The sequence below is a fragment of the Bacillus cereus group sp. MG1 genome, from assembly GCF_040460035.1.
In the GTDB taxonomy this organism is placed as follows: Bacteria; Bacillota; Bacilli; order Bacillales; family Bacillaceae_G; genus Bacillus_A; species Bacillus_A cereus.
This window is the reverse complement of the sequence record NZ_JARVGY010000001.1, coordinates 3,200,714-3,258,384: the sequence shown is the minus strand read 5'-3', so window position 1 is coordinate 3,258,384 and position 57,671 is coordinate 3,200,714. Positions and strand designations below refer to the sequence as shown.

Below are 57,671 nucleotides of genomic sequence, written 5' to 3'. Positions count from 1 at the left end.
CATTGCAAACTCAGGTGATTTATGACGAGAATCATAGGCTACAACAACACCGCGTTTTTTCGCTTCCTCACCTAACTTTTCGATAAAGCTTGCTAATCCTTTTGTTGCTTTACGAACTGTATATATATTTAAACGGTTCGTACCAGCACCAAGTTCACCACGCATACCACCTGTGCCAAACTCTAGATTTTTATAAAAGCTATCCTCGATTTTCTTCTCATCTTGCTTCATATTTTCTAGCTGTTCTTTTAATTCTGCATCTAATTGTGCGTAAGAAAGCCAGCGACTAAATTCTTGTTTCCAATTCATTCTTCTCTCTCCTCTCGCTCGTCATACCTTTATTATATGAAAAAAACATGCTGTATCTCAATATTTTATAAAATCTAACAGGATTTTACTAGGAATATTTGTATACACTATTGTTAAATACTCCACTAAAGGGAATGAGGATTATGCACGAATGGGGCTTGTCAGAAGAGCTCAAAATACAAACAAAGCAAATGATTGAAATTGCTGAAAAAGAACTATCGATTATGAGGAACGCAATCGATAAAGAAGACGAATGTATTTTATGCAAAATGGAAGATATTCATCATATGTTAGCAAATGTACAAACATTGGCAGCTACATACTATATTCAGGCATATTTATCACCTTATACGGAAAGTTCATCTTTTATTACGACAGCTATCCAACATTTAAGCGCCAGAAAACATGGTGCTCTTATCGTCGTGGAACGAAACGAGACGCTTGAAGCTCTCATTCAAACTGGAACGACATTAAACGCTCATTTAACTGCGCCATTACTCGAATCAATATTTTATCCAGGTAACCCTCTTCATGACGGTGCCGTTCTCGTAAAAAATAATCATATTGTCTCAGCTGCTAATATTCTTCCTTTAACGAAAAGTACAGAAGTTGATCCTGAGCTAGGAACACGTCACAGAGCTGCAATTGGCTTATCTGAAAAGAGTGATGCACTTATATTAGTTGTCTCTGAAGAAACGGGCCGTACTTCTTTTGCTTTAAATGGGGTTTTGTATACGATTTCTTTATAAAGTGAAACTTTAATCAGCCCTCACCAATCGAGCGTTTACCGGCAATCCGACCTAACTGCTTTCCTTTCGCTGAATTTTGAGTTATGGGTCTTACTACCCGGCAAATAGTGGGATAAACAAACCTATAAAAAAGAAGACTGTTCCAAAATATCGGAACAGTCTTCACTTATACTCTTATTCTTCTCCAAAACGCTCCACAAGTGTTGCAAGTGTACGTACCATTGCGCCAGTTGCTCCAGCTGGACCTAAGTCGTGCGCACCTTTTGTTTCTGATGTTCCAGCGATATCTAAGTGTACCCATGGTGTATCTTCAGCGAATTCGCCTAAGAATGTACCTGCCATAACCGCATGTCCTTCACGGCCTGGTGAGTTATTTAAATCAGCAAACTTACTGTTTCTCACACGTTCTTTATCACGATCAAAAATCGGTAGTTGCCAAATTGGCTCATCTGTTTCCATAGAAGCCTCTAGCACTTGCTCAAATAACTCTTCATTATTTGTCATTGCGCCTGTCGTATAGTTTCCAAGTGCAACAATTACACCGCCTGTTAATGTTGCAACATCAACAAGGTAGTTTGCACCAAGTTTTTTCGCATACGTAATACCGTCAGCTAAAGCTAGACGACCTTCTGCATCCGTATTTAATACTTCAATTGTTTTTCCGCTCATAGATGTGATTACATCGTCTGGCTTAAATGCCGTACCACTTACAACGTTATCAGTTGAAGGAATAACAGCGATCACATTTTGTTCTGGGCGAAGTTCACCGATAATTTCCATCGCACCTAATACAGCAGCTGCACCGCCCATATCACCTTTCATACCAACCATGCCTTCACGTGGTTTTAAAGAATAACCACCAGTATCGTATGTAATACCTTTTCCAACGAACCCAATGACATCTGTCCACTCTTCTTTTCCTTTATAAATAAGAGCAATCATTTTTGGTGGCTCTACACTACCTTGGTTTACTGCAAGTAACGCACCCATACCAAGGTCTTCCATCTCTTCTTTCTCAAGAACTTTATAGTCCATATCATATTTCTCCGCTAATTCAACAGCATACTCAGCAAGCTTTGTCGCTGTTAATACGTTTGGCGGCATATTTACAAGTGTACGAGCTGAATTTGTTGCACGTCCATGTACGTAGCCAACTGTTAATGCTGCTTCAATTTCTTGTGCATCTTCCGCTGTAATAGCCGTGAACTTCTCTAACTCTACACGATCCTTTTTATCTGATTTATACGTTTGTAACTCATATGTACCAAGGCCTTGTACCTCTGCCGCAATATGAGCGACATCAATCGCGTCTAATTTCTCTGTTACGAAAGAATCAAGTAAGATTGCTGCATCTCGTACTTTTGCTGCTTGCAGTGTTTTAAACGCCTTACCAAGAGCCGCACGTAACGTTTCTGTCGTGTAAGATTCTTTCTTTCCTAAACCAACAAAGTAATAACGTTTCACATTTATTTTCCCTAAGCTATGTACTTTCGAAATGGCCTTTTTCTTCGTAGATAATTCTTTCTCTTCTAGTAAAACTTGTAATTGCCCTTCAAACGCTTTGTCCAGTTCTTGTACAAAACTACTCATTTTCTCTTCTTCAAATAAAGCAACAATTACCGCTTCATGACCTGCTAATTCTTTTTGTACTTGAAACATGTTCAGACCCCCTAAATTTCTCTACCACCATTATAACTTTATTTTCGATAAAATGCGATAATTCTAACTACAGTTATATGGCGTGTAAAATCGCAGATCCAAAATCTCCTCTATCATGAAATAAGCCAAGAAAAAAAGTCTAGCGTAATTACGACTAGACTATCTTTGTTTTAAATATTGACCACGAAACACTTGCATCGTTTCGTCTTGATTTAACATCGTTAACTCTTCTTCTGTAAATTTACCATTTCCTACTTTTACTACGTACACATTTACTTTTTTCTTACCCCATTGGCTATAAACATCTTTCACCGTATCATAATATAGATCAAGACGGTTTCCTTTTATTGCACCGCCCTTATCAGCTACTACACCATACCCGTAACCTGGCACGAAGAGAATCGTTCCAATCGGGAATACGCGTAAGTCCGCAGCAATTGTGGAATATAAATCCCTTTTCACTTTGACACCTGAATATGTAATACCATACTCTGGATGCCCTGGCCTCTTACCAGTTGACTCAATCCCCGATGTATAACCTGTTGCAGTCATTTCAATTGAACGATATTTAGACCAGTCGTTTGCCTGCTCTAAAGCATTTATCACTTCTTTACTCGGAGCAACATTTCTCTTAACTTCTGCTGCATGTACTTCTTTTGCACTCATTCCTTCATATATCTTTACAATCTCTAATAAAGAAACTCCTGTGAAAGCATTCCATGTTACGCATAATGCAATTGCAAGTAAACAAGTCATCATAATGCGAATACAATATCGTTTTAACATTTTTATATTCCACACTCCTTCATCGTTAATCATTCCCTATACGATGAAGGAATATGCAAAAAAATAATCTCCAACTTAATTGGAGATTAAAACATTTGATATCCGCTTTTCCGAAGTTTCTTGATTACGACTCCTGCTAAAGCAGCCCCTACTAATCCAGTAGATAGAATAAATACGTCTGCTTGTCCTAAGTGCGATACACTTGTCCCAAATGAAGAAAATGTTTCTTTCGGTTTTGAAAAATAATCCCACATACTCGCTTTATTAATAATAAGCATACAAACAATCGGATACACAATAACCATTACCCAAGTAGCTCGCAAAATCATGTTGAGTAAAAATCCAATTCCAAAGAACAAAATAAAGAATAACATCATTGAAATAAGTAGTACCGGTATACTCACTCTTTTCCCCTCTCCTTCGCACGTGCCGTAAATACGTGATAAGCTGTATAACCAAATGGTTCACCTGGATTTAATGTTTTGTCCACTTCAAGATGTAGTTCTGATCTTCCTTCTAACAAATATTTAATAAGCACAGACGTATTCGGATCGTCTACAATCTTATCCGGATGTAAGAACGCCACTTCAGACAATTCTTTCTCCTGTACAATAATATTTTCTCCTTCAGGTTCCAAAAGGAAAATAATCATATTATCACTAATCTCATTACGAATAACACCCGATCGAACACCAATAATCCCCTTCACATGAGCGACAATGCCTGTCTCTTCTAACACTTCGCGTTTCACAGCTTCATCAACCGTCTCACCTTCATTTACAAAACCAGCCGGTAAAGACCATTTCCCTTTTAATCCACTGTATTTCTTCTTAACAAATAGCCACCTACCATCTTTTGTAGCTACTAAACCACTAACAGCTAGCCATACCTTCCCTCGTTTCTCCATGATGTAATAACCTCCTCCATCAGAACGGACAGAATATTCTTTCTTTTTTATATATTATACTATATTTTTAATATAAAAAAAGCAGAAACAGCTCTTAGCCGTTTCTGCTTTTTCTACTATATATTAAAAGAACTTTAATTTACCTTTTTTAAGAACTAATAAAGGTCCACCTAATAAGAATAGGTAACGGTTATCGATTACTTTCTTCATGAAGGAAGCTTTCCAACCTGTTAACTTTTTACCCATAACAACGCCCATTGCATCGTCATGACCTAAAGAACATACAGATCCTTTATTATCGAATGCGAATTTCTTCATCTCGCCCTTGCCACGAACTAATACAGTTAAGTTGTGTGCAATATTGTAACCTTGTTGAATTGCAATTTGTGCTGTTGGTGGGTAAGGACGGTTAATTTCTTCATTAATAATTAACGCTGCGTCACCAACCATGAATACATCTTCGTATCCTGGAGCGTGCATGTACTCATCAACTTTTACACGTCCGCGCATTGCTTCAAAGCCAGACTCTTCCACAATACCATTACCACGAACACCTGCAGCCCAAACTACTGTTTCAGACTTAATTAATTCAGTGTCATCGCCATTCGCAACGATAATACCTTCTTCAGTTGCTTCTTTAATTGCTGTACCGATGCGGAATTCTACACCTTTTTTCTCAAGCTGTTTTACAGCGTATTCTACTAACGCTGGATCAAAACCTGGAAGTGCTGTTGGAGCAGCTTCTACACAGATGATACGTGCTTTTTCACGTGGTACATTATACTCTTTGCAAAGTTCAGGAACACGGTTTGCAAGCTCACCTACGTACTCGATACCAGTAAATCCAGCACCACCAACAACGATTGTTACTAACTCATCGCGTTGTTCAGTTGCATATTTAGAGAAACTAGCTTCCATATGCTCACGAATTTCACGAGTTGCATTAATGTTAGCGATTGAGAATGCATGCTCTTTTAATCCTGTAATTCCGAATGTTTCTGATTCGAAACCAAGACCAATTACTAAGTAATCATACTCTAACTCGCCATCTTTTAAGATAATGCGTTTTTCAGCAGCTTTAATTTCTACTACTGTGTCTTGTACAAAGTTCACTTTATTTGTATCAATAACGTCTTGAATATCTAGACAGATTTTTTCATCTTGTAATGTACCAGCTGCGCTCTCATGTAACCAAGTCGCTTGGTAGTGATAGCTGTTGTTGTTTACTAGCGTAATTTCAGCTTCATTTACAGATAATGCTTTTTGCAGACGAACAGTCGTAATCATCCCGCCATAACCTGCACCTAAAACTACGATTTTTGGAGTCTTCACCAAATCACAACCCTTTTCTTTATATAATAGTAATAAAAAATAATACCAAGTACTAAAAACTCTATTTGTCAAGAATGTGGAATTTATCACATTCTATATCATAACAAAACGCAGTCAAAAAATCGTACGAATTTTGTCATAGAAATTTAACATAATACTTCCCTATATTAGTCGGTTTTATTCCAGAATTCAAGCGTCTGGAGAATTATCAATATTTTAAAATAACATAGCGTTTTCAAGGGTTTTTTAGCCTTTTTTTCATGTATTTTCCTTTCTGTATATTTTATACAATAAAAAAGAACCTATGCGAAAACTTACACACAATTCAGTCGTTTTCAGAAGTATTATGAACTCAAATATGCTATCATTTATTTGAAAGTGTCATCATTTGCAGGATTTTCGTGTACATATGAACAATATATGAAATCAATATCAAAATTCCATCTATAGGGGGAATGAAAGTGGCAGAAAATCAAAAAGTTTACGACATAACAATTATTGGTGGTGGTCCAACGGGACTGTTCACAGCATTTTATGGCGGTATGAGACAAGCAAGTGTAAAAATCATTGAAAGCTTACCTCAACTTGGCGGACAATTATCCGCACTCTACCCTGAAAAATACATTTATGATGTGGCTGGATTTCCAAAAGTGCGCGCACAAGAATTAGTTGATAACTTAAAAGAGCAAATGAAGAAATTTGACCCAACTGTTTGTTTAGAAGAAGCTGTCGATACGCTTGAGAAACAAGCTGACGGTATATTTAAACTTGTTACGAATAAGCAAACTCACTATTCTAAATCAGTTATTATTACTGCTGGCAATGGTGCTTTCCAACCACGCCGCTTAGAATTAGAAGGTACAGCGAAATACGAAAAGAAAAACTTACATTATTTCGTTGATGATATGAATAAATTTGCTGGTAAGCGCGTCGTAGTATTTGGCGGTGGCGACTCAGCAGTAGACTGGACAATGATGTTAGAACCGATTGCTGAAAAAGTTACAATCGTTCATCGTCGTGATAAATTCCGTGCGCATGAACATAGCGTAGAAAGCTTAATGAATTCTCGTGCAGAAGTAAGTACACCATACGTTCCAGTAGAACTCATTGGTGATGACAAGATTGAACAAGTCGTTCTTCAACATGTAAAAACGGAGGAAAAAATTATCATCGATGTTGATGACGTAATCGTAAACTACGGCTTCGTTTCTTCTCTTGGCCCAATTAAAAACTGGGGCTTAGATATACAAAAAAACAGCATCCTTGTAAATTCAAAAATGGAAACAAATATTCCTGGCATTTACGCTGCTGGTGACATTTGTACATATGAAGGAAAAGTAAAACTTATCGCTTGTGGATTTGGCGAAGCACCGACAGCAGTAAACAATGCAAAAGCTTACTTCGATCCAAATGCAAAACTTCAACCGATGCATAGCTCAAGTATGTTTTAATATGCAAAAATAAAGCTCCTTCCATACGTGGAAGGAGCTTTCCTTTTATATAACATAAAAGCACACTGAGTCCAATAAACTATCGAACTCAGTGTGCTTTTCGTCTAAAAAATTATTGTTTTCTTCTTCTACCTAATACGAATAATACTCCGCCAACTAAGAATGAAATTCCCGCACCAACTGACATCATCCATGAATGTGCTCCCCCTGTTTTCGGTAATTCTTTTTCTACTTTTACTTGCGGTTCTTTAATTAACTTTTCCAGTCTTACTTCCGGTTTCTCCGGTTTCACTTCTGGTTTCTTCAGATCTTTCGGTTCCTCCGGTTTCACTTCTGGTTCCTTCGGCTCTTTCGGATCTTCTGGCTTCACTTCTGGTTCTTTTGGTTCTTTCGGTTCCTCCGGTTTCACTTCTGGTTCCTTCGGCTCTTTCGGATCCTCCGGTTTCACTTCTGGTTCCTTCGGTTCTTTCGGCCCTTCTGGCTTCACTTCTGGTTCTTTCGGTTCTTTCGGTTCTTTCGGTTCTTTCGGTTCTTTCGGTTCTTTCGGTTCTTTCGGTTCTTTCGGCTCTTCCGGCTTCACTTCTGGTTCCTTCGGTTCTTTCGGCTCTTCCGGCTTCACTTCTGGTTCCTTCGGCTCTTCTGGTATCTTAAGATCTTCTTTTGTTTTCGGTAAAATTGTAACTGTAGGCTCAAGTGGTGGATTTATTTTATCGTCCACTACCGCTCTATTTGTTATCCCTTTACTTGGTGCTGCTTTTACCTTCACTTTAAAAATAATACTACGTTCTTTCGTATCTGTAATTTCTAGATACTTTGCTATTACTTTTCCAAACTCCATTTTTAACTCTATTGGATTTGGTTCAGCCCCTTCAAATCTAATGCTATCTTGCACGTACTCTAAACCGGCTGGAATTTCATCTTCTACCTTTACCTCTGCTAGTTTGCCGTTTTCTACCGTATTTTTGAAACTAATTCGGTATTCTACTTCTTCTCCTAGCTTCGGTTCTTTATTATTTACTGTCTTCGTCGCTTTTAACTTACCATCTTTATATTCTGGCTTTATTGTCGCTGTCGGTTCCATAACTGGATGATCTGGATCATCTACATGAATGATCGCTTTATTTGTTATTTCCTCTCCAACTTTTACCGATTCTTTTACCTTTACTTTAAAGATGATACTTCTTTCTTTCGTATCCGTAATTTCTGGATACTTCACTGTTACTTTTCCATTCTCGACTTTAAGTTCTGTTGGCACAGGCTTATCACCTACGGCCTCCAGACTTTCTTTCACATACTCTAAACCAGACGGAATTTCATCTTCAATCTTTACATCAACTAACTTCCCGCCATCTACTGTGCCGTTAAAAGTAATTCGATATTCGATTTCTTCCCCTAGCTTTGGTTCATGGTTACTTACTTCTTTCCTTGCCTCTAGTTTCCCATCTTTATATTGAGGTGTAATTGGTATAAGTGACTCAACTGGTGGATTTGTCGGATTATTATCATCCACAACCGCCTTGTTTATAATTTCTTTTCCTACTTGTACCGTTTCTTGTACTTTCACTTTAAAGATGATACTTCTTTTTTTCGTATCCGTAATTTCTGGATACTTTGCTGTTACTTTTCCATTCTCAACTTTAAGTTCTACTGGATTTGGTTCCGGCCCATCAGACTTTATACTATCCTGTACGTATTCTAAACCAGCTGGAATTTCGTCCTCTACTTTTACCTCAGTTAGTTTGCCGTTTTCTACTGTATTTTCAAAACTAATTCGATATTCTACTTCTTCTCCTAACTTCGGTTCATGGTTACTCACTGTCTTTTCAGCTTGTAATACACCCTCTTTATGTTGAGGTTGTATCGCGACATTCGGTTTCTCTGGTGGATTTATAGTATCTTCCACAACCGCCGTATTCACAATCGCTTCGCCAATTTTAGCTTTTTCTTTCACTTTTGCTTTAAAGACGATACTTCTTTCTTTCGTATCCGTAATTTCTGGATATTCTGCGAGTACTATGCCGTTTTTCACTTTTACATGCAACGGTTTTGGATTATCCCCCTCAGCTCTTCCGCTACCTTCTACAAACTCTAAACTGTTTGGTAATTCATCCTTAATTTTCACCTTCGCTAATTTTCCGTGCTCAACTACGTTACGGAACGTAATTCGATACTCTACTTCTTCTCCTAATTTTGGAGCTGGGTTATTTACTGTTTTCTCAGCTTTTATTTTTCCATTCTTATACTCCGGTGTAATAATCGCTTCTGGTTTTTGCGGAGGATTCTTCGGATTATCATCATCCACAATTGCCGTATTCACGATTTTCTTCCCGACTTTTACTGCTTCTGTTACTTTTACCTTAAAGATAATGCTACGCTCAGCTGTATCAGTAATATTTTCATACTTCGCTGTAATTTTTCCAGCTTCTTCTTTTAACTCTACCGGATTTGATTCATTACCTTCTGCTTTTAAACTATCCTTCACATACTCTAATCCATTTGGTAGTTGATCCTCAATTTTCACTTCTGCTAGTTTTCCGTTTTCTACCGTATTTTTAAAACTAATTCGGTACTCTACTTCTTCTCCTAGCTTTGGATCTTTTTTACTTACCTTTTTATTAGCTTTAAATTTACCAGCTTTATGCTGCGGTGTAATATCTACTTCTGGTCGCTCTGGTGGATTTTTTGTATCATCAACAATTGCTTTATTTACAATTGCCTTGTCCACTTCAACGGAATCTTTCACCTTCACTTTAAAGATAATGCTTCTTTCTTTCATGTCAGTGATATTTTCATACTTCGCACTAACCTTACCAGCTTCTTCTTTCAACTCTACTGGGGCCGGCTTATCACCTTCTGCTTTTAGACTATCTTTCACATACTCTAAACCAAACGGAATTTCATCCTCAATTTTAACCTCTGCCAGTTTTCCATCTTTCACCGTATTATTAAATGAAATTCGATATTCGATTTCTTCACCTAGCTTCGGTTTATGATTATTCACCTTTTTATGAGCAGCAATTTTACCATCTTTATATTGTGGTGTAATTTTTGCTGTCGGATCAATTACTGGATGGTTCGGATCATCAACATGGATAATCGCTTTATTTGTAATGTCCTTCCCTATTGTAACCGAATCTTTTACCTTCACTTTAAAGACAATACTTCTTTCTTGCGTATCCATAATCTCTGAATACTTTGCCATTACCTTACCATTTTCTACTTTCAACTCCACTGGTTTTGGCTCTTCACCTTCAGCTTTTTCGCTTCCTTCTACAAACTCTAATCCAGCTGGAATTTTATCTTCTATTTTTACCTCTGCTAGTTTTCCATCTTTCACCGTATTATTAAAAATAATTCGATATTCGATTTCCTCACCTAACTTCGGTTCATGGTTACTTACTTCTTTTCTTGCCTCAATTTTCCCATCTTTATATTGTGGTGTAATCGGTACATAAGGCTCTTCTGGCAGATTCTTTGTATCATCTACAATTGCCTCATTTACGATTTCTTCTCCCACTTTTACGCTTTCTTTTACCTTCGCTTTAAAGACAATGCTTCTTTCCTCTGTATCTGTAATTTCTGGATACTTTGCCATTACCTTATTATTTTTCACATGTAGCTCTACTGGTTTCGGTTTAGAACCTTCTGCCGTGATACTGCCCTCCACATACTCTAAACCATTTGGTAATGCATCCTTTATATTTACCTCTGCTAGTTTTCCGTTTTCTACCGTGTTTTTAAAACTAATTCGGTATTCTACTTCTTCTCCTAGTTTCGGTTTATGATTATTCGCCACTTTCTGCGCAGCAATTTTACCATCTTTATATTGCGGAGTAATTTCCACATGAGGCTCTTCGGGCTCATTTTTTGTATCTACTACGATTGCTTTATTAACAATCTCCTTGCCTACTTCTGCCTCTTCTTTTACTCTCACTTTAAAGATAATACTTCTTTCTTTTGTATCCGTAATTTCTAGATACTTTGCCATTACCTTGCCGTTTTCAAATTTCAATTCTACCGGACTTGGTTTAGAACCTTCTGCTTGTAAACTGTTCTCCACGTACTCTAATCCAGCTGGAATTTCATCTTCTACTGTAACCTCTACTAGTTTTCCGTTTTCTACCGTGTTTTTAAAACTAATTCGGTATTCTACTTCTTCTCCTAATTTCGGTTTTTTATTGTTTACAAATTTCTCTGCTTTAAGCTTACCGTCTTTATATTCTGGCGTAATTGTTACTTCTGAAGTTGTTGGATCTTTTGTATCATCAACAACTACTTTATTGACAAGGCCTTCACCAACTTTAAATTCTTCTTTTACTTTCGCTTTAAAGACGATACTTCTTTCTTCTGTATCCGTAATCTCTGGATATTTGGCGATTACTTTTCCATCTTTCACTTTCAGTTCTACTGGATCCGGCTTAGTACCTTCCGCTCGTAAACTATCTTTCACATACTCTAATCCATTTGGTAAATTGTCTTCTATTTTTACCTCTGCTAGCTTTCCGTTTTCTACCGTGTTTTTAAAACTAATTCGGTATTCTACTTCTTCTCCTAACTTCGGCGTTTCATTATTTACCGTCTTCTTCGCTTCCACTTTTCCGTCTTTATGCTGCGGAGTAATTTCTGCCGTCGGTGTTTCTGGTTCATTTTTCGTATCATCAACAATTGCTTTGTTAACGATTTTTTTACCGACTTTCACTTCTTCCTTTACTTTCACTTTAAAAGTGATACTTCTTTCTTCTGTGTCCGTAATCTCTGGATACTTCGCCATTACCTTACCATTTTCCATTTTCAATTCTACTGGATCCGGCTTAGTATCTTCTGCTTTCACACTGTTTTCTACATACTCTAAACCTTCTGGTAAAGTATCTTCTATTTTTACCTCTGCTAGTTTTCCGTCTTCTACCGTGTTTTTAAAACTAATTCGGTATTCTACTTCTTCTCCTAACTTCGGCGTTTCATTATTTACCGTCTTCTTCGCTTTCACTTTTCCGTCTTTATGTTGCGGAATAATTTCTGCTGTCGGTGTTTCTGGCGGATGTTTCGTATCGCTCACAATCGCTTCATTAACAATTGAATCGCTCACTTTACCTTTTACTTTCACTTTAAAGGTAATACTTCTCTCTTTTGTATCTGTAATCTCAGGATACTTTGCCATTACCTTACCGTTTTCAAATTTTAATTCCACTGGATCTGGCTTAGAACCTTCTACTTTTAAACTATCTTTCACATACTCTAATCCATTTGGTAAATCATCTTCTATTTTCACCTCTGTTAGCTTTCCATGTTCTACCGTATTTTTAAAGCTAATTCGGTATTCCACTTCTTCTCTTAACTTCGGCGTTTCATTATTTACTATCTTTTTTGCTTCAAGTTTTCCATCTTTATACTGAGGAGTAATTTCCGCTGTCGGATTAACTGGCTTATTTTGCGAATCATCAATAGTTGCTTTATTAATGATTTTTTTACCGACTTTTACTTCTTCTTTTACTTTCACTTTAAAAACGATACTTCTTTCTTCTGTATCCGTAATTTCTGGATATTTTGCCATTACTTTACCGTTTTCAAATTTCAGCTCTACTGAATCTATTCCGGCACCTTTTGCTTTCAAACTATTTTCTACATACTCTAAACCTTCTGGTAAAGTATCCTCTACTGTCACGTCTGTTAGCTTTCCGTTCTTTACCGTATTTTTCATACTAATTCGGTATTCTACTTCTTCTCCTAACTTCGGTGTTTCATTATTTACGATTTTCTTCGCTTTAATTTTTCCATCTTTGTGTAATGGTGTAATTTTCGCTTCTGGTTCTTTCGGATCTTTCATATCATCAACAATTGCCTTATTGATGATTTCCTTCCCCACTTCCGCTTCTTCCTTCACCTTTACCTTAAAGACAATACTTCTTTCTTTCATATCCGTAATATTGTCGTATTCAGCAATAACTTTTCCATCTTTTACACTTAACTTTAATGGAGCTGGTTTATCACCTTCAGCCTTTTCACTGCCTTTTACATACTCTAAACCGTTAGGAATTGTATCCTCTATTATTACCTTTTCTAGTTTTCCGTTTTCTACCGTGTTCTTAAAGCTAATTCGGTATTCTACTTCTTCTCCTAGTTTTGGTGATGGATTATCTACTGTCTTCTTCGAATCAATTATTCCATCCTTATGTTGCGGAGTAATTCTTTCCTCCGGTTCAATCGGTGGATTTTTCGTATCATCAACAATTGCTTTATTGACAATCTCTTTATCTACTTTTACTTCTTCCTTCACCTTTACTTTAAAGACGATACTTCTTTCTTTCATATCCATAATATCGATATACTTAGCTTTGACTATCCCATTTTCAACAGCTAATTCTACTGGTTCAGGTGCTTCTCCTTCGGCCTTGATGCTATTTTCTACATATTCAAGACCTTTTGGAATTGTATCTTCCACTCGCACCTTTTCTAGTTTTCCGTTCTCAACCGTATTATGAAAACTAATGCGGTACTCGATTTCTTCGCCTAACTTTGGCTTCTTATTATTAACTACCTTTGTAGCAGCAATTTCACCTTTTTTACTTTGCGGTGTAATAACAACCTTTGATTCAACAGGCTCATTTTTCGGATCTTTTGCAATTGCTTTATTTACGATTGCCTCCCCTACTTTTGCCGAATCTTTTACTTTCACTTTAAAAACAATACTTCTTTTTTCTGTATCCGTAATTTCTGGATACTTGGCCATTACTTTGCCATCTTCCACTTTTAGTTCTACTGGCTCTGGTTTTATACCTTCAGCTTTCAAACTATCTTTCACGTATTCAACACCTTTAGGTAGTGTATCTTCTACTAGCACCTTTTCTAGTTTTCCGTTTTCTACCGTATTATAAAATGTAATTCGGTATTCCACTTCTTCTCCTAGTTTTGGTGTTTGATTCGTTACGCTTTTTTCTACATCCACTTTACCGTATTTATAATCCGGCGTAATCTTTTCCTCTGGATGCTCAGTTTGTCCATTTGGCTCACTCACAACCGCTTTATTAACAATCGTTTCTCCCGCTTTTGCCTCTTCTTTTACTTTCACTTTAAAGGCAATGCTTCGCTCTTTTGTATCCGTAATCTCTGGATATTTTGCGATTATCTTACCATTTTCTACTTTTAACTCTACTGGATTTGGTGCAGCACCTTCAGCTCTCACACTGCCTTGAACAAATTCTAAGTTAGCTGGAATTTCATCTTCTATTGTAACTGCATCTAGTTTTCCGTTTTCCACCGTATTTTTGAAGCTAATTTGATATTCAACTTCTTCTCCTAGCCTCGGCTTCTTATTTGTTGCTTTTTTCTTTGCAGCAATTTTACCGGCCTTATGCTGTGGTGTAATCTTCTCTTCTAGATTCTTTGGTGGATTTGTTTTATCTCTAACGGTTGCTTTATTAACAATTTCTTCACCAATTTTTGCAGTTTCTTTTACTTTTGTTTTAAAGACGATACTTCTTTCTTCCATATCCATAATTTCTGGATACTTTGCAATTACTTTTCCATTTTCAAACTTCAGCTCTACTGGCTCTGGTTTTGCACCTTCGGCTTTCAAACTATCTTTCACGTATTCAAGACTACTTGGTAATTCATCTTCAATGGTCAATACATCTAGACGTCCATCTTTTGTCTTATTTTTAAATGTAATACGATACTCTACCTCTTCACCTAACTTCGGTGTTTTATTAGAAGCTATTTTTCTCGCCTCTATTTCCCCTGGAACTTCTTTTGGGGTAGTAACCGTAACATTTGCATCGTCCTCAGTTTCATACTTTATCTCGGCACTATCTTGTCCCTTTACAACAACGACATTTTTTACTGTTGTATCTGATTGTACAGAATCTTTCACTTTTACTTTGAATGTAATAACGGTACTTTCACCCGGCTTTAAAACACCGCCGTCTTTAGCATTAGCACCTTCACCAACACGGAAATCAATTTGATTATTTACAAACTCCGCTTCATCATCGCTTGCATCATCTGTTTTATTTCCTTTATTACTTCCAGAAACATATTGAATAGACCCTGGAACATACTCTAAACGGTCATCTAATTTATCAAAACCTTTTACATTCGATACCGGCGCTTGATTATTTTTCGTATCATTTTTCACTTCAATTTGATACGTAAACTCTTCACCAGCTTTAATTTCCTTAACTTCTTTACCGGTACTATCTAATGCCTTTTTATCAACTTGTAAGTTTGGAGCATTATGTTCTGTAACGAATGTGGCGTTATTTAATACGTAAATATCACCGCCACCACCATATGCTCTAAAACGTATTTTTCCTTCTTTCAAATCATTCTTTACTTGAGTGGGTCCTTCAAGGTGATACGTATGAATATCTGTACTGAAAGAATTTGTCCAATCTGGATTATATCCTGGGTATTTTTTCGTAACAAATTCGTTAGTGCCATCTACTTGTACTTCTGTCATAGATGAGTCATTAACATCATTATCTTTACTTTTAATATTTTTAAACTTTTGATACCCTAACCCAAAATCATACTCTCCATAATCATAGGCATATCCATCATTATCAGCTGGATCACCTTGCGATGAAAAATAACTAAATTTCGCCTTGAAAGCGCCTTCTTTTGGTGTGTTTATTTTATTAACACTAATATCTGTCCAGGCTGTACTTTTTTGAGAGACTAGCCCTTCCCAAATCTTCATGTCTTTTACTGTTTCTTTATAGTTTTCATAAACTAATATAAGATTCCAGTTACCCCAGTAATAGCCGCCACCTGTTACATCTTTAATTTGTGGCACATTTGCAACTGTCAACGTTTGAGAAATACCTTGCTGTGCAATTATATTTGTTACATCTGCATACGCTACATATCCTGCGCCACTACCTGAGTAATTAGAAATATAAGGTAGATAATCAGCTTTTCTTATGCTATCAGCAGTTACCTCTGCATATTCTTTATTTCCCATTCTCATTTTGACTGGTTGCCTTACTTGATCCTCGGTAACCTTTCTATCAGCGATATTTCCTGGTAACCCCATTGCTGCTGTCCAGAATAAGTAAGCCTTTTTCACTTTACTTCCAGCAGGAATGTTAGGAAATGCACCTGTTGACGAATTAAAAGTACTATCATCGTTATCAACATCAACCGTCATTTTATTCGTTTTATAACCCATACTTTGTCTGCCATAATGATCAGATGTCAAACCAAGCGTCACATTACCAGTCTGTACTAAATTACCAGGAGCAATTGTAGAATACAACGGGTCTCCAAATCCTTGTTTATCTCCTGTTTGGATTTGAACCTTCGAAGCATTTTCTGATGCAGCTTGTACTTCTGCATCACTCTGCTTTACTGCTAAAGGTGATTGCTTTTTCTCTTTTTCTAGTTGCTTCTCAGCCTCAGGTTGTTTTATCTTCTCTATTTCTGTTTTTTGTGCAGATGTATTTTTATCTTCTACAGATACTTTTAATTTTCCATCCACTTCTTTAGTTTTTGAATCAGTTGTTGATCCGATAGCTTTCTTACTACTGTCAGCCTCATCATCGGTATTAGCTTCTAACTTCTCTTCAGAAGGAAGCCCTTCAACATCTACAGACATGTTTCCTATTTGTAGTTGATCCTTTTGCACACTAATTTTTTGCTTATACTCTTTATTAAAATGTTGCGCACGACGAGCTTTTATTAATACAGTCATTTTTTCATGTGATTTTAAATCTTGAATTTTAAGATTAGAAGAAAGAACCTTTCCTCCATTATCTTTTTCCTCTACATAGAAATCCGCTACCTTATTTTCAAGTAACTTCTCTCCGTTTACTTTCACAGATTGCGAAAGAAACTCAATTCCATTGTCATTATTTTGTTTAATTACTAATTCTCGGATTGGTGTATCTCCCGTATTTTCAATCTTATATTGAAATACGTGCTCCCTCTCCGCTACTTCTCCCTTATACATTTCAGCATTCACTTGATCTGCCTTAATTTTCACATCATTTCCTTGTAACTCATCCCAGCTTTTTTTATTTATCTCTGTAGCAAAAGCACTGGGCGAAGGCAATATGATGGATAGAAGAAGTGTGATCATTGTTACGACATTAAAACACTTCAATACTTGCTTCATATTTTCTACCTTTCTCCTTTCTATATACTTGCTATCCGCCTACTTCATTTCAGTAACCCTTTCATTTAGTAGCCGAATACATAGCAATATATATCCACTCGCAACAATCCGACCTACGAAAATGTATCGTTGAAATCCCAATGTCAACAATATAAATCTCATAGAATATTACTATTTTAATTTATCAAAAATAGCATATATACCGGACACTTATACAAACCTTTACCATACTTTTAATATAGTAAAAACATCGTGCTGTATAGGTTTATATAACAGTTAAAGGATACTTAAAAATTTTAACATACTCCTCATCCTATTTATACATACAATAGAAAATTTACCATTTTTTAGTTATTTTCAGTTTGTTTTTTATGATTAAAATTTTCTAAAAATAACAACCGTTACATGTAAAAATATGTTATATTAAACAAGAACAAACGTTCTTTTTTTTAAAAAAGGAGGAATTTTTTATGCTACACGAACCTATTATCGTAAAAAAAGAAGCTTTCCACGCAATCGGCGTTTCGGTTACGACGACTAATGAAAAAGAGGCATCTACTGAAGGAAACATTCCACAACTTTGGAACCGATACTTTCAAGAACAAATGATGCATCACATCCCAAATCAACAAACGAAAGAAACATTCGCTTTCTACTCAAACTACGAATCAGATGAAACCGGTACATATCAATTTACAATCGGTATGCCTGTTTCTTCATTAGAAGACGTTCCTGAAAATATGACAACTTTAACAATACCTGCCGCTACATATGCGGTATTTACAACAAGAAAGGGACCAGTAGCTGTAGTCGTTTGTGAAGCTTGGGAATATATTTGGAAATGGTCGAAAGAAAATAAACGTGCCTTCACAACAGACTTTGAGCTTTACGATGAAAGAGCGTTAGATCCAAACAACGTTCAATTGGATATTTATATTGCGTTAGCCTAAAAAAAGATGCCCATTCGGCATCTTTTTTTGTCGTTAAATAGCTACTGGGCAAATTCATTATTATTGTCTACAATGAGAAAGTGCAGTATAGAAATATTAGAAACTGTATAAAACGATTGTTAATAGGTTTTTTAGTTTAAATTCGTCACATAGAAAGGAAGCAATATGGAGGAACTACAACAAAATAAAACTGCTTTAGAAGGAAGCGGAAAACCGTTATTAAAAAATACGAATTTCCTTTTTCTTTGGGCAGCTACTCTTTTTTCAAGCTTTGCTTTAGCCTTTTTTACTTTTTCACAAACGTGGTACATAGCAAAAACATTAAACCTTGAAGCTTCACTCGGTGTTGTTTTCGTAGCCCTTAGTGTTCCAAGGCTTATTTTTATGATTGTCGGCGGCGCTGTAGCTGATAAATTCCCGAAAAAAAACATTATGTTTTACTCCAATATCATTCGAGCGATTCTTGTCGCAACCATTCTCACATGGTTCATTGTCGGTGATGTAACACTATATACATTTGCTTTATTCGCTTTATTCTTTGGACTTGCTGATGCTTTCTTCTGGTCAGCGGATGGATCTATCTTACCGGAATTGGTAGAAAAAAGCCGGTTAACACAAGCAAATTCACTTACACAAATGACGAACCAAGCATCGGTCATCTTAGGCCCTGTACTTGGTGGTATTCTCATTAAATTTACGAACTATGAGACAATCTTTTCCATTACGATTTTATTACTGATTGTCGCTGCCATACTCGTTCAAAAAATACAATTTACGATGCCAGAACAAAAAGATACAGATAAAGGTATGTTCACTTCCATTAAAGAAGGAATCTTATATGTAAAGGAATCGCCATTCCTTTCAACTTTCCTTATTTGTAGCGCTTTTTTAAACTTATTTTTAATCGGCCCGATGCAAGTTGGTTTCCCTCTTTTTGTTAAAAACGTTCTGCATGGTGATTCGCTCCAGTTTAGTTACTTAGAAGCATCTGTAGGCGGCGGAATGGCAATCGGTGCTATCATTGTAGGTTTAAAAAATATTAATCGTAGACGCGGTCTATTTTGTATTATCATGATGCTATTGTCTGGTGTATTCTTCTTAGCCATCAACTTTAGCACCGTACTTTGGCAAGCACTATTAGCCGGCATGTTTTATGGTATTACAATCGCAATGGCGATTGTACCGCTTATGGCAATGATTCAATCGACAGTAAAAGAAGAAATGATGGGACGCGTAATGAGTTTACTTATGCTATCATCAATGGGCTTTATCCCGCTCTCTTATGCATTCACATCACTTGCACTTGCAATGGGAATTCCAATCGTAACCGTTATGAAAAGTGGTGCAATAGCTGTTATCGTCTTCGTACTATTTGTAGCGATTCGTGTTCCAGTTGTAAGGAAGTTCGATTAGCCACTTAGAGTCATGTATTATACGCATGGCTCTTTTTTGAATGGATCAAATAGTGATATTCCCTTACTTCTCCTTAATGCTGCTCCCCATTCTAATCCAACCTCTAAAAATAAATCTCGCACTGTACTGTATAAAAGTGCCCCAATGTCTTTACAAATTTCCCCATATTTATATGCTCTTACAACACTTTTCACGCGCCAAATTAAATTTCCATACACTTCTTCGTCAGCTAATATTTGCTCTAGTAAAACACCTTGTTCTAGTAACCCACTCTTTTTATACGCAAGCTCGACCTTACTCCAAAATATATTAATTTTCTTCGGATTACTCGTCATCGGCACCAGTGCGTATATAAAAGGCTTCGGTATATCATGACGGCAATACGTCTCATCAAGCTCATACGTTCCTTTTCTTTTCTCTTTTATTTGTGAAATGTTTTTAGAAAGAATTGTTTCCCCAGCAATTTTTTGCTCATTTTTACTACAGCCAGTTGCATTATCCTCAGTTTTACAAGCGGACATTTTCATACGGTCATCCATGCGGTCAATCGCAGATGTAAGAAATACATATAAGTTCGCACTATACCCGCCGCGTTTATGCCTTTCTTTTGTTGCAACACGCTTTATAATTCCTAGTTCCTCTAACTTTGCAATTGAACGGCGTACTGTACGAATACTCTTTCCAACATTCGTCGCAATCGTCCCCATTAATGGACAAGCAACCCCTACTGTTTTTTGTTTCTCATTCACCGCATATTTTCCTAAAAAATGAATAATGATAGAATCAGTTTTATTCAATTGAAATCGGTAGCACTTCAAAACTTGTTTTTGATATGTATTAAACTCTTCTTTACTTCGAAATTCACTATATGGTTTCATTAAATTATATAAGCTTCCCATTTATATCACCTCATTTATAAGTAAGAGGCAGGAAGCGAAATTGGCGTGATAGTTAATATTTTTTAATGGAGATGAAAATATGATCGTAATTAGCGCTTGTTTAGGTGGGATTGCTTGCCGTTATGACGGGAATGACAATCTCGTTTCAAAAATAGAGGAGCTTCTGCAAAAAGAAGATACAGTCCTCATTTGCCCTGAAGTATTAGGAGGACTACCAACACCTCGTCCTTCCGCTGAAATTATTGGCGGGAATGGCGACGACGTTTTAGACGGAAAAGCGAAAGTGATAACAAAAAATGGTGAAGATGTCACAGCAGCTTTCGTAAATGGTGCTTATAAAGCATTAGAACAAATTAAAGATTTACACCCAGAATATATTATTTTAAAAGAACGCAGCCCATCTTGTGGTAGTTCTACGATTTACACTGGAGAATTTAACGGTAATAAGCAAACTGGTTTCGGAGTGACAACTGCTTTATTTAAAAGACACGGATTTAAAGTCATTTCAGAAGAAGAATTTGAAAACAAAAAAAGGAATTGACCCTGTTCGTCAATAAAGGTTATTTACGTTCGTTTTAAAAATAGTAATAAACCCTTATATATCAACGGTTTGTGTAACGTTAAAAATCATGAATAAATTTTAAATTTTATTCATTCGTTACCAAAATGTGACCATAAAAACAAAAGAGCACAGCGTGTATATATGGTGTTGGACCACCGTATATACCGTCCACCTGAGCTGACCAGGTAAACACTTGCTATACTCTCATGAGTTATTTTACCTCATACAAGGGGTATTAAGCAACGTTTACCAATAAATCGGTGACGTTGCTTTTTTGTTTCCAAAAAGGAGACAAACCGTTATGAAAAAGTGTATTGATGTATTAGCTCAACCAGAGTCCTATCATAATTTATCAACATTTTCAAATGTACAGGAATTAAATCAAACGATTAGAGTATACAGAGATGTAATTAAAACGTCTATTAAACGTGCAGATGTACAATCTAAATTAATTGCATTACTTGAAATTTTAAAGCGTCATAGCTGCAAATACGTAGGTGTTAGTTTCCTATGTAAAAATAGAATAGCTGAGATAATGAGCGTATCATATAAAACTGTACAACGTTTAATGACGAAACTTGTGACTTTAAGAATAATTAAGCAAATAGCTATGAAGCGAAAAAAAGATATGCGCCAAACTTCTAATGCAATTATTATCCAACCAATTGTAAATGAAGTGTCCCACAAGCACCCTACTGAAACTACTAAGAAGTGTCCTACCGTTAAAACAAATACTAAAATCTTAAAACAAAAGAGTAAAGATATAAATAAACGTAATGGTAATGACAATAATGCTGTACCTAAAGAAAACATTAAATGTGCTGAATTTGTAGCCCATTGGGTTCCGAAACGTTTCGTTTCCCTAACTTCAGCATTTTATTCAAAAGCTAAAACAATTCAAGAATTTTGGAAGGTCGTAAAACAATGCAATTGTGTAATAAATCATACAACAGGCCAAACGGCGTTTGACAAAGAACAAGAACTACAAATTGGTGTACAAGCTATGAAAGAATTTGCGATGAAGGTAAAAGATGGAGTCAAAATGAAAAAGGGTAAGTTTGCGTATTTCAACGGTATCGTAAACAATTTGATGAACAAATATTATTTTGACCCTGAATTTGGTATGTGATGCTCTCTTTTACACTTCAGGTATCACATATACCTTTGCATATACACCTTGCTGCACAGCAAATTGTTCTAGCGTCTTTTGCCTAAATGGTGTGAGTGTAAAGAAATGAAGGATAGGGACTTTCCCGTTATATTTGTTTTTATAATACACCGTGAATTCACCATACTTATTCATTTTTTCACTGTTCACATTCATCATTTGTGTACGATCTATTTCGACTGCATTGAGAATCCCGTCACTATCACGGTACTTTACATCCGGAATAATGGTTCGCTTCTTGTCATCTACTTTATAACGGATAGGGGCTTCTATCTGCCAATCTTCAGGGCAAAACAGATATAGCCACGCTTCGTTTCTCATGAGGCTGTGTGCTAATCGAATGGTAGGCACAACCTTTTCTGTATCATCGAATAGCGCACGTCCTTGTTTATTGAGGTAGTATACATGCTCTTTTTTATAAACGGTACTATTCACATATGGGCTTAAATCTTTTAGAATCCGATTCGCATTCCGTATTCCTCCCATATCGTGAATGGCCATCAAATGTCTTCTGGTGGCGAATTTCAACTTTCTAATCGAGGTCAAAATCATCATCTGACGATTCATTTTGATATGTGTCTGCATATGCATCCTTTTTCACCTCGTATTGTTTTAATATGTCCCACATCTGTTCATTTGAGATATAAGGGACTTGAATTTCTGTTAAGCGATCCGTTTTAAAAAGCGCGCGCCCTGGTATACTTTCAATCGATTCAAGACCAGTTTCATCAATGACAACTTGAGAAGCTGTTTGAGTTGGTAACCGAAATCCTAATTTTGCATCACTGTTCTGTTTCACTTGACGTGGTAAAGTATCACCAGTAGGGTATTGTGTACAAAATATCAATCGAAATCCTAATGCTCCACCAATTCGTGCTATATGAGAAAGCATCTGCTGACAAGCTCCTAGTAATTTTTGTTGTTTTTTACTCATGCTCTTATCTGGACAAAGTTCCGCACCTTCATCCACGATAATAAAATAACGTTCTCTTATGTAGAGTAGGAAGCGAGCGCCTTGTCATATTGCTATGATAGGTTTCTCAAAACCCCTCACCGAACCGTACGTACTCCTCTCAGAGTATACGGCTCTCCATCAATTGCTTGTCAAAGTTATTTTTTTCTGTTTTTCGCTATAAGTTCTACTCTCATATCATAGTGAATTTCATTATGGCAATCCTCACATACGGCTAATGTTTTGCGTCTACGGGCAATCATTAATTTTTGCCATTTGGCTTTGCCTTTCTCAACATCTTTCATTTTTCGGACATGGTGCATTACTAAGTTAGAATCGGTTTTACCACAATGTTCACATTTGTTGGCTGACAACCTATCCATAAGACTAGTTGTTGACATATGAACTCTTGAGGCTAACAAGTTGTCGATGTTATTTTCTTGTGTTTTCATCTTAGTTATATCAACCGTTCTAAATCCTTCCCTGTAGAAAGAATGAGAGTGTTGTTTGCCTTTTTTATCTTTGTAATTGACTATGAATACACCGTTTTTGCAATATTTCCCCTTAATTTTTCCGATTGAGCTTTTATATTTATTGGCGAATGTTTTATACATGCTGTATTCTAGAACGTAACTGAATTTTTGGAGTACCGTTGAATTAACTGCATATTTGTAGTAGTTGTACATCCCTCTGATCTGTAATACATAATTATGTAGTATTTCCAAATCATCTAGGTGTGCCATTTCCGGTCTATGCTTTGGTTTCCAAGTTTCTTTCCCATTCACATACTTCATTTCTAAAACATTCAGGGCAAGTAATTTATTTCGCCATGTTTCATGGGGGATTTCAAGTCTTACTTTTAGATTGTGATGTCTTCTTTTTGCACCTTTCACCGAGTATTTGGTAAATAACTCGTTTCTAGTGATATTGACGTTGTACCCAAGAAATGTTGCTTTCTTGCTAGAGTGGGTGATAAGTGTTTTTTCTTCTGATAAAGTTAATTTTAATTCTTCATTGAGAAATTGAGCTATATCAGATTTAATGGCTTTGGCATCATCTTTACTGCCGATTATCATTACAATAAAGTCATCAGCATATCTAACATATTTTAGTGACTTAAATTTATCCGACATTGGATTGTAGTAGGGACGTTGTCCCCTTTCCTTAACCCATTCGTTGACTTGCTCGATTAATTCCTGAGCTTCATTGTGTTTACCTTGTTCTCTTAGTAAGTCTGCTTTCTTACGCCCTCTTTTTATTTTGAGGTGTAAGTATTGATATCTTTTATCAACTTCTCTGTCTTTTGGTTGACCTTTTCCGAACTTTTCAGCGTATTTTTCCATGTATATATCTAGTTCGTTTAGATATATGTTGGCAAGAAGAGGACTGAGAATCCCTCCTTGTGGTGTTCCACTGAATGTTTTGTGGAATTGCCAATCCTCCATGTACCCAGCTCTTAGGAACTTCCATATTAATCCGATGAGTGTTTCGTCATTGATACGTTTTCTTAGTAGGTTAATTAGGATATGGTGGTCGATATTGTCAAAGAAACCTTGAATATCACCTTCAATAAACCATTTAGTTCCATTACCACTCTTTTTAATTTGTTTCAAAGCTGTATGACAACCCCTATTTTTCCTGAATCCATGTGAGTTCTCAGAGAAGTTTGGTTCATAAATTGCTTCTAAGATATACTTTATTACTAATTGGACAAGTTTATCGTCAAATGTCGGTACCCCAAGAGGACGTTTTTTCTTACTCCCTTTTTTATCAATATATACTCGCTTAACAGGAGTAGGTTTATAGTTACCATTTTTAATGTTGTTGATGATTTTAGATACTCTATTTTTTGAGAAGCCATCAACAGTTTTATTTATGGTTCCTCTGGTCATATTACCTGGATTGGCATATATTTCTTGATAACCTTTATAGTAGAATTCTGGATTATAAAGATTTCTATATAATCTTTTGAACTTATAGTTTTCTTTAATAGTATTCTTCGACAAGGTGTTCAATACATAAACTGGATTTCTCATCAGCATCTCGCTTCCTTCCTGTTTATTATCATCATGAACTAATTGACTACCTTCCTTCGCCATCCTGATTTCACAACCATGACCTAACGTAATTTGTCATACGTTAGTGTGATAGGCTTTCCCTATCTCTGACTACTACGAAGGCTCCGTTACCATATGGAATATTCAAGAGCCACATTTCTTGGTTTTTACCTTGAAATCATCCTCTATAGCCATAAATGGCGCTTCCACTTAGGTAATCCCCATTTAGTACCTTGTAAATAGTTTGTAGTAATGTCGGTTGGGACTTTCAATCTTTACTAATGTACTTTAGTTGGTTCTCTAGTGTGAAACACACCTCTCTCCACAAAAAATAGATGAGCTGAACTAGAGACATATCGTTTCAATGTCTATTTCGATATGGTCGTCGATAAGACCCCTTGATTTATCCTTCACGCAGTTTAGCATTCAACCTTGTTTACCACGGTACACCTAGAAATTCAGTCGCACTCATGACATTAGAGTGACTTATCCCGTTGCAGCCATGCTACACTCCCCGCTCACTTTCGATTACGGATAAGGCTACCGGTGTCGGGTTGTTATCTTGTTTCACTTCACCCGCTGATTTACTAAATCAGAGTTTACAAGGCCCTTATGGGCGCACATTTGTTTCTACCACATTGGTATAATGACGTTCTTTCATAAAAAGCATTTTTTCTTCCATCTTTTTTAGAATCACGCTCAGTAGCTGAAACGCTTCCATTGGCTTTTCTGCAATCGAGTCAACTTGCTTTACATTTTGGTATGGACCGAACTCTAATCCTCCCTTTAAATCAATAATAAACAGGTGCGTATAATCGGCTTGTGCAATAATAAGAGATGTCATCACATTCTTTAGGAATACAGTCTTTCCCATACGTGTTAAACCACCTAATGTCATATGTGGTGTTTTATCAAAATCGTGATAAATTAATTGTTCTAAACTTTGACCGATTGGCACAAGCCATTTTCCAGCTTGCATTAAATTTGTTGACCATTCCCACTTCTTCGGTATCTCTTGATCGAATACACGAATGTTCAATTTATAGTTGTCATAATGAATTCGAACAGGTTTATTTAATCCTTCACTCACAACATCTTCCACCTTCTGAATGATTTTACTTGGCATACCAACAGGTAATTCATACACATATGTTGTACTTCGATCATCCTGAGTTTGCATCTTAAATGTTGGATAATGAATCCTATCATCTTTTTTAATTGCAATTCCTGACACTTCAAAAAATACTTGTATCTTCTTTTTATCATCTATTTTACTTTTAAACCGATCACTTACGAATGCAATAGTTAAAGCTGTCGTCGGAACCAATAGTAATTCCAGCATAAACATTTCTCCTTTAGATATCCTATAAGGATATCATTGCACTTTTTTTGAAGGTAACAGGACGAACATTTTTGCTTATGAGTCCTACTGTCCCTCTCTTCCACATCGTATTCCTTTATAGAAACATAACGAGAACATAACGTAGAAGATATAGGAACGAGCCCGTAAGCGTCGTATACAAGGTTATACGTGGAAGCCAATGTGGAACACTCTTCCCCATTTTTTCAGCTACACTCATCGCAATTACAGACAAACCTGTTGCCGTCCAAATAATGACTGCTTCTCCTGCAAGTGTCATAGCCATTCCTCCTCAACCAGTTCCTCTTTCTCACGAAATTTGATCCCTGATTTGGTAGCTACAATTTGATACCGCTCCATTAAATCTTGCCAATTCAATATATCTTCCTCTTCTCCATATAAATCTTCTTCAATAACTTGTGATAAGCTGAAATACCCTTTGTACTCTTTGTTATCAAATACTTCATGGTTCCTCATGTGAGTAAGAATTGATTCCGTCTCTTTTCTGGATCTTGACTCGTTATACATGTGGCGTAATTCTTTTGATGAATATAAATACGGAGTTACATTGAGATAACTATAATGAGAACGCATGTAACCCTCTCCTCTCTTGATATCTACAGTGCCATACGGAATTCCAAGTAGAATTCTTCGTGGGCTTCCGTATGGAAGTAATATAGGTATATGAACGAGAAGAAGGATTATTGCCTGTCCATAGAAAAATATTAATAAAGACAAGCGAAAATTTATAAGTGGGTGTGTAAATTATGAAGAGTGAATTGAAGCAAATATTAGATAAAAGGGGAGTTAAATACTCTCATGTTGCAAAACAAGCGAAAATTAGCAATTCTGCAATGACAAATTTATTAAAAGGTGGACTCCCTACCTTACCTGTGGCATATCGAATAGCTAGGGTGTTAGAGATGAAATTAGAGGATATTTGGGTTGAAGAAGGTGAGGATTTTTGAATAAAAAATTAAATATAAAGGCTTCACTATCAGAGAAACTTTTGGAGAACAAAAAATTTTATGGGATAGAAATTAAGGTTAGAAGGAAAACACCAAGAGAAAAAATATAACCAGGAGTAATTACAATGTCAAAACAACCACCATTTAAAACATTAAATCAAATTATCGAAAATTATTATGACCCTAAAACTGGATTAATTGAAGTTGAAAATTTCATCAAAAGTTTTGAGAAAGAATCACTATTTGTATTAGATTACAAAGGCATTATGTATCAAAAAACATCTGCTCTAAAATATGATCAAGGTTATGAAATACTATTGCTTCCTTATACAGAACTACATTCAAATTCTAAACAAGATTTACTACAACTATTAAAGCGTAAAATAATTGTTTATTTCACGTATACAGATAGTGATCAAAAACAAGAAGATTTCTTCCCGGATATGGGAAAACGAATTTTTTCATTTATGAGTCATATGTTAAAAGGTGCACAGCAAAATAAAAGAGCAATTCCAGTACGTTTTATTTTGATGGATATTGAAGCAGTCGGATTTATTCCCAAACTCCCGAAATTCATGGCCGGATGCCGAGGTTTCAGTGTGGGCACCTGCTTATTTGTAGATGATAAATTAACACTTACATATGGCTATAACAAAGAACAAGTAGACAAAATGTACAAAAATAGTGTAGTTACATCAAAATAAAATACTATGAATATGTATTAATTTAATGCAACTTAAAACAGGAGGTTGAACACATGAGTTATGATACCGTCGCATCACTACAACGTATGCAACAATTAGAGCAGGCTCAAGCTGCAACTGGAAAACGATTGATTTTAAAGCGCATAAACCCTACACTAGACATTTGGTTAATTGTTATCGGATTTATTTTATTTATCCCTACATTAGGATGGTCTCTTATACTCTATGCCCTTTTCTTCGGCATCAGAGAATTTTTTTCTAAAACATATTTAGTTAAAAACGTTGCTACTGGGGAGAAATTCAGAGTCGATAAACAAGACTTCAAACAGTATAAGAAGAGTTTTAAGAAGAAAGAAAAACAAGTTAGAAGAATATCTGATTTATAAAAATATATTTAACATATACATTTATCGGTCAATAATAAGTTCTATTCTTCACTAATATTGGATATATTATTTATACATCTAGAGAATCACCACATGAGGCACCTTCAGCTGGGGAAGGTGCCTTTTTATTTTGATAGAACATCACGTACTTTAGAAGCATATATTAAATTGCTCCTGGCATGATGCCTTTCTATATACAGAAAAAGCATTCGGGCCTCACCACCCTGGATTGCTTTTTCTCATATTTCAGCATGTTGCTACATACAATGCAATTAACACGTTCCCTTTTTATATAGCATCCTATGTAATCAGAGCACTCCACAAGAGTACTCTGATTTTTATTGTTCATATTTATTCCTTTCGTTACATATGATTACTATCGACAAACCAAATGAGAGATATATCTTTATAATGTTAAAAAAGAGCGTTCCTCACTCGCCAGAGGAATGCTCTTTTTCCGTTCATTTCACATACACATAGGTCTTATTCGTAGTCTCAGAGTATGAACGATCTCAAAAATGGTGTCATCCTAACCCTCAAACCTCACATACTCCCCAGAAACCCATTGATTTCCACCAACGTTGTACCAGCCATTTTGAATGCCCCAAGATTGATAGCGTTCCCCTCGGTACACATTCTTTACAATGCCATAATTTGTTCCTGGTCCTGTACGAACGCGTAAGACATCCGCTGTAATCGTAACAATACCTACACCATTGTTAGATGGTTTTGTAGAACCTGCATTCCCACCACCGTTATATGCGTTTTGCACCCTTTCTATAAAAGAATTCCAGCGCCCTTCCGCTAACATACGATGCGGGCAGTATTTTCCACTCCACGATTGGTGTGTGCGAACTTTACTGATTGGAATGTTGTATTGTTTCATGAGCCCAGCTACAACAATAGTTGCATTATTTTCTGCTTTATAATATCTATCTCCGCCGCTTAAAGAATAGCAGATTTCCACACTAATCGACTTTCTGTTTCCTGAACCATTCCCATCTCCACAAGCCCATGCATTCCGTTCTAAAGGTAAGCCTTGTATAGCTTCTTTATCATCTACTGCAACGTGGAATGACACCTCGTTATTATTTCGTATCATATAAGCAATTTCATTCTCAGCTGGCGCATCATTATACGTATTGTGAACTGTGATAAATTCTGGATTCATTGTATAAGGGCACTTTGTACCATATTTACTTGGATCAACTAATTTTTTTCTGATTTCCATTATTGAACATCTCCCTTTTTCTCTTCTTGTTTTTGTTTACCACCTAAAATTTCAACTGCATTTGTTAATGCTGAAGGTAAGGGGATTCCCATACGACCAGCGTTTTCTAAAAGTGAAAGTAACTCATTGCCCATGAAGAAGAAAATAGTCGCTTCACGAATTGCGCTGTTACTTCCCAGTGCTGCATCTAATTGTGCTGCTGCCCCAACTAAAAGAAAAAGCACCACCTTTTTGGCGATGCCTTTGAAACCAACTTTACTTTTTAATTCTCCGTTATATCCTGCTGCTATCATGCCAGTTACATAATCAATAACTGCCATTGTTACTAAGATTTTCAATGTTGCATCCCATCCTCCCAAGAAATACCCACAAAAGCCACCGAATGTAGCTATAAATGCTTTCATTAATACATCAATTCGTTCCATTTTCCCACTCCTTTATTCAGCCTGCTTATGCACGCTTAACGTTTACACTCTAAATTAAAAAACTCATTGCAATATGAATTGTATTACCGCTCTGAACACCATTTACGAAAATCCCACCATCACTTTTAACTGTAACTTCACAAACTGTTGGTCCATTGCCATAAGCAAGTGCTGGGAAAGCAATGTTTTGTACAGGGCGAAATCCAGCCGGAAGGGTTGCAAATACTGTCGTATTTGTCGGATTTCTAACTGATCCAATGACAGATATCTGCTCACCATTTTTTTTATATTTCATATTTCTATCAGTAACACTTTCTGCTCCAGTTATTGCAAGATTAGTCCACCCTGTATCTGTTGCTTGCCTAATAGTACCATCTGCTCGAAATTCTACTCGTTTGGACCAATCCCAAGAATCACCTTGTTCTTTTGTAGAAGGAGCAAATATCAACTCTCCTTGCGCCCCTTTATGAATAACTGTCTTATAAGAACGACTTCCTAATACAATTGCATTATCACTCTTAAATTCAAGTAATCCATTTATGATGTCGCCAGCTTTTTTCAGAAGATTATCAGCAAAAACATTGAATGCCCCAGTAGGCGATTTTTCAAACAATACTTTATTATTTTTCCAGTCTTTTAAATATAATTGACCATCCGAGACTCCTACAAGACCGATATCTAATACCTTATCCTCACTATTGAATCCAACTCCAATATTGGAACCGATTGTCGGTCTCATTGTTAGATAACCTGTCATCATCCCGCCTGAACGCTTTACGACGTCCATTTTATCAACCGCTTGCTGCAAAGCATCTATCTGTTTCTTGAGATTATCAAAATCAGAAATATAATTTTCAATTTTAATATTTCCTTCTTTCACATCACGTCTTAATGTAATCCGAATATCTGGTGTACTCATTCGTTCTGTACTTTTTTCCATCACAAAATAAGCTGTCCAATCATCCGATGTGGAAACAGCTTGAGATGTAAACGTATAGGAAAACACACCATTTTTTGAATCAACTATTTGAGCATCATCTCGAATGAATACTCCTGTATGATTTGTCGCTTCATATTTAACCGCATATCCTGTTAAATCCACATTCTGCCCTTTTTCTCTTACGTACACAGTGAGCCTCAATCCATTCTTGTCATTCTGCCGAGAACGAATTGTTTTTGTGAACACAGGATCTGCTAAGTCTATAATAATTTCCTCGTTTCGCATGACTACACCTCTCTCTAACTATTCCTTTTCACGCGTCTAGGCGGTCTTCTTTGGCGCTTTACTTTGTTCCTATGTTTTATATTCCCTTTAGACTTTATCGGCTCTAATTCTTCAAATTTAACCTCTGTTTTGATTACATGCTCCTGAAATGCGCTTGTCAATTGTGAAAGCATCCCATATAACCCCACACCATTTTCCTCTGATTCTTTTGGAATAACTAAACCATAATGTGTAGGAATTGCCTCTGTAGTAATTGTCGGCTCTCCTTCTTTACGATTCATACGCATCTCATAAAGTTTTGGAATATCTGTTTTCAAATTGTACTGTTTAATTTCCCATTCCATTACCTTTTCAAGTAAGCTGGATGTAATAGGACGGATATTGGTTTTATATGTTTCTTTTGAAGAAACTTTGAAGTCTGAAGCAATTACTCCTTGATAATATGTCCCAAGGGCGGTTTTCACTTGGATATACCCATTGTCCCAATTCGAATTGCGTATTATTGCATTTGGGAGCATGATATCTGTATCCCCTCCAGATGCAACCCCGATACTTGCAATCCAATTGTCATTACGATAAAAGCGGAATTGATCTTTAACCTTAAATCTCATCTCACTTTGGGCATCTAGGACAATCATTTTATCAGCATCGAGCATTGCATTCCCTGTTTGTGAAAAGTATAAAGAAGTTGCATTCAAGTACCCATTACCATCGAGTCCCTTTGTGATTCCAATTCCACCAGACTTAACACTTACATCTGAGAATTGATACAACATGATGGCGCCGTTTGCACCTGTTTGATCTGAGTCACCACCTAGAATAAAAGTGGGCTGTATTTCACCTCTACTATTTTTGTAATACCCAATAAAGGCTCTTACTTTCGAGGATTCATAGAGACGAATAAATTGTTTAGATATATTTACAAAATTAGCCGAATTAGATGTTTTCAAAGTTGAACCTGTTATTTCTCCGCCTTGCACCAGATTCCCACTTAACGTACCTGCAGTAATAAAATCAGCAACAATTCTTCCATCACTTGTAATAGCAGTTCCATATGGTCCATTCACACCTGTGGAAGAATACCCTAATCCATTCAAGTTCCATTGCCAAACCTTTTTAGCACTCCTTTCATCTTTCGTATCCATAATTAAAATACGATCTGGATAAACACGGACATGCCCTCCGAATCCTGAATTAATAAGGCTTGTAGCATTTGCTTTTGCTGCATCCAAAATCGAACTTGGCATATTTGATAACTCTTCTTGTACCAGGTCAACCCTACCAGAAACATCCGTAAAAGATTCTTTGAAATTACCAATAGTTATATCTAGATACTCTTTTTTTATCGGGTCATACTTATAAGCAATTACCTTCGCTTTTATATCAATTCCATCTTCTTGATGTTCAACCGTAACAGTATCTGCCATATAAACACTTTGTAAATGCTTATAATCCTTATACTCTTCCGTTTGTGATAACTCCTGAAACTTAACGTTATAAGTTGCTTTAGGCTGATCAACCTTTTGAATAGCAAACATATCCTTGGCTGCCTGGCGTAATAACCTATATGCTTCTTCTAACGGAACTGCATCTTCATCGTCAGCATTTTCACCAATAGCTGCTTTGATATGTTTAAACTCAACCACTTTAATTTTAGGATGAGGATACTTATTTATAAGTGGACTATCCACATATTTTTCAGGAAGAAATAACCCATCAAAACCTTGTGGCATGATTCTAGTTATGGGACTTTTCCAATCCACATTACCCTCATATCCTAGTAAATCTTTCTTATGACGAATCACTATCCCACGATCCATACCACGATTTTGTAGCATCTTCACATCAAAATTATCTCTTTTTAATTCGCCACCCCAACGATTAACAAATGAATTGTCTTGACTAGAATCCAATAATGCTTCCACAGGATTTTTTCTGACAATACGTGCACTTGCTATCTTTGGTACATCTGAATAAAACTGAAAAGGATGCTTGTATTGGCATCCTGCTGACATACGATTCATAGCCCCATTCCCATTTGTTGTTTCAGCGAAAATGTCTTCAATTAGATTCTCTGTTAAGTCATAAAAAATGTGATAACATTGCGCTGTAATCTCACCCATACTGACTTTAGGAGCTGCCACTCGAAATAGTTGTTCACCATCAGGAGTTAGAACTTTAATAATACTCATTCCCTCTATTTCCAGACCATGCGGCGCAAACAATGGATAACTAAATGAAAATAAAAATAAACCATTGAGTTCTTCCTCAACAGTTGCGTTATAAATGTTTTTATCTAAAGCTCCTATACCATTGTGTGTAAAATCATTCTCATTTGGTTTATATAAAGTAATCATTTATATCTCCACCTAGGTCGAATTTCCATAAATTGAATTGCTCCTGACCACTCTATTTTATTTTCACCTACGTTGAATATAGGGAACTTCCCGACCATTTTATTATTCATTGATATGGTATCGGTATATGCTTCAAGTACTTCTGAGTCTATAACAACAGAACCATTCACATCTTTTATTTGAAAAGAGACGTCATTGATTGTTATACGGAAAGTACCGTTTCCCACAATCCAAAACTTAGGATCAGATTCAATTGTACCTGGATTATAAATTACACCAGGTTTGGTGAGCTTTAGATTGACATCCTCTGTATATTCAAAGGGATCTAGCTTGAAATCCACTTCAAATTCACCGTGTTCTTCAATTTCATTTACAATATCACCTACTACAACATGTTTAATTTTTCGATACACATCATCATCAGTAAAATATAATGTTTTTCCATTCATCAACCACGACTTCATACGTCGCACCAACGGCTTAATATTCTCTTCTTCAAGCATATTGAACTTTATTTTTAAAGGAACGTCTTTAAACGCCCCTTTTTTTGTAAGTGAACCATGTCTACCAGACACTTCAATATGTTCTACTTCTTGTTCTGCTGTAGGAATAACAGGGCGTCCTACTATACATATTCCGTAGTCACTTGCCAACTGATTATCGATACCTATGTCTAGCAATTTAAGTCCTCCCTATTCCTATTTTTGAATTACGCCCTTTTTGAGCAAGTGCATCATCTATTTTTCCGACCATGCGGTCGATATCACGATCATCCCTCACTGAAGGATTATAAATATTAATTACAGTTGGTTCAGTAGACATTGTTGCTGCAATCCCTTCACCAATCTCACCCAATGTCTTTTTGTTCAACGGTAAAACTGCTTCTCGCCCCGCTTCTCCCGCACCTTGCAACTGACCATTACTCATGCCGAAAATTGTAGGTCTAGTAAAGATACCGCCTTTTGCACGCCATTGCACATCGATACCGGATGGGAAAGTAATGTCTTTACCCAAAATATTTTTCGTACTAGTTTGCAGGCTAAAGTGTGGCATTTTTGGCATTTCTGGTTTTGGAATCTTTAATTTCAAATCACTGAAAAACCCTTTGATTTTATCAATGAATCCCTTTACTTTATCTACCGCATCTTTTATCGGATCAACGATAAATCTCTTTGCTGCATCAAATTTTTCTTGCGCTGCATTCTTTACAGAATCAAATTTTTCCCGTGCCGTATTGTACATATCATTGAACTTCTCTTTTGCAGAATTATAAGCTGAAATCACTGGATCAATAATATATTTATAAACTAGATTCCATGCCGTAAGTGTATAAGATTGGATTTTGGCCCAATTACCTAGTATCCAATTCGCTAAATCATTCAATTTTTCTTTCGTTGCATTCCACAATTCCTGAACAGGCTGAATGACATATTGTTTTACTAAATTCCATGCTGCGGAAGTATATGATTTCACTGTCTCCCACTGTGAATTTAACCAAGAAACAAGCTCACCGATTTGTCCTTTAACCCAGTTCCATGCTTCTTGAATAGGTTGAGTAATATATTGTTTAAATAAGCCCCAAGCAACTTGTGCAGCAGCCTTTATAAGTTCCCACTGCGTACTAAGCCATGTGACCAATTCACCAATTTGTGCACTTATCCAATCATACGCTTCCTGGATCGGCTGTATAATATATTGAGATATTGCCGCCCAAGCAATTTGTGCACCTGCCTGTATTAATAGCCATCCTGCTTCAAGAACCGTCGAAATTAGTGAAATAATTGGGTCTAAAACTGTCAGTATTGTATTCCAAGTATCTTGCCAAGCTTGAGTCAATGTTCCCCACAATTCAGATGCTGTTTCGACAATCCCCGTCCACAATCCACTGAAAAATTCACCTAAAGGAGACAATATACTATCTGCTAATTCAATGAATGAAGACCACGATTCTGAAAAATAATCAGTAATACCTGTCCAAATTTCCGATGCCGTATCAGAAATACCCGTCCATAGATCAGTGAAAAATTGACCTATAGGTTCAAAGAATTCATTTACCATATTTAAAAAATTTGACCAGGCTCCAGAAAAGTAATCAACTGTGGCAGACCAACCATCACTGCATGCCTGAACTAAACTAGACCACAATTCACCAAACCAATCTTTAAATTGGGACCATTTTTCAGAAAGCCAATCGGTTATTGCCCCCCAATTTTGAATTACTGCTATAACCACTGTAATTACAGCAGCTATACCAGCAATAACAAGCATAACTGTACCAATCGTTGTCCCTAGTGCTATGCATGATACAACTACAGCCGCAATAATAGGAGCTAAAAGACCTACTACAGCCGTTAATCCTAGAAAAATAAAAGTAAAATTTTGAATCGGCTCTGGTAATTTAGTAAATCCATCAACTAAAATCTTTATTCCCTCTACTACTGGAGGTAAAATATCTTTAGCCAATTCAGCAAGCTTTTTTCCAAGGGGTTCAAATGCTGCTTGCGTTTCCCTTAAAGCGCTCTGAAATTGTTGACCGAACGATTCTTCTTGAAGTTTCTTCATTTCATCCATACGTCCAGTTACATCACCAAGACCACCATGTACATTATTTAAACTAAGTACAGCTTCAGCGCCCATGTCTTCCCATTTCACGCCAAATAAAGCAACACCAATCTGGTTTGCTTTTACTTTGTCATCCATCTTTTGAAGATCACCTAACACAGCATTAAAAACATCGGCTGCAGTTCCCTTACCTTCATTGAATGACTTCCATACTTTTTGCGTCTCTTCAGATAAATCGCCGAATCCTTCTGATACACCTTTCGAACCATCTTGTACACGGATACCAAATTCTTTCACTAGGTCATTGATATAGTCTAAGTTATACGAACCACTTTTTGTTCCATTTGCTAAAATCGTAAACATTTCTTGAGCACTAAAACCACCTTGTTTAAATAAAGGCGCATATTCAGATAAATTATCAAATAATTCATCCGAATAATTTAAACCTTCTTGAGCACCGGCAGCAAGTAAATCAAATGTTTCTTGTGTAGATAAACCAAATTGACTCATCAACTGCCCTGCACCACGAGTCGCTTCGTTTAAATCAACATCGTAAACTTTAGCTAATGTTAAAACGTTTTCCGATGCACCTTGTAATTCTTCATGTGGAACATCGCGCATATTTTGATAGACTTTTATAAGCGCATTATCTACCTCTTCAAGATTTTCACCAAAACCTTTTTTCCAAGTATCAACAGCAATCTTTTGAAGATTTTCGGCACCTTTTCCAGTCAACCCTAACGAAGCTTGAATTTTCCTCTGTGATCCATCAAACTCTATTGCTGTATTTACAATTGACTTTCCCATTTCAATCAATTTTTCGGATATTCCTTGTAGAACTTCAGCGGCTTCCATTAAATTGTTCATATCAAGTTTCTTATTGATTTCCGCCATACCATCCGCCGCTTGTGAACCACTCCGCCCAACACTCTGTAATGAGTTTTCAAATTGCTTTAATGTAGTTTTTGCTTGGTTTAATTTAGCCTCAAGTTGCTGCACTTCGGTAGAATTCTCACCATACACACGCTTTGCTGCACTTAATTGTTGTTCTAAGTTATGAACGACCCTATCAGTCATTTCCATTTGCTGACGTAGTTGTTTCTGTGCTAATTCCAACTTATCAGCTTCACTAGCGTTTGCTCCTAATTCAGCATTCTGAAGTTTAAAAGAGCTTGTGAGTTTCTTTTGTTCTGCCTCAAGTTTCTTAGAATTCTCTTGTAAATCAAGTAAAGTTCCACGTGCTTCCCTAGCTTCAATTGCTTGCTCGGAAAGACCTTCATTCACTCTTTTCATTGCATTATCAAGAGAAGTTTCAGCACGTTCTGCATCAAGCAACTTCCCGTACATTTTATTGAGTTGTTGGGCGGTTGTACTTGTGTCCTTGGACATAGCTTGATATTCAGCACGTAACATAGCTGTACGTTTCTTGGCTGCTTCCATTTGAATTTCAAGCTTCTTTTTTTCAGCAAGAAGCTTATCAGTCATTGTCGCATCTTGGCCCATTGCTGCAATATGATTTTTATATTCTTTCGCTGCATTATTCATAACCATATTGATTTGTTTCAATGTATTTGCATACTGAACTTGGCCATCCATTTTAAAATTAAGAACAACGTTTCTTTCTTTACTATTCCCAGGCATTTTCTCACCTCATTTCTTATAGGAATGGTGTTTGATCTAGCGTGTAAATTTGTTTCGGTTTCTGCTCATGTAATGCATCTGGATTGTTGTATCTGAGATGCATAATGAATTGTTTTAGAAAATGTGCAGGTGTGATTTTCCAGAAATCATCCATGCTTAAACCAAGCAACGTATTACCGACATAAAAATAAAAATCCCAGTCCAATTCGGACTGAGATTCCTCGTTTTTAGTCAGTATGTTTTTTACTTTTTTTCTTGCTTCAACTTCTCCATATCAGAATATTGGAAAGTTTGACCACTGAAAATTTCATATACAACGATGAAAATATCAGGTAAATCATTCATAGGAATAGCACCTTTCAATTCATCTAATGTACATTCTGTACCACCACTACGTACCATCGCATAAATTAATGCACGCATCAATTTCGCTTCATTTTCTCCCAGGCTAAATTGTCCTTTTCTTAACATATCATTCATTTCTTTTTCAAATTCATGATAGGGTGTTCCATACGCCTCTTCCACATAAGGAAAAGATTCAAAAGTAAAAACAACAGGGATTGAAACCCCCTGTATCTTAATGCTATTTCTAGTTATATTAACGTTAACTAAATCACTTAAACGTGCCATAGTTACCCTCCTTATTTACCTGTTTGCGTCGTTCCACCTAGCTGCGCCAGTTGAGATTCATCACAAATTACTTGTTTCAGGAAATCTTCAGCTTTAATTCCTTTTGCCTCTGGATCACCCGTATCTAATTCAGCTTGTGTTACATCATTAAATAACAATGGATCTGCTGTAATTGTGTAAGCAATATCATCCACAGTCATTTCATCACCTTGTGTTTTCCAAGATTCTTCTACTGGAGCAACCGTACATTTTGGATACCAACGTAATATTTTTGTTCCATCATTTAAAGGGAATACAACACCTACTGCGAACTTTGGATACTCCTTCGCCTTCGCTGTTTCAAAAGACACGCCTTTTTTACGTGTTTTAGCAAAGATTTTATCTTTCACTTCACGATTTAGACCAGCAAGATTAAAAGCTAATCCAAACGCTGTATTTTTGACAATGTTAATAATTTTTTTGTTAGATGCCCACTTTGTAAAATTAGTAGAAGTAGTGGAAATCGTTAAATCAGAAATATTCGTTTGTCTATAAACAATATCCTCATAAGTTGGTAGTGCACTAGAAGTTTCATTTCCCTTCATCAAGCATAGATATAAATCTTCAATCCCTACGGAATATTGAATTTCTTTATTTTCAATTGTCATGTATATCATCCTCACATTCTATTCATTATTTTTTGTGCCATAATATCAGCAATTTTATCCCCTTCTGCATCGAAGGTATTCTGAACAAAGTGTTTTCCTTTCACACGCCCCTTACCTTTTACTTTTTTGTGGCCATGTTCAACTAAATACCAATACCAAGCTTCATCTTTAAATTCCACAGATACACGATCATCTTTCACAACAACCTTTAGGCTATCCCTTAAATGTGTCCGCTTGTTTTTATTGGATGCTTTGATTTTTGGTTTTAATTTACTAGCAAAATACTTGGCTGCTTCATCTAACACATCCAAACTTACTTTTTTATTCACCCGTAATAGCGTATTGATATCTTCTAAAGCTTCAGCAAAGCCATTGTTGTTTGAAGCCATTACTGGATACACCTCACATACGTTATAAACTGCGTGATAGTGTCGTCATTCTCGTCATAGCCCATTCCATCAAATTGAGAATAAGACACGCCTGCTTCGTTAAAAACAGCCTTTAATGGCTCGTAATCTTTTTCAGTTCCGTTTGTAATAACTGCAATTTGATAAAGTGGCATATCTTTTAGGACCTTATTAGAAGCCCTCTTATGTTGCTCATTCACAAATTCATACACAATATAAGGGTAATCTATCCCTGTAGGAGCACTATCACGAGAAACTGGAATACCAGATTTCTTCATAAGGCTTCGCAACTGTTCAAAACTAATTTGCATACGATAGTGACACCTCCATCAATCGGTCTTCTTCTTTTACATAAATGCGCTCAATGTTATAAATACGGCCACCAACTTTTACACGATAATTCTTTTGATCGTTTTCAATATCTCGATCAATACGAACTTCAATTTTCTTTACAATTTCATTCGTATCTTTCGTTGTAAATTTGTCAGTGGCCGTAACTCCAATGTTGTTATAACGAATTTTACGTTCTAACGGATATCCCATCACAACACGGTCTGTTTCTGGATCAATCGTTTCTCCTAATTTAAGTAGCTCACCCATCCATTTGAGTTTATTCGTCTTTCTCTTCATCGACATAAACCTCCTGGACAAAGAATGGTGTTAAAGCATTGAGAGCATGTTCTAATTCTTTTTCAGCGACTCTGTAATCATAGAAAATACCGGCGACCATAACAATTAAATACTCAGTCTGTTTGCCTGTCGCATTTTTTACATAAGTCTTTGCTTGTTCAATATAAAAAGAGAGCATGGTTTCATCCATACCCTCTTCCCAATGAATATGAGATTTTAATTTCTCAATTAAATCATCCATATTAAGCTCCAGTTACCGCTTTTACTTCAAAACGATAAACAGCTGGTTCAAATGGGGAATAAATTAATTGACCATCTAATAAGTTATAGATTTGGAATCCAACTTTGTTTGTACCAGCGAATTTTTCAATTAATTTTTGTAATTCCATAGCTCCAATAACATCTTGAATATGGAATGCTGAAAAATCACCAAAATATAAAACTGGTACATCTGGTTTTCCTTTTACATCAGCTGCATCAGTAAATTCCACAGGATACCCAACAAGCGTATTACCAATACCGCCCTCTGCTTGTGTCATTGGACGTAATAACGGAAATCCATCAGCAGTTTTCATTTTCTCAATTGCCGTTAATGCTGCACGGTTAATAATAAATCTTCCTTTTTTCATTACTTCTGTAACTGGTGTATTTTTAAATTCAATTAATGCATCATACATTTTTTGACCTGCATCAGTTGCCTTTAAATCTACCGGTACAGAAGGTGTAAATGCTACTGCTTTCTTCGCTAACGCACCAGGATTTTCATTTCCGGCATCATCGCCGTTAAACATGAAATTAATTTCTTTACGTACATAAGCCTTTTTCAGCTCGTCCACAACGATTTGTTCAATTGGAGCACCTGTCATTTTCAATAATTTTTTAGTAACAGTAGCAAGCGCATCAAACTCAGCTGGATCAAGTAACACTTCATCAAATTCAATATCTGTTGCTACGATTTCATCACTATCTTTACGTTCCTTCTTACGTACATTTGCATCTGCTTTCTTAACAAGAACAGGATATTTCATATCACCTGCTGTTTTATGAACTGAACCATATTTACGTAGTAAGTTCTCTTCTTGAGCATACGTAATAATTTCAGAAGCAATGACTTCTGGAATAGTTACTGATCCATTCCCAGCTTCAATACCAAGTGAACGAGCTTCAGCTTCACTAATTCGACCAACTACAAAATTAGCAAACGCTGAACGAATTTCTTTTTCTTTCTTTTTAGTAGTTTTATGACCTCGAGTAGAAAGACCTGTTGCAATAGCTGCCATTGCTGATTGACGTTGTTCTGCTGTTAAACCAGTTCTATTTTCGCCGCCCTCAGGATTTCCAGTACGACCTTCTCCACCTTCACCAGAACCTTCAGTACCAGATTCCCCAGCACCTTCTTCATCATCTTCGTTTCCGTCTTCACCTTCACCATCATCTTCAAGATTTGCTAAAGCATCTGCAACTTCTTGTAATTGTTTGTTAATTTCATCAATTTCTTCTTGAATTGCTGGTAAGTCTTCAGCACGTAATTCAGGATTCTCAACCTTTGTACGTAATTCCACTAATCTTTCATTGCTTCGTTTTTGTAATGCTAATAATAATTGTTTGTTCATTTACTTTCCCTCCAGGATTTGATTTATTTGTTTAATCATTTTCATTCGTTGTTCTATTTCTTTTCCGATTTCTTTACTGCGAACTAAAGATACTTCCGTATCGTCATAAGCTGGTATTGAAACAACCGATATTTCATAAAGTTCTACTTCTTTAATGGTCCTTAATGCTGGTTCAACATTATAATCCCAATTCTCTTCTGTTATCCAAAATCCAAATGAGCATTGGTTAATATCACCCCTGGACATACTTTCCGCTAAATCTCGCCCAACAGATGTATTAGGTAATTCAATTTCGAATTTCAAACCTTTTTCATCTTCTTCTAGTCGCAATGTACCACTTTTTGTTCTTCCCAGGACATTATCCCAGTTATGATTGAATAGCGCTCTAATATCACCATTCTCAGAAAGAGAACGTGCAAATGCACCAGGTTCAATAACTTCATCGAACCAGCCACCAATAGTTGTCTTTGAATTAAATACAGCTGCATAACCCGTTATCTTTGAAGGGTGTTCTTCCGTAGCATCTCTGGTACTTAATTTGGTGATGTCAAATGTCCGTGTTTCCTTTGTCTTTGCCATTTCCATCACCTCCCTTCAGTGAATCATCTGTAGCTTGTTTTTCACCAATTTTTGATAAATCATTTGAAATATAGATAGCTTGTGACTCAGGTGTATTTTGCATAGGAAATCCAAGCATATCTGCCACATTATCTGGTGATGTAATACCCGTTCGAACAATGTTATATGCAATATTTGTTTTCATGCTATACGTAACGAAATCAAGGATATTAATCTTGAATTTAATACGTTTTCCCGAATTTTTCCCGAAAAAAAGAAGACTCAAATGGTCTTCAAAATTTTTCATTATCGGTCTAACTGCCTTGTTATGCAAATACATCATAGCTTTCTCAAGGTCTTCCTTAATTAAAGCTGTGTAAGTATCCACATTTATACCTAAAAACTTACCTAAATCCTTTTTATATACATTTAAATAGGCCAGAGTTTTTTCATCATCTAATGGGCTCTTAAGTGTTTCTATTGAATACCCTTTACCAAGAGGAATCATTTTAACGGACCTTGATTCATCAATCGATTCCAATTGATCTAAAATTGCTTTGATTAACATAGACTGCGCACCATTCTTAGGATTAATATGCGCATCCATCTTTAACATAAAGGCTAACAAACCACCTTTTTTATATTTATCCGTTAAAGTTTTCTCAGCTGACATAACCCCTTCAAGCGTATCCTTTCCTAAATCAAGAATACCTTTTCCTTTTAAGTGGTCCGCACCAATATTTTTCACATGACGAATCATAAAGGATGAAATTTCTTCTCCACCAACTCTAAAATGCTCTATCAACCTATTATCTAATTCCGTATAAACATTTGATGCTAAATGTAATTGATCACCATCCAGGACTGGGAAAGTTTCACCCTGGAGTAAATAGGTATTAGTCATTAACTTAATGAATTCCGATTGTGTAAGATAGTTATTTGGATTCCTTAATACTTTAAGAGCAAAATCATCTTTAATTTCTTTGCCTTCTTTATCTTCCACAACTATCTCAGCTAACATCATTTGATTACTTATATCTTGTAGCAACTCATAAACATCGCTAGATTCTAAAATATTGTCACTGCTTACATACCTACCACCATAACGAATGCTATTACCTAAAATGTCATCAAACAAACCACGCTTCTCTAACTTTCGATACAAATAATTTGAAAAACGATCGCGTAAACCCAATTTCTCACCGCCTTTCTATCTATAAATCTCACCAATTAATTCATCCATGCCCTCTTCACTCACATCATCCATAATCATCATGGTTTCTTTGTGAGCAACTAAAAAAGCAACAAATCCATCGATTTTCTTTTTGGACTGTCGCTTACTTGGTGCCTTCATTCCATTAATATTTGTTACTACTACAACATTAAGAGCGCAATAAACAAATAAAGGATTGTCTGTAAATAAACGCTTTTCATAAATTAGTATTTCTGAATCATCAAGCATTGCATTCATAACATTTGGATACTGATTTACCGCAATACATTCTAAACCAAGATTTTCAAGTTTCTCTATTAACTTTTGAGACATCGCTGGATCATAATTTATTTGTTGTACATCGTATAAATCCATACATTCAACTATATATTCCATAACTTGATCCTGATCAATCATCTTTCCATCACAAAACGTAGCAAAACCACGTTCAACCATATCAGTATATGGAACATTATCCTCTTTTTCTTTAAAATCTATGTTTTCATTAGGAAGGAAATACATTTGTTTCACTTTTATAATCGACCTTCCTTCATCATCATGTGAAGGGAAGTTTAAACTCACACATGTTAAATCTGTTGTTTTAGATAAGTCTAATCCTAAATAACAAATTTCACCTGTAAGATCACCCAAATCTTCCACAAGAACATGCTGTACTTGATCATGTTCAAAATAATTATCCGCACCATTTACGAAAACATTTAAGTGTTTTGAAAGGAACTCAGCTTTTGAATGTGCGGACTGCTTCGCTTTTTTGAATTCAATCTCAAGTTGTTCCATCGTAACGGAAACACCAATATTGGGGTTAACCATTTCCCAAACTTTACGATCTTCCCAATCATAATTTTTATTAGGTTCCCAGATTGCAACAAATAAAGAATCATCATCATCATTTTCAAGAACAAGTTTCGCATATTTATAAACACGCATACCAACAGATGAAGCACCCTTACCAGCCGTTGAAATATTAAGCATCATTGGTTGTTCACGAGAAATTTGAGCTGACTTTAAGTTATCATACATGTCCATATTTTCTTGTGCATGGAGCTCGTCATTCAACACAAAATAAGGGTTCTTTCCTTCAAGACCCTTCGTGTTTTTCGTTAATACTTTGAATTTATTTTGATATGCAATTCCATTGATGCTATATCGATACATAGCACCACTAACTGTTCCATTCACACCTTTATAAATTTGTGTATGTCGTGCTAGAGGTTCGGAGTTTTCTATTGCTTGTGCAATTGGTTCAGCTGCATTTTGCGCTTGTTCATAATCCGATGCCGCACAATAACAATCCGCTCCAAGTTCAAGTTCTCCATACATAGCATAGAGCAATGCACCTGCTGCAATAATTGTTTTTCCATTCTTTTTTGGTACTTGAACATATGATTCACGAATAACACGGACTGTTTTTCCTTTTTCGTTTTTATGATACCAACCATACATATTCGCAAAAACAAACATTTCCCAAAGCTCTAATTCCATCAATTGACCTGCAAGTGGTCCTTTAACATGACGGATGAACGATTGAACGAAGTCTAACATTTCATTCGCTCGATCTACATCAAACCAAATATCTTTACGCTTTTTCCACTTCTTATAACGTTCTACAGCAAGAATGATCGACTTCGGGTACTTCTTTTTATTACGCATGACGTTATTCGCATACTTATCAGCATAGTTAACGCCTGGTGTAATAATCATTGGGTTTTCCGCCATTTATTCCGATGAGCTGCTAATTCGTCTTTAGGCTCATTAGATTGAATATTCCCTGCATTTTTGGGTGTCTTTTGTACACTTTTCCCCTTATTCGTCATTCCTAGAGCTTCTAACATTTTATTCTTCTTATCATTCCAAGTTTCAACTTGTTGAGCGAGCGGATGTTTCATTTCATTTACTGCACCAGCCTTGTTTTTATGCATTTTTGTAGGAGCAAAACCATCGGCTTTCCATTCTTCAAACATCGTTTTATAAATGATAAAAGCATCTAAATAATTATCAATTAATGGTTCTAAGGAAGGTGTGAAATTATCATCTTCAGTCAATAATTTTATGATTCTATTTCGTTCTTCATCCCTTGCAACATCTAGCATTTCCAACTTTTTCTTCTTTGACATTCGAGCCATTTTCACACCCCCCTTCATTTTTAAAAAATGGCGCAACTATTGATATGCCCCCTACGCTACCTATCCTCCCCAGAGGACAAATTTTAATTTTTGATAGGGGGGCTTCCGAAATAACTCGGAAAAACTTTTTTCGGTTTATCTTCATTTTCTTCAATTGTATGACAAACTGGACAAAGTAATCTTAGGTTATTCTCTTCTAATTTAAGAGTTGGATCTTCCTTGATTGGTATTACATGATGAACATGAGCACGCCTACCAAAGACGAACCTTCCACATCGTTGACAGCATCCATTCTCTCTTTCATATACCTTTGACCTAACATACTTCCATACATCAGTACGATAGAATGGTTTGTTCTCATGATGATAGATGTTCTTCTTATCTTTCTTCTTCCTTGGTTTGTTACGCTTATGTTCTTCACAGTAACGTCCTTTGCTTATCTTGTTATGGCAGCCGTTAAAGTCACAGTACTTCATGATAGTAATTCAATGATATCTTCTTTCTTTTTAACATCAGCTGGAATCTCAATGCCTAGCTCATCAGCATACTCACGTAACTCTTTTATTGTCTTATTACTCAAGATAAGTTCTGTACCTGCTTTACCAATAGCCAACGTATCTTTAGTCAAATATCCTCCTGTTGCAAATCCTTTATCAGCAATCATACTCTCAGGATTAACAGTTACTTCAAATCCTGGTTCTTCACCTGTAGGAACAAATAGACTCTTCTTCTTTTCATTATCCCAATACTCTGTACCTGATATTGTTTTTCTTGTTTCAGTAATCAATTAGATTCACACTCCTTATAATTATTTTCTTTCTTCCAAGTCTCGAACTCTTCTTTAGCAAGACCGAAACCTTTATCTAACCATTGCAACTGTATCTTGTTTTGTTCCACAATCTCAGAGCTAGTTTTAATTGTTACTACAATCTGTTCTCTTCTAGCCTCTTGTTCTTTAATCCACGCATCCATTTGCTTTACATATATCTCATCTGGACTCATTTACTTAACACCATCCTTTTTAAATGCAACACGTTTGCGCTTATCTTTACCTAGATAACCTCAAGAACTCTCTCATGCCATCTACAACCTCTTTATCGTTTTCAATAAGCCTACCTTTGACATAGATATCTCCATTACTTTTCAAAGATACAATCTCTTGTTCACCAACTTTTAAAATGATACTGTCATGTGAAGTATCTCTTGCCAACTTATTTAAATCTCCATTATGAAATATAAGACTCATCTCTACACCACCTATGTAATTTTTTGCATAATAAAAAGCACCCGTTTTGGATGCTTTTTATAGTTTGAATTTTTCTACTGTATCTGTTAGCTCAACTGCTATTCCTAATAAGCTTTTTTTCGTTCCTGTTTCTGCTTCTTTCTTTTTAATAAGCCACTCTGGATAATTTAATTCTTCCAGTAGATTTCTGAAATGTTTTGGATTTACTTGTAGGATATCAGGATTTTTCCCGTTAAACCTTCGATATTTCATTAGTGCTTCTAATAATTCTTCATTTAACATGAATTATAGTTCCTCCCCTTATATTCTACGTTTATAACTATTCATTACTGTCTACAATGATTCCTGTAAATGATTCCATTTCTTATATAGTTTAAAAGGAGGCTGTTATGAAATTCTTAAAAATACTACTTATTCTCTTTGTTTTTATCATTCTTACATGGTTTTGGTTTCCTAAATAAAAAAGAGCAACCATGCACCAGTTGCCCTTTCATCAATTCTTTATGTTATTACTATAAACTCTTTTTGCAATAGTTAACATGAACTGAAGTGAACTTAACATTTTGTTAACTTAACTTCTGAGCATATTCAATCATACGCTTTATTTGCGCGTGTTTATTATAGATATAGCGCGGACTATAATGTAACTCTTCAGCAAGCTTTTCCAATGTTTTGCCCTCCACATACTTACCATACATGATCTTGTGTTCCAAACCATGGAATGTACTAATTACCTTTTTGAAATCAAACATGTCATTCATTTTTAAAGCTAATTCATGTTCACGAGTAGCAATACGATCTTCTAGTTTCGCTCCTTCTGATTCAGCTGTTAAACGTACTTCCCACAAATCACCACCAGCCCAGCGTTTTAATTCTCGTTTACTTCTATATAAGTCATTTTCCAAATAAATGATTTCATCTTCTAATTTTTGATAATCCTTTAGCCACTCTAACATTATGTGTGCCACCTCACTTATTTTAAGATGTCAGCTTGCACAAAAATATTTCTCCATGCATTTGTAACTCTCTCCTTATCCATTGCTCTTGCGCGACGGTCAATGGCTTTTTTTATCTTCTTTTTCTTTAAGTTAGCCACATCAACACTTCCTTCTCTCTATTGTTTTAATCGAATCTTATTAAACACTATTTACAGCCTGAATGAGCGGTTTTAGCACTTCCTAGACTTATTGTATTCTCAATTAAAAACAAGCCTTTTCTTACGTGATTTTAGCATCCCATTCATTCGAACTGTTGTTCTTTGACTAGCACCTCACGCAAGTCATTAATCGTTATATCCTTCTCAATTAAATCTTCCTCTTGTACATGGCAATTACGAACTTTTTCAACTGCTTTTTCCATTGTTTCCGCTTCAACAACTGCTTCATACATTTTCATTTGAGTAAAGGTAATATTGAATGTTTTCATTTCGTTCTCCCTTTCTATTCAAATATCTATTTTGTTTGGCTTTTCGACTGTTCAAATGCCTGTTTCTCACACTCTTTACACGCTACAATGTCACCAGACTCATCAAATTGATAAATAGACTTTTCTTCAATATCCTTATTTAAAAAGCAAATGTCACAATTGAATTGCTGTTTCTTATCCACTAATTCGTCATTGATTTTCTTAGTTAGTTTTACAGTTCCAATTTCTTCATACGGTTCAACGGAATACCCTTTCTCTTGTAACATTTTCGCAATATCTTGCATATCTTTCCATGCTTCTGTACCTTGGCCAAATTTAATTGTGATTGTATTCATTTTCCATTCTCCTTTCAATATCCCGTGTGATATATGAATAATCTTTTTTATATTACAAATACTATCTACGAGTCAGCTACACTCTTTCAAAACGGAGCTTTACCCCTCCGAACTGTTTAGGCACTTGGCAGGTGATTTGGTCAATTACCTGCCATTCCGATTAAAATAGCACTTTTGTTTAGTTTTACTCTTCAAAACTTCATCATACAAACTCATAAAAGTAGTTTATTTATTGCTTGTCTGCAACTTAATATCTGGAATAATTTCTTCCGGTCTAAATAGTACTTTGTAATGGTATGCATCTTCGTATTTAGCATCTGTTTGTTCAATGAAGTAACTTACATTATCACTTAATCCAAGGTAATGTTTCTTATATTTACCATCACCAGTCTTGCAAGTTACAGTTATCTTCTTCCCATCACCAGCGTCTAAAGCGCATAATCCCTCAATACTTAAAAGGTATTTATCAGTTATACCATTGAAGAACACTACTCTTCGTTGAACCTCAAACGAATCAGCTGATTTAGATAAATTTTGTGAAACTGTATCTGCTTCTGTACTACAACCTGCTAAACCCGTTATTGCCATAATAGACATTAAACCTGCAATTATTTTCTTTTTCATTTCCCGCTCCCCATTTCTTATAAAATTCAAATTGTATTACATTAAAAGAAGGCACGTGGTCCATACATACTCCCTTTGTTTCACTCAATCCTGTAGACCCCCATCTTTACCAAACTGAGCAGCATTTTTATTAATTTTTGTTAAGATACGGCTAATTTGAACTTGGCTACACCCTACTTCATTTGCAATGTTTTGTTGTGTCCTGTTCTGTAGACTCATATCTAATACGATGTGTTCTTTATGTGATAATTGAGATTTAAATGCCTGTATCACCATTCTATTAATCGATACATCCTCGACGTTTTCTGCTTTTTTATCTTCTAGCATGCTTTCCAAGGTTAATTCTTCATTCCCGTTAGACTGGTGTACAACTTTATTCAAGGACTGTGTACCTGGTTGATAATGTAATGCGTTGTTTACTACGGATACATCTTCATTTAGGATACTTGCTATTTCTTCTGGAATTTCATCTTCTAGGTTTTGTCTCAGAATTTTCCCCTTTATACTGTATACACTCCGTTGCACTTTCACCTTTTGATGATCTCGAATGGCTCGGCCAATTTCACCTATGATTTTAGGAACAGCATACGTTGAAAATTTACAACCATACTCAAGATCAAAATTATCCCTTGCTTTAATAAGACCTATCATCCCAAATTGAGTTAAATCCTCTATATCTAAACCCGTATCATGTTCTATACTCTTCATTTTTTTCGCATATCGTTTCCAAACACAATGATGAACAAGCCTTCCATACTTCTTCATAAATTCAGTGTCTGACATTTCTCTAACGTTAACTCCAGCTTTTACTTGGTCTCTTTCTTTAGTCATTTTTTGGATTCTCCTTCTTCAAAGTTAGGAAAGTGTTTTTCTTGTAACCTTGCAAAAGCTACCGAAAGTTCTTCTTTAGCTGAATGTTTATTGTCTTCTAACACTTTTTTAAAATCATCCAAAAAATCCCGTACTCTTTCATCAGTTTTCGCTTTAACTATTAATTTCCACAGCAACTCTTTAATACCATCAAGTATTTCTCCACTCTTATTATTTGCCATTACCTCGCACTCCCTGCCGTAATTGGAATTTTATAACACCCTTCTCTTAACCGATCTAAAATACGTCCACCCTGTAAATGGCCCAGACGTTCCTTTAGTTCCTCATCACTACAGTTACTCGTAATAATCATTCGTCTCCACGTACTGTATCGATAATCTACAATCGTATATAAAAACTCTGCTGCAAACTCTGAAGGCTTTTCTGCTCCTAAATCATCTAGGACTAATACATCGCACTTCATGAGTAATGCCATAATTTCCGCCTTACTTTCCTTATCACTGCTAAATGTAGAGCGTATCCTATCTAACAGTTGTGTCACGTTATATACAATTACTTTAGGGCCCATACTCTCTAAAGTGTGTTTAATCGAATAACAAATTCTTGTTTTTCCAGATCCGAATCCACCTTGTAAAAACAGCCCTTTTTCTTTCTTTTTTGAGATATTTTCAATAAAATATATTGCACCTTTAACTGCCTTCTCGACGCCCGCTCTCATTTCAAAGTTCTCAAGTGTAGCATCGATATATCTTTCTGGTGTTGGCATTAAATATCGATTTTTTTCTCCTCGTTGCATTCTCTTTTGTGCTGCCTCTACAACATCCTGATATCTAATTTCATCTTGTTCCGCAGATGGTTTCCTTAAGCATTTAGGGCATACTGGCTGCACTTTCCCCGTGGAATTAACACCCGGTACTTTTGCGCCTTTTAAATGTTTTAATAAGTAAATGGGTAACTGCATCATTGGAATGAATATTTTACAAGTTTTACACCATGCACCCTCTTCAAGTGACATAGCCTTCATTAATTCCTCTACACTGACTGAGTTTCTCACTTCTCGATCACTACTGAACACTCTTTGAAAAAGTTCTTCTCTCCCCATTTAGCACACCCCTAGAATGGCAAATCATCTTGTTCCTCTGCTTCTTTTTGGAAATGTTCCAACCGTTCCTCAGCAGACATTTCCGAATGTTGCTTTGTTTTTGGTTTGCTATTTAAGTAGCTTTCAAACTTTGTTCCAAATAGTGTTTCAGGTCTTAAATATTCATCCCATTTTGCATCTCCAAACCAATGAGATTTCTTTATGTCAATTACTTTCTTGAACTGTTCAACTTTATAGCCTTCAGCTAGTCTTGCTTTTATTAATGTTTGAGTTTTCTTAGTTGAGGTACGATAACTTTTATTACATGTAGTGTTGAGATAGTTTACTATCTCGACTATATATTCTGTAATCTCTGTAGATAGTCTCTGTGTATTCTCTGGTATTGGTCTGGTCAAATTGTCCGGTAGCACATGGTCACTTTTACCACTTCTTCTAGTCAAATTGTCCACATCGTTTACCGTTTCGAGCGAACATAATTTATCATAATCAATGGTGTACCATTTAGTTTTATCGAATTTCATCTTGTTGTAATTACCAGTCAATAAAATCTTGGTTTCTTCTAAATTTTTCAAAATACGTCTAATTGTCTTTTCACTCCAAAACGGAAATTGTTTAGACCATTCAACAGCACTGTTATATATCCAACGTCTTTCATCATAAAAATGGTTAGAACGATTTAACCAGTAATGTATTTGTTGCAAAAAGACGGCTTCATTTAATCCGATACTCTTTGCTAATGATGGAAGAACTAGTAACGGTTCTTCGTTTATGATTAATTTGCTCATATAGGCACCTCTTATATTTAAGGGGCATAATCATGCCCCTCTTTTCATAAACTGGACATGTATGTTATATTTCTAATAAGTAATTTTTTTAAGTATTTTTATTTAGTAACTTGTTGGCGCAAGTTACTTTTTTAATCACTTTCACCATCCTCTATAACTCCTAAAATATTGCCTTCTAAATCTTCAACTGTTCTATACATAGTTAATCCCAAATCATTTTTAAGGAAATCGTTTATCTTTTCTTTCGCTTTTGGTGAATTGTCTATAAAATCCAAAATCACGTTATTTACCGCCCAGTAGAAAGGCATTTCATAAGATGGGCAATCATATATACCTCTCATTCGCCCTTTTAGATGTCTATATTCCAGTCCTCTATGCAAGGCATATTCCATAAATGTTTTAAAAGTTTTTTGCTGTTCTTTGTCTTCTCGATATTCTTTATATAGCCGTTGACCTTCTATTGCATTCCCTCCAAGAAGAGCACACACCTCATTGACACTAAAATCCCAAACATGAATAATATCTATAATCTGCTTACCTATACTTAAAGTTTGCTCCTTCACTCTATTTAACACATTGTTAACCTCATTAATGAAAAGTAGTTTTTCACTGGCACGTTGTATTTCCATAATCTCCATTAACCATTCATGCTGTTTTTGTAAACTTCTCTTTCGGTCATACAATTCGTCCATATCTTTGAAATTCGATTTTAACCATCGCTTGTACCAAGCAATTGCATTAAAGACAATCATTTTATAAGGATATTCATTCCACTCTGCACCAAAAACTTTAAAAAACTCGACTTGATTGGTCATTTTACCTTTTCCAAATGTTTCAGAAACAAAATGAATTTGATTATCACGCGAATACACACAGATGTATTCACCCCTATATTCTTTAAAAAGAAATACATTTTGTAATTGCTCCAACTGTAATTGATCAGGAACTAACCTAAGTTGTTTTGCTTTCTTTTCAATACTTCTAAACACTTCTTTGTTTGTTATCATCTCCACGTAATGGTCCTCCTTTTAGATAATTAGATCATTGGTCTCCAGCCCTCAATAAACTTTAAAGCCTCATCAAAATCTTTCTTTAAAATATCTCGATAGCTATTCACATCAAATGCATCTTTTAAATTCTTACCTAACAAACCAAACAACTTACGTGTAGTGCCATGAACCTCTTTATCAATATGGCCGTGCTCCCATAGAAAATAGATACGTCTACCTTTTGCCTTCTCTATTACTCGTTGTTGTCCAAAATCAATAGTTAATTGCTCTTCAATAACATGTTCTAACTTGCTAACTCGATTGTTTAAATTAGTTGCTCCTGCTGCAATTATTTCAATTTGTTTGAATGGGTCAGTAGGGATTTCATTTTGTTTTTTTATATGTTGTTCCATTTGGTGAAATCGTTCTATGTAAGAAGCGGAAAACAATGTCCCTTTCTTACCTGTCATTTTATGAGCGATTAATTCGCAGCCTTTTTTCGTGATGTTATAGCAAAGTTTTTTTCGATTCAATGAATCTTTGTACGAACTTTCAATGAAATAATTAGTTGGGCGCAATTTTGCGCTCATCTCTTCACCATCCAAATAGCTAATGTATGTTCTGATATCTCGCAATAATTCCTTATGTTCCTTCCCTACCATCTTTGCTACTTCCAAACTTGATAATGTCAGTTGTTCGTTTATTGGTGTTAATTGGTCCATATAAACCCCTCCTCATTTTTAATAATGCTTGTCCACCCTACACACTTGGAATGACTCGTATTGAGTTCGTATGACGATGAACTAAATGTAATTCGCCATCTACCTTCTTAAAGATTAACCAGCTCTCAGGATTCAATTTGTATGATTTAAGGTGGATCTTTTCACGCTTGGTTAATTTTTTACCGTTTTTCATTTAAATTCCCCTCCAGTTACTTCGCAAATAGGTCGTCTACCGTTGTTTTAAAATGTCGTGCGAGTAATTTTGCTTCCGTAAGAGTAAAATCACGTTTTCCTTTTTCCTTTAGGTAATACGTTTGCTGGCATATGTTTACTAACTTCCCAGCATCCTCTTGCGTCATACGATGTTCTCTTCGAACAATAAATAGGTTTTTATACATCGCTATCATCATCCTTTATAAACTTTTCAATTGGCTTGTCCAAAAAATAAACTGTTAAAGAGACTATACAAATTACGAGTGCAACTATCATTAACGAAAACTGGCTTTCCTCAATCATTATTCACCCTCCCTAAAGTACATTTTAAGTGAACTTAAATGTTAAAAAAACAATCTAAAAGTTCACTCATTCCTACCCTCTCTAAAATAGTCCACACTTACGCCTAATACATCTGCTATCTTACATATAACAGAAAAAGGCGGTTGTATAGTACCATTGACATATCCAGACACTGTAGCTTTTGCTTTACCTAATTCCTTTGACAGCTGACGTTGACTGACTCCATGTTCAAGAAGAATCCAAGTAAGTTTTTTGTTGTCAAAATCCACTATTGCTCACCTCACTTATGAAATCATCATAGCATAAGTTCACTAAAAATGTACATTATATTTTAAGTTTTTTAAAAATAAAACAAAAAAGTTTGTTTAGAGTGAACTTTTATATTACAATGTGTATGAGAACTCTTTATAGAATGGAGGGATAAATATGTTAGGGACTAGGGTTAAAACACTTAGAAAAGAGATAAAGTTAACACAGCAAGCATTAGGAGATAAAGTAGGTTTGAAAAAGTCTTCCATCTCGGAAATTGAAAACGGAAGAAATGCTCCAAGTAATGAAGTGTTAAATAAACTGGCAGGAGCCTTTGGTGTTACAGCTGATTACTTATTGGGACGCTCAGATCATAAACAATTAACAATGGATGAATCTTCTGAGATCAAAAAAGAAATGCTTGAAATGGCTGGTAAAATCGAAAAGCTTGATAGCTCCAAACAAGAAACCATTTTAAACATGATGAAGAATATCTTAGAACAAGCATCTAAATTATAGTAAAAGAGATTGACAGCTCATTTGCCATCAATCTCCTTTTTTAATTCTCCAATCGCTTGGAAGATCACTTCGCATTCTGTTTCTTTCTCCAATAATAAGATTTTTTCAATTAACTCCAACTTTTTAATATCTACGCCTACAGTGTTTAACATCAAAATTCCTCCTATTTCATTTTACTCAAAAATCAGGTGACACAGTTTTACGATGCGTAATTTTATTTGTGTCACTCCTTAAACGCACTGAAAGCCGCTACCGAAGTAGCGACTTTCTTTTTTATAGCAACTATATTAACTTCCGCCAGGATCAGTCATCATATACTGAACTGGATTTGTTTTTTCTATCTGATTAACTTCTCCAAATAATCCGAATCCTAATACCCCTACGCACATTAAAAGTGCAATTAAATTCTTTTTCATTGTAGCACTTCCCCTTTGTTCATTAAAATATCCTTACATAACTGTCCATAAAAACTTAACCCTGCTAATTCAAACTCGAGTAGAGCTTGTTTAATTCCTTCCATATCACCAATACATTTTGAATAAGAAAGACGTTGAAAAGGAGTAAATCCTTTTCTTTTCATCTGTTCAAACATTAAAACTCCTAACTCTCGATCACCATAGTTATATTCATAATTAGCCTGTTCATTTTCATGAATTACCGTAACATCAATCTTATCAATGTTTAAATTGTTAGTTATCCTTACATGCGCCAATGTAGATTGAAAAGCTATATACTTTTGAGTTTTTACAGGGACATTAACTTCTTCTAATTTTTTAATAGATTGTTCTATGAACTTTTCAGACATAACCGGCGACTCGAACTGGTAAGATTCACCAACGCAACATAATGATGTCGCTTTGACAATTGGAATATCTAGGGAAGAGTTAATTATTTTATAACATGTTTCCCTACATTCATCAAGTTGCACTCTCCAAAGATACATGTATGCCTTTCTTTCATTTGCTAGCATACTAAGATAATCTTTAATTTGACCTTTTTTTATTTTTTTTAAATTTTCTTCTACAGCGTCTACATATTCAATAATAGCGTTATTATTCGGCTTATCAGCTAATGCTAGCATATACAGTATATTAACCATCACCTGGCAATGTGGATTCGAAGAAAAACGCCTCTTATTCAATTCATCGTGCAGTGCCTGTCCTTTTAACTCATTTCTATTCCTCTTATTAAAAAGTTTATATATACTAAAAAAAATTCCTAAATTCGTTTTATTTTCATGCTTTGTTATTAAATGTTGCATCAGATTATATTCACCTTGAACCTGACAATATATTAAAGCCACTTCAATGTTAGAGATACTTTCACACATATTGAAAAATTCTCTTATGATTTTTCTTTTTTCAGTTGGATGCTCAAATAAAATCTCAATGGATTGAAAAAATACTGCTACATCCATTTCATATTCACAAATAAGTCCTCTCCTGAATGTTTCACGACTTACTTTGATTTTCTCAGCAAAATTTCTTCTTGAATATCCACAAAATTCTATTCTTTTCAACAACTGATCCATTACATGTTGCAAATTCACTTCCCCCTTCTCCGAACATAAACTCTCCATCCTAACAATTTTTTCAATAAGGAACATTGTATAAGTGTGATATAATAAGATGGACTCATACGAGGCAAGTGTTTCCTAAGTGCTAGTTAGGGAACGGTTCGAGAGGAGGTGTGAGAGTCCCTCTCAAACACGCTTCTATGGGTCTCTATTTATGTTCAATAATATTATTTTGTTAATTTCATAAACTTTCGAAACTGCAAATTCTCTTCCATAATTGGATATACGCACCCAATATAACACAATTATCTTTAAAATAATTATCTTTTTTGATTTTTTCAACAATTGTTTCTCTAAAATGACAATTGTTTCCCATTCCCCCATTGTTTTGCTATTATATTTTAATTTTAAGGGTAAAAAACCAACCATTATGAAAAATTCAAACCCATCCAATCATTGATTTCTGTCTATTCCCCAAAAATCCCCTTCTATTTTTTATCAATATTAATGGATAGCACTATATGATAATATAAAAGTATCCTTTCTGTTTTAATCAATATGATGGTTTAATAATAATTGAGTTCCCTTACTCTTCTGTTATTAAAAGTAAGATGGTTTAATTTCGTAGACATCCTTATTTGGATGTCTTTTTTTGTGTTTTATAGAAATTGCAATAATGCAATTTTGCATAATCACCAAAAAATATACCATGTACATAATAGAAGTAGTACAATAAAGAACGTGGATACATTCTATAAAGCAGATTCTCTTATTATTAAGAGCGTAATATGTCAATCGCACTAGTG

Annotated in this window: 64 protein-coding genes and 2 pseudogenes (1 of these 66 cut by a window edge); 10 read left to right on the top strand and 56 right to left on the bottom strand. The window is 35.7% G+C overall.

Translation table 11 applies throughout. From position 1 onward, the window contains the following. On the bottom strand, positions 1 to 309 hold the 5' portion of the coding sequence (locus tag QCI79_RS17020) for a phospho-sugar mutase (protein WP_021728482.1). Its footprint begins 1,416 nt before the window's first position; the window shows 309 of its 1,725 coding nt (coding positions 1–309); its start codon is at positions 307 to 309; its stop codon lies beyond the left edge, outside the window. Between the two features lie 143 nt (positions 310 to 452). Between QCI79_RS17020 and cdaS the strand changes: the two genes are divergently transcribed. Further along, the gene (gene cdaS / locus QCI79_RS17015) at positions 453 to 1,058 is read left to right on the top strand and encodes a sporulation-specific diadenylate cyclase CdaS (protein WP_000545253.1); all 606 of its coding nucleotides are present in this window, start codon (positions 453 to 455) and stop codon (positions 1,056 to 1,058) included. Positions 1,059 to 1,232: 174 nt separating this feature from the next. Here cdaS and pepA read toward each other — a convergent pair whose 3' ends face one another. From pepA to QCI79_RS16990, 5 genes are all read right to left on the bottom strand, one after another. Beyond that, the gene (pepA, locus tag QCI79_RS17010) at positions 1,233 to 2,717 is read right to left on the bottom strand and encodes a cytosol aminopeptidase (RefSeq protein WP_000487942.1); all 1,485 of its coding nucleotides are present in this window, start codon (positions 2,715 to 2,717) and stop codon (positions 1,233 to 1,235) included. A gap of 159 nt (positions 2,718 to 2,876) precedes the next feature. Then, on the bottom strand, positions 2,877 to 3,503 hold the full coding sequence (locus tag QCI79_RS17005; protein ID WP_000920098.1) for a 3D domain-containing protein: 627 nt from the start codon (positions 3,501 to 3,503) through the stop codon (positions 2,877 to 2,879). Positions 3,504 to 3,589: 86 nt separating this feature from the next. Beyond that, positions 3,590 to 3,907 carry a YuiB family protein gene (locus tag QCI79_RS17000; RefSeq protein WP_000027016.1) on the bottom strand — a complete coding sequence of 106 codons (318 nt, stop codon included), beginning with the start codon at positions 3,905 to 3,907 and terminating at the stop codon, positions 3,590 to 3,592. Further along, complete coding sequence (locus tag QCI79_RS16995; protein ID WP_000415321.1) at positions 3,904 to 4,410, bottom strand: NUDIX hydrolase; 507 nt, start codon at positions 4,408 to 4,410, stop codon at positions 3,904 to 3,906. Before QCI79_RS16995 ends, QCI79_RS17000 begins: the two co-directional genes overlap by 4 nt. 123 nt (positions 4,411 to 4,533) lie before the next feature. Continuing rightward, entirely contained in the window at positions 4,534 to 5,742 is a 1,209-nt protein-coding gene (locus tag QCI79_RS16990; protein ID WP_000856612.1) for an NAD(P)/FAD-dependent oxidoreductase, read from the bottom strand. Between the two features lie 461 nt (positions 5,743 to 6,203). On the opposite strand from QCI79_RS16990, the gene QCI79_RS16985 reads away from it, so the two are divergent. Beyond that, positions 6,204 to 7,193 (top strand): NAD(P)/FAD-dependent oxidoreductase, encoded by a 990-nt coding sequence (locus QCI79_RS16985; RefSeq protein ID WP_000829788.1) that lies wholly within the window; start codon positions 6,204 to 6,206, stop codon positions 7,191 to 7,193. Between the two features lie 112 nt (positions 7,194 to 7,305). Here QCI79_RS16985 and QCI79_RS16980 read toward each other — a convergent pair whose 3' ends face one another. Continuing rightward, positions 7,306 to 17,304, bottom strand: a complete 9,999-nt coding sequence (locus tag QCI79_RS16980; RefSeq protein WP_021728481.1) for an isopeptide-forming domain-containing fimbrial protein — start codon at positions 17,302 to 17,304, stop codon at positions 7,306 to 7,308. A gap of 470 nt (positions 17,305 to 17,774) precedes the next feature. Here QCI79_RS16980 and QCI79_RS16975 point away from each other — a divergent pair, with 470 nt between their 5' ends. Then, on the top strand, positions 17,775 to 18,254 hold the full coding sequence (locus QCI79_RS16975; RefSeq protein WP_021728480.1) for a GyrI-like domain-containing protein: 480 nt from the start codon (positions 17,775 to 17,777) through the stop codon (positions 18,252 to 18,254). 165 nt (positions 18,255 to 18,419) lie between these two features. Then, a complete protein-coding gene (locus QCI79_RS16970; protein ID WP_000391942.1) occupies positions 18,420 to 19,667 on the top strand; it encodes an MFS transporter in 1,248 nt (415 codons plus the stop codon). Between the two features lie 17 nt (positions 19,668 to 19,684). On the opposite strand, the gene QCI79_RS16965 is transcribed toward QCI79_RS16970, so the two are convergent. Continuing rightward, complete coding sequence (locus tag QCI79_RS16965) at positions 19,685 to 20,566, bottom strand: helix-turn-helix domain-containing protein (protein WP_000535259.1); 882 nt, start codon at positions 20,564 to 20,566, stop codon at positions 19,685 to 19,687. A 79-nt stretch (positions 20,567 to 20,645) separates the two neighbouring features. Between QCI79_RS16965 and QCI79_RS16960 the strand changes: the two genes are divergently transcribed. Both QCI79_RS16960 and QCI79_RS16955 read left to right on the top strand, forming a co-directional pair. Further along, positions 20,646 to 21,107 carry a 2-thiouracil desulfurase family protein gene (locus tag QCI79_RS16960; RefSeq protein ID WP_000635484.1) on the top strand — a complete coding sequence of 154 codons (462 nt, stop codon included), beginning with the start codon at positions 20,646 to 20,648 and terminating at the stop codon, positions 21,105 to 21,107. A gap of 322 nt (positions 21,108 to 21,429) precedes the next feature. Then, positions 21,430 to 22,257 (top strand): hypothetical protein, encoded by an 828-nt coding sequence (locus tag QCI79_RS16955; protein ID WP_000710530.1) that lies wholly within the window; start codon positions 21,430 to 21,432, stop codon positions 22,255 to 22,257. A gap of 9 nt (positions 22,258 to 22,266) precedes the next feature. Here QCI79_RS16955 and QCI79_RS16950 read toward each other — a convergent pair whose 3' ends face one another. From QCI79_RS16950 to QCI79_RS16925, 6 genes and pseudogenes are all read right to left on the bottom strand, one after another. Continuing rightward, positions 22,267 to 22,887, bottom strand: a complete 621-nt coding sequence (locus QCI79_RS16950) for a replication-relaxation family protein (protein ID WP_031303563.1) — start codon at positions 22,885 to 22,887, stop codon at positions 22,267 to 22,269. Next, positions 22,829 to 23,290: pseudogene (locus QCI79_RS16945) on the bottom strand (FtsK/SpoIIIE domain-containing protein); the annotation flags it as partial. The pseudogene QCI79_RS16945 and the gene QCI79_RS16950, both read right to left, overlap by 59 nt. Positions 23,291 to 23,406: 116 nt before the next feature. After that, positions 23,407 to 25,284 carry a reverse transcriptase domain-containing protein gene (locus QCI79_RS16940; protein WP_031310562.1) on the bottom strand — a complete coding sequence of 626 codons (1,878 nt, stop codon included), beginning with the start codon at positions 25,282 to 25,284 and terminating at the stop codon, positions 23,407 to 23,409. A 637-nt stretch (positions 25,285 to 25,921) separates the two neighbouring features. After that, positions 25,922 to 26,647 (bottom strand): annotated as a pseudogene (locus QCI79_RS16935) (FtsK/SpoIIIE domain-containing protein); the annotation flags it as partial. A gap of 115 nt (positions 26,648 to 26,762) precedes the next feature. Then, complete coding sequence (locus QCI79_RS16930) at positions 26,763 to 26,945, bottom strand: hypothetical protein (protein ID WP_000170777.1); 183 nt, start codon at positions 26,943 to 26,945, stop codon at positions 26,763 to 26,765. After that, positions 26,942 to 27,259 (bottom strand): hypothetical protein, encoded by a 318-nt coding sequence (locus QCI79_RS16925; RefSeq protein ID WP_021728240.1) that lies wholly within the window; start codon positions 27,257 to 27,259, stop codon positions 26,942 to 26,944. The genes QCI79_RS16930 and QCI79_RS16925 overlap by 4 nt, the downstream gene beginning before the upstream one ends. 173 nt (positions 27,260 to 27,432) lie before the next feature. Here QCI79_RS16925 and QCI79_RS16920 point away from each other — a divergent pair, with 173 nt between their 5' ends. The 3 genes from QCI79_RS16920 to QCI79_RS16910 all read left to right on the top strand — a co-directional run bounded on the left by QCI79_RS16920 (position 27,433) and on the right by QCI79_RS16910 (position 28,723). Continuing rightward, positions 27,433 to 27,633 carry a helix-turn-helix transcriptional regulator gene (locus QCI79_RS16920; protein WP_021728239.1) on the top strand — a complete coding sequence of 67 codons (201 nt, stop codon included), beginning with the start codon at positions 27,433 to 27,435 and terminating at the stop codon, positions 27,631 to 27,633. A 125-nt stretch (positions 27,634 to 27,758) separates the two neighbouring features. After that, positions 27,759 to 28,337, top strand: a complete 579-nt coding sequence (locus tag QCI79_RS16915; protein WP_021728238.1) for a hypothetical protein — start codon at positions 27,759 to 27,761, stop codon at positions 28,335 to 28,337. Positions 28,338 to 28,390: 53 nt separating this feature from the next. Continuing rightward, positions 28,391 to 28,723: a hypothetical protein gene (locus QCI79_RS16910; RefSeq protein WP_021728237.1), complete on the top strand. Its 333-nt coding sequence runs from the start codon at positions 28,391 to 28,393 to the stop codon at positions 28,721 to 28,723. Positions 28,724 to 29,252: 529 nt separating this feature from the next. Here QCI79_RS16910 and QCI79_RS16905 read toward each other — a convergent pair. The 38 genes from QCI79_RS16905 to QCI79_RS16725 all read right to left on the bottom strand — a co-directional run bounded on the left by QCI79_RS16905 (position 29,253) and on the right by QCI79_RS16725 (position 54,850). After that, positions 29,253 to 29,954, bottom strand: coding sequence for an N-acetylmuramoyl-L-alanine amidase (locus QCI79_RS16905; RefSeq protein WP_021728236.1), 702 nt, complete (start codon positions 29,952 to 29,954; stop codon positions 29,253 to 29,255). Next, entirely contained in the window at positions 29,954 to 30,379 is a 426-nt protein-coding gene (locus QCI79_RS16900) for a phage holin family protein (protein WP_021728235.1), read from the bottom strand. Before QCI79_RS16900 ends, QCI79_RS16905 begins: the two co-directional genes overlap by 1 nt. 49 nt (positions 30,380 to 30,428) lie before the next feature. Next, the gene (locus QCI79_RS16895; RefSeq protein ID WP_021728234.1) at positions 30,429 to 31,604 is read right to left on the bottom strand and encodes a BppU family phage baseplate upper protein; all 1,176 of its coding nucleotides are present in this window, start codon (positions 31,602 to 31,604) and stop codon (positions 30,429 to 30,431) included. A 14-nt stretch (positions 31,605 to 31,618) separates the two neighbouring features. Further along, entirely contained in the window at positions 31,619 to 33,961 is a 2,343-nt protein-coding gene (locus tag QCI79_RS16890) for a phage tail spike protein (RefSeq protein WP_021728233.1), read from the bottom strand. Continuing rightward, entirely contained in the window at positions 33,958 to 34,641 is a 684-nt protein-coding gene (locus QCI79_RS16885; protein WP_042991580.1) for a phage tail domain-containing protein, read from the bottom strand. The genes QCI79_RS16890 and QCI79_RS16885 overlap by 4 nt, the downstream gene beginning before the upstream one ends. A gap of 1 nt (position 34,642) precedes the next feature. Beyond that, positions 34,643 to 38,164 (bottom strand): phage tail tape measure protein, encoded by a 3,522-nt coding sequence (locus tag QCI79_RS16880; protein WP_209291812.1) that lies wholly within the window; start codon positions 38,162 to 38,164, stop codon positions 34,643 to 34,645. Between the two features lie 16 nt (positions 38,165 to 38,180). Beyond that, positions 38,181 to 38,369, bottom strand: coding sequence for a hypothetical protein (locus QCI79_RS16875; RefSeq protein ID WP_006927278.1), 189 nt, complete (start codon positions 38,367 to 38,369; stop codon positions 38,181 to 38,183). Positions 38,370 to 38,407: 38 nt separating this feature from the next. Further along, entirely contained in the window at positions 38,408 to 38,794 is a 387-nt protein-coding gene (locus QCI79_RS16870) for a hypothetical protein (protein ID WP_048549484.1), read from the bottom strand. Between the two features lie 11 nt (positions 38,795 to 38,805). Further along, positions 38,806 to 39,441 carry a major tail protein gene (locus tag QCI79_RS16865; protein ID WP_048549483.1) on the bottom strand — a complete coding sequence of 212 codons (636 nt, stop codon included), beginning with the start codon at positions 39,439 to 39,441 and terminating at the stop codon, positions 38,806 to 38,808. An 11-nt stretch (positions 39,442 to 39,452) separates the two neighbouring features. Further along, positions 39,453 to 39,830, bottom strand: coding sequence for an HK97-gp10 family putative phage morphogenesis protein (locus QCI79_RS16860; protein WP_048549482.1), 378 nt, complete (start codon positions 39,828 to 39,830; stop codon positions 39,453 to 39,455). After that, positions 39,830 to 40,159, bottom strand: coding sequence for a hypothetical protein (locus QCI79_RS16855; RefSeq protein WP_021728204.1), 330 nt, complete (start codon positions 40,157 to 40,159; stop codon positions 39,830 to 39,832). Before QCI79_RS16855 ends, QCI79_RS16860 begins: the two co-directional genes overlap by 1 nt. Next, positions 40,149 to 40,478, bottom strand: coding sequence for a head-tail adaptor protein (locus QCI79_RS16850; protein WP_021728205.1), 330 nt, complete (start codon positions 40,476 to 40,478; stop codon positions 40,149 to 40,151). The genes QCI79_RS16855 and QCI79_RS16850 overlap by 11 nt, the downstream gene beginning before the upstream one ends. Beyond that, on the bottom strand, positions 40,459 to 40,719 hold the full coding sequence (locus tag QCI79_RS16845; RefSeq protein WP_021728206.1) for a head-tail connector protein: 261 nt from the start codon (positions 40,717 to 40,719) through the stop codon (positions 40,459 to 40,461). Before QCI79_RS16845 ends, QCI79_RS16850 begins: the two co-directional genes overlap by 20 nt. Position 40,720: 1 nt before the next feature. Continuing rightward, the gene (locus QCI79_RS16840; protein ID WP_021728207.1) at positions 40,721 to 42,091 is read right to left on the bottom strand and encodes a phage major capsid protein; all 1,371 of its coding nucleotides are present in this window, start codon (positions 42,089 to 42,091) and stop codon (positions 40,721 to 40,723) included. Then, positions 42,092 to 42,670, bottom strand: coding sequence for an HK97 family phage prohead protease (locus tag QCI79_RS16835; protein WP_021728208.1), 579 nt, complete (start codon positions 42,668 to 42,670; stop codon positions 42,092 to 42,094). After that, positions 42,639 to 43,844: a phage portal protein gene (locus QCI79_RS16830; protein WP_021728209.1), complete on the bottom strand. Its 1,206-nt coding sequence runs from the start codon at positions 43,842 to 43,844 to the stop codon at positions 42,639 to 42,641. The genes QCI79_RS16835 and QCI79_RS16830 overlap by 32 nt, the downstream gene beginning before the upstream one ends. A 15-nt stretch (positions 43,845 to 43,859) precedes the next feature. Further along, entirely contained in the window at positions 43,860 to 45,584 is a 1,725-nt protein-coding gene (locus tag QCI79_RS16825; RefSeq protein ID WP_042991585.1) for a terminase large subunit, read from the bottom strand. Then, positions 45,581 to 46,006, bottom strand: coding sequence for a P27 family phage terminase small subunit (locus QCI79_RS16820; RefSeq protein WP_021727918.1), 426 nt, complete (start codon positions 46,004 to 46,006; stop codon positions 45,581 to 45,583). Before QCI79_RS16820 ends, QCI79_RS16825 begins: the two co-directional genes overlap by 4 nt. 83 nt (positions 46,007 to 46,089) lie before the next feature. Then, positions 46,090 to 46,482 carry an HNH endonuclease gene (locus tag QCI79_RS16815; protein WP_021727917.1) on the bottom strand — a complete coding sequence of 131 codons (393 nt, stop codon included), beginning with the start codon at positions 46,480 to 46,482 and terminating at the stop codon, positions 46,090 to 46,092. Continuing rightward, positions 46,479 to 46,793: a Rho termination factor N-terminal domain-containing protein gene (locus tag QCI79_RS16810; protein ID WP_021727916.1), complete on the bottom strand. Its 315-nt coding sequence runs from the start codon at positions 46,791 to 46,793 to the stop codon at positions 46,479 to 46,481. The genes QCI79_RS16815 and QCI79_RS16810 overlap by 4 nt, the downstream gene beginning before the upstream one ends. Further along, a complete protein-coding gene (locus tag QCI79_RS16805) occupies positions 46,790 to 47,008 on the bottom strand; it encodes a hypothetical protein (RefSeq protein WP_021727915.1) in 219 nt (72 codons plus the stop codon). The genes QCI79_RS16810 and QCI79_RS16805 overlap by 4 nt, the downstream gene beginning before the upstream one ends. 46 nt (positions 47,009 to 47,054) lie before the next feature. After that, the gene (locus QCI79_RS16800; RefSeq protein ID WP_000052394.1) at positions 47,055 to 47,252 is read right to left on the bottom strand and encodes a hypothetical protein; all 198 of its coding nucleotides are present in this window, start codon (positions 47,250 to 47,252) and stop codon (positions 47,055 to 47,057) included. A 57-nt stretch (positions 47,253 to 47,309) separates the two neighbouring features. Further along, entirely contained in the window at positions 47,310 to 47,534 is a 225-nt protein-coding gene (locus tag QCI79_RS16795; protein ID WP_000930965.1) for a hypothetical protein, read from the bottom strand. A gap of 284 nt (positions 47,535 to 47,818) precedes the next feature. Then, positions 47,819 to 48,208 (bottom strand): hypothetical protein, encoded by a 390-nt coding sequence (locus QCI79_RS16790; protein WP_000895343.1) that lies wholly within the window; start codon positions 48,206 to 48,208, stop codon positions 47,819 to 47,821. Positions 48,209 to 48,225: 17 nt separating this feature from the next. Beyond that, entirely contained in the window at positions 48,226 to 48,348 is a 123-nt protein-coding gene (locus tag QCI79_RS16785; protein ID WP_021727914.1) for a DUF3983 domain-containing protein, read from the bottom strand. Between the two features lie 143 nt (positions 48,349 to 48,491). Then, positions 48,492 to 48,677: a hypothetical protein gene (locus QCI79_RS16780; RefSeq protein WP_000847100.1), complete on the bottom strand. Its 186-nt coding sequence runs from the start codon at positions 48,675 to 48,677 to the stop codon at positions 48,492 to 48,494. Positions 48,678 to 48,703: 26 nt separating this feature from the next. Next, positions 48,704 to 49,012, bottom strand: coding sequence for a DUF8088 domain-containing protein (locus QCI79_RS16775; protein WP_016099095.1), 309 nt, complete (start codon positions 49,010 to 49,012; stop codon positions 48,704 to 48,706). A gap of 225 nt (positions 49,013 to 49,237) precedes the next feature. Then, the gene (locus tag QCI79_RS16770) at positions 49,238 to 49,636 is read right to left on the bottom strand and encodes a beta-sandwich lipoprotein (protein ID WP_000726817.1); all 399 of its coding nucleotides are present in this window, start codon (positions 49,634 to 49,636) and stop codon (positions 49,238 to 49,240) included. A gap of 84 nt (positions 49,637 to 49,720) precedes the next feature. Then, complete coding sequence (locus QCI79_RS16765) at positions 49,721 to 50,467, bottom strand: sigma-70 family RNA polymerase sigma factor (protein ID WP_021727913.1); 747 nt, start codon at positions 50,465 to 50,467, stop codon at positions 49,721 to 49,723. After that, positions 50,464 to 50,688 (bottom strand): hypothetical protein, encoded by a 225-nt coding sequence (locus QCI79_RS16760; RefSeq protein ID WP_000002743.1) that lies wholly within the window; start codon positions 50,686 to 50,688, stop codon positions 50,464 to 50,466. The genes QCI79_RS16765 and QCI79_RS16760 overlap by 4 nt, the downstream gene beginning before the upstream one ends. Continuing rightward, a complete protein-coding gene (locus QCI79_RS16755) occupies positions 50,688 to 51,569 on the bottom strand; it encodes an ATP-binding protein (protein WP_021727912.1) in 882 nt (293 codons plus the stop codon). Before QCI79_RS16755 ends, QCI79_RS16760 begins: the two co-directional genes overlap by 1 nt. An 11-nt stretch (positions 51,570 to 51,580) precedes the next feature. Further along, positions 51,581 to 52,354 carry a conserved phage C-terminal domain-containing protein gene (locus QCI79_RS16750; RefSeq protein WP_021727911.1) on the bottom strand — a complete coding sequence of 258 codons (774 nt, stop codon included), beginning with the start codon at positions 52,352 to 52,354 and terminating at the stop codon, positions 51,581 to 51,583. A 131-nt stretch (positions 52,355 to 52,485) separates the two neighbouring features. Further along, a complete protein-coding gene (locus tag QCI79_RS16745; protein ID WP_228220166.1) occupies positions 52,486 to 53,361 on the bottom strand; it encodes a hypothetical protein in 876 nt (291 codons plus the stop codon). Positions 53,362 to 53,390: 29 nt separating this feature from the next. Next, complete coding sequence (locus QCI79_RS16740; protein WP_021727909.1) at positions 53,391 to 54,065, bottom strand: Rha family transcriptional regulator; 675 nt, start codon at positions 54,063 to 54,065, stop codon at positions 53,391 to 53,393. 37 nt (positions 54,066 to 54,102) lie between these two features. Continuing rightward, positions 54,103 to 54,258: a DUF6906 family protein gene (locus QCI79_RS35025; RefSeq protein WP_000788368.1), complete on the bottom strand. Its 156-nt coding sequence runs from the start codon at positions 54,256 to 54,258 to the stop codon at positions 54,103 to 54,105. Positions 54,259 to 54,274: 16 nt separating this feature from the next. Further along, the gene (locus tag QCI79_RS16735; protein WP_021727908.1) at positions 54,275 to 54,463 is read right to left on the bottom strand and encodes a helix-turn-helix transcriptional regulator; all 189 of its coding nucleotides are present in this window, start codon (positions 54,461 to 54,463) and stop codon (positions 54,275 to 54,277) included. After that, entirely contained in the window at positions 54,456 to 54,581 is a 126-nt protein-coding gene (locus QCI79_RS16730) for a hypothetical protein (RefSeq protein WP_021727907.1), read from the bottom strand. Before QCI79_RS16730 ends, QCI79_RS16735 begins: the two co-directional genes overlap by 8 nt. Before the next feature lie 62 nt (positions 54,582 to 54,643). Beyond that, positions 54,644 to 54,850, bottom strand: coding sequence for a helix-turn-helix domain-containing protein (locus QCI79_RS16725; RefSeq protein WP_021727906.1), 207 nt, complete (start codon positions 54,848 to 54,850; stop codon positions 54,644 to 54,646). Between the two features lie 157 nt (positions 54,851 to 55,007). Between QCI79_RS16725 and QCI79_RS16720 the strand changes: the two genes are divergently transcribed. Beyond that, positions 55,008 to 55,349: a helix-turn-helix domain-containing protein gene (locus QCI79_RS16720; RefSeq protein WP_021727905.1), complete on the top strand. Its 342-nt coding sequence runs from the start codon at positions 55,008 to 55,010 to the stop codon at positions 55,347 to 55,349. Positions 55,350 to 55,366: 17 nt separating this feature from the next. Here QCI79_RS16720 and QCI79_RS16715 read toward each other — a convergent pair whose 3' ends face one another. The 4 genes from QCI79_RS16715 to QCI79_RS16700 form a co-directional block, all read right to left on the bottom strand. Further along, positions 55,367 to 55,501, bottom strand: coding sequence for a hypothetical protein (locus QCI79_RS16715; RefSeq protein ID WP_023901185.1), 135 nt, complete (start codon positions 55,499 to 55,501; stop codon positions 55,367 to 55,369). 135 nt (positions 55,502 to 55,636) lie between these two features. Next, positions 55,637 to 55,765 (bottom strand): hypothetical protein, encoded by a 129-nt coding sequence (locus QCI79_RS16710; protein ID WP_021727904.1) that lies wholly within the window; start codon positions 55,763 to 55,765, stop codon positions 55,637 to 55,639. Continuing rightward, positions 55,762 to 56,892 (bottom strand): AimR family lysis-lysogeny pheromone receptor, encoded by a 1,131-nt coding sequence (locus QCI79_RS16705; protein WP_021727903.1) that lies wholly within the window; start codon positions 56,890 to 56,892, stop codon positions 55,762 to 55,764. The genes QCI79_RS16710 and QCI79_RS16705 overlap by 4 nt, the downstream gene beginning before the upstream one ends. Before the next feature lie 171 nt (positions 56,893 to 57,063). Then, positions 57,064 to 57,294 (bottom strand): hypothetical protein, encoded by a 231-nt coding sequence (locus tag QCI79_RS16700; RefSeq protein WP_031303231.1) that lies wholly within the window; start codon positions 57,292 to 57,294, stop codon positions 57,064 to 57,066. Positions 57,295 to 57,671 lie beyond the last annotated feature (377 nt).

Bases quoted from the DNA above. Each gene is read 5' to 3' on its own strand.
- cdaS (WP_000545253.1), top strand. From the start codon at position 453: ATGCACGAATGGGGCTTGTCAGAAGAGCTCAAAATACAAACAAAGCAA.
- pepA (WP_000487942.1), bottom strand. From the start codon at position 2,717: ATGTTTCAAGTACAAAAAGAATTAGCAGGTCATGAAGCGGTAATTGTT.
- QCI79_RS17005 (WP_000920098.1), bottom strand. From the start codon at position 3,503: ATGTTAAAACGATATTGTATTCGCATTATGATGACTTGTTTACTTGCA.
- QCI79_RS16995 (WP_000415321.1), bottom strand. From the start codon at position 4,410: ATGGAGAAACGAGGGAAGGTATGGCTAGCTGTTAGTGGTTTAGTAGCT.
- QCI79_RS16980 (WP_021728481.1), bottom strand. From the start codon at position 17,304: ATGAAGCAAGTATTGAAGTGTTTTAATGTCGTAACAATGATCACACTT.
- QCI79_RS16975 (WP_021728480.1), top strand. From the start codon at position 17,775: ATGCTACACGAACCTATTATCGTAAAAAAAGAAGCTTTCCACGCAATC.
- QCI79_RS16970 (WP_000391942.1), top strand. From the start codon at position 18,420: ATGGAGGAACTACAACAAAATAAAACTGCTTTAGAAGGAAGCGGAAAA.
- QCI79_RS16965 (WP_000535259.1), bottom strand. From the start codon at position 20,566: ATGGGAAGCTTATATAATTTAATGAAACCATATAGTGAATTTCGAAGT.
- QCI79_RS16960 (WP_000635484.1), top strand. From the start codon at position 20,646: ATGATCGTAATTAGCGCTTGTTTAGGTGGGATTGCTTGCCGTTATGAC.
- QCI79_RS16955 (WP_000710530.1), top strand. From the start codon at position 21,430: ATGAAAAAGTGTATTGATGTATTAGCTCAACCAGAGTCCTATCATAAT.
- QCI79_RS16950 (WP_031303563.1), bottom strand. From the start codon at position 22,887: ATGCATATGCAGACACATATCAAAATGAATCGTCAGATGATGATTTTG.
- QCI79_RS16940 (WP_031310562.1), bottom strand. From the start codon at position 25,284: ATGAGAAATCCAGTTTATGTATTGAACACCTTGTCGAAGAATACTATT.
- QCI79_RS16930 (WP_000170777.1), bottom strand. From the start codon at position 26,945: ATGACACTTGCAGGAGAAGCAGTCATTATTTGGACGGCAACAGGTTTG.
- QCI79_RS16925 (WP_021728240.1), bottom strand. From the start codon at position 27,259: ATGCGTTCTCATTATAGTTATCTCAATGTAACTCCGTATTTATATTCA.
- QCI79_RS16920 (WP_021728239.1), top strand. From the start codon at position 27,433: ATGAAGAGTGAATTGAAGCAAATATTAGATAAAAGGGGAGTTAAATAC.
- QCI79_RS16915 (WP_021728238.1), top strand. From the start codon at position 27,759: ATGTCAAAACAACCACCATTTAAAACATTAAATCAAATTATCGAAAAT.
- QCI79_RS16910 (WP_021728237.1), top strand. From the start codon at position 28,391: ATGAGTTATGATACCGTCGCATCACTACAACGTATGCAACAATTAGAG.
- QCI79_RS16905 (WP_021728236.1), bottom strand. From the start codon at position 29,954: ATGGAAATCAGAAAAAAATTAGTTGATCCAAGTAAATATGGTACAAAG.
- QCI79_RS16900 (WP_021728235.1), bottom strand. From the start codon at position 30,379: ATGGAACGAATTGATGTATTAATGAAAGCATTTATAGCTACATTCGGT.
- QCI79_RS16895 (WP_021728234.1), bottom strand. From the start codon at position 31,604: ATGCGAAACGAGGAAATTATTATAGACTTAGCAGATCCTGTGTTCACA.
- QCI79_RS16890 (WP_021728233.1), bottom strand. From the start codon at position 33,961: ATGATTACTTTATATAAACCAAATGAGAATGATTTTACACACAATGGT.
- QCI79_RS16880 (WP_209291812.1), bottom strand. From the start codon at position 38,164: ATGCCTGGGAATAGTAAAGAAAGAAACGTTGTTCTTAATTTTAAAATG.
- QCI79_RS16870 (WP_048549484.1), bottom strand. From the start codon at position 38,794: ATGGCACGTTTAAGTGATTTAGTTAACGTTAATATAACTAGAAATAGC.
- QCI79_RS16865 (WP_048549483.1), bottom strand. From the start codon at position 39,441: ATGACAATTGAAAATAAAGAAATTCAATATTCCGTAGGGATTGAAGAT.
- QCI79_RS16860 (WP_048549482.1), bottom strand. From the start codon at position 39,830: ATGGCTTCAAACAACAATGGCTTTGCTGAAGCTTTAGAAGATATCAAT.
- QCI79_RS16855 (WP_021728204.1), bottom strand. From the start codon at position 40,159: ATGCAAATTAGTTTTGAACAGTTGCGAAGCCTTATGAAGAAATCTGGT.
- QCI79_RS16850 (WP_021728205.1), bottom strand. From the start codon at position 40,478: ATGAAGAGAAAGACGAATAAACTCAAATGGATGGGTGAGCTACTTAAA.
- QCI79_RS16845 (WP_021728206.1), bottom strand. From the start codon at position 40,719: ATGGATGATTTAATTGAGAAATTAAAATCTCATATTCATTGGGAAGAG.
- QCI79_RS16840 (WP_021728207.1), bottom strand. From the start codon at position 42,091: ATGAACAAACAATTATTATTAGCATTACAAAAACGAAGCAATGAAAGA.
- QCI79_RS16835 (WP_021728208.1), bottom strand. From the start codon at position 42,670: ATGGCAAAGACAAAGGAAACACGGACATTTGACATCACCAAATTAAGT.
- QCI79_RS16825 (WP_042991585.1), bottom strand. From the start codon at position 45,584: ATGATTATTACACCAGGCGTTAACTATGCTGATAAGTATGCGAATAAC.
- QCI79_RS16820 (WP_021727918.1), bottom strand. From the start codon at position 46,006: ATGGCTCGAATGTCAAAGAAGAAAAAGTTGGAAATGCTAGATGTTGCA.
- QCI79_RS16815 (WP_021727917.1), bottom strand. From the start codon at position 46,482: ATGAAGTACTGTGACTTTAACGGCTGCCATAACAAGATAAGCAAAGGA.
- QCI79_RS16805 (WP_021727915.1), bottom strand. From the start codon at position 47,008: ATGAGTCCAGATGAGATATATGTAAAGCAAATGGATGCGTGGATTAAA.
- QCI79_RS16800 (WP_000052394.1), bottom strand. From the start codon at position 47,252: ATGAGTCTTATATTTCATAATGGAGATTTAAATAAGTTGGCAAGAGAT.
- QCI79_RS16795 (WP_000930965.1), bottom strand. From the start codon at position 47,534: ATGTTAAATGAAGAATTATTAGAAGCACTAATGAAATATCGAAGGTTT.
- QCI79_RS16790 (WP_000895343.1), bottom strand. From the start codon at position 48,208: ATGTTAGAGTGGCTAAAGGATTATCAAAAATTAGAAGATGAAATCATT.
- QCI79_RS16780 (WP_000847100.1), bottom strand. From the start codon at position 48,677: ATGAAAACATTCAATATTACCTTTACTCAAATGAAAATGTATGAAGCA.
- QCI79_RS16775 (WP_016099095.1), bottom strand. From the start codon at position 49,012: ATGAATACAATCACAATTAAATTTGGCCAAGGTACAGAAGCATGGAAA.
- QCI79_RS16770 (WP_000726817.1), bottom strand. From the start codon at position 49,636: ATGAAAAAGAAAATAATTGCAGGTTTAATGTCTATTATGGCAATAACG.
- QCI79_RS16765 (WP_021727913.1), bottom strand. From the start codon at position 50,467: ATGACTAAAGAAAGAGACCAAGTAAAAGCTGGAGTTAACGTTAGAGAA.
- QCI79_RS16760 (WP_000002743.1), bottom strand. From the start codon at position 50,688: ATGGCAAATAATAAGAGTGGAGAAATACTTGATGGTATTAAAGAGTTG.
- QCI79_RS16755 (WP_021727912.1), bottom strand. From the start codon at position 51,569: ATGGGGAGAGAAGAACTTTTTCAAAGAGTGTTCAGTAGTGATCGAGAA.
- QCI79_RS16750 (WP_021727911.1), bottom strand. From the start codon at position 52,354: ATGAGCAAATTAATCATAAACGAAGAACCGTTACTAGTTCTTCCATCA.
- QCI79_RS16745 (WP_228220166.1), bottom strand. From the start codon at position 53,361: ATGATAACAAACAAAGAAGTGTTTAGAAGTATTGAAAAGAAAGCAAAA.
- QCI79_RS16740 (WP_021727909.1), bottom strand. From the start codon at position 54,065: ATGGACCAATTAACACCAATAAACGAACAACTGACATTATCAAGTTTG.
- QCI79_RS35025 (WP_000788368.1), bottom strand. From the start codon at position 54,258: ATGAAAAACGGTAAAAAATTAACCAAGCGTGAAAAGATCCACCTTAAA.
- QCI79_RS16735 (WP_021727908.1), bottom strand. From the start codon at position 54,463: ATGTATAAAAACCTATTTATTGTTCGAAGAGAACATCGTATGACGCAA.
- QCI79_RS16730 (WP_021727907.1), bottom strand. From the start codon at position 54,581: ATGATTGAGGAAAGCCAGTTTTCGTTAATGATAGTTGCACTCGTAATT.
- QCI79_RS16720 (WP_021727905.1), top strand. From the start codon at position 55,008: ATGTTAGGGACTAGGGTTAAAACACTTAGAAAAGAGATAAAGTTAACA.
- QCI79_RS16715 (WP_023901185.1), bottom strand. From the start codon at position 55,501: ATGTTAAACACTGTAGGCGTAGATATTAAAAAGTTGGAGTTAATTGAA.
- QCI79_RS16710 (WP_021727904.1), bottom strand. From the start codon at position 55,765: ATGAAAAAGAATTTAATTGCACTTTTAATGTGCGTAGGGGTATTAGGA.
- QCI79_RS16700 (WP_031303231.1), bottom strand. From the start codon at position 57,294: ATGGTTGGTTTTTTACCCTTAAAATTAAAATATAATAGCAAAACAATG.